Origin of the sequence: Bacteroides propionicigenes, assembly GCF_018390535.1 — a bacterium.
GTDB classification, from domain to species: Bacteria; Bacteroidota; Bacteroidia; order Bacteroidales; family Bacteroidaceae; genus Bacteroides; species Bacteroides propionicigenes.
Window position 1 is genome coordinate 115,343 of record NZ_JAHBBW010000005.1, and the last position, 57,671, is coordinate 173,013.

A 57,671-nucleotide genomic window follows, 5' to 3' on the forward strand; every position below is an offset into this window, starting at 1 on the left:
CAGGCCAAACGTGACTACACAACTGTGAAAGTCAGCAATCTCACATCCAGTCCTTGTCTTACAACCATAAATGAGGCATTTGATATGGATGAAAAATACTTGGGCGGATATTTCACTACATTACATACACAGGTGGCGGAAGAAGTAAAAGCCGCTTGTCGGATTTTGCGTGGAGAAACTCCTGCAGATATTCCTGTGCAAGAGAGTGCCAAACAATATACAATTGACTGGAAAGTAGCAAAACAATTGGGTTTTTCTCTCAAAGAAATTCCGACTGAGTATACAGTTATCAATATCCCCTTCAGCGAAAAGCATTATGTACTATGGTTTATCGGCCTTGTCGCGATAAGCTGCTCATTGATAACCGTCATATTGTGGCTTATATTTCTATATCGACGCGAACAGAAAAGAAAGAAAAAGGCATTGTCCGATTTAGCTAACGAGAAAGAGACTCTAGCCTTAGCCGTAGAAGGCGGAGCGACTTATGTATGGACGTTAGAGAAGAATTTTTTAATTTTTGAAAAAGCATTTTGGATTTCATTAGGGATATCCGAAACTAAAGTATTATCCATAGATGACTTCACACAATGTATCCATCCCGACCAACGAGAACTTTTCTTTCTAAATTGGAAAGAATTACGCTTCGCTCAAAAGGAAATAGTACAGTTACAATGTGATTTCAACCAAAAAGGTTATCAATGGTGGGAGTTTCGCTATACAACCACTTGTCTGCCCACAGGAGAATGCCGCACTGCCGGATTGCTCCTCAACATTCAGACATTCAAAGAACGTGAACAAGAATTGGAAGAAGCTCGTGAACTGGCAGAAAAAGCGGAATTGAAAGAGTCCTTTCTTGCCAACATGAGCCATGAAATCCGTACTCCCTTAAATGCTATTGTCGGATTTTCTACGCTTCTGGCATCCAATGAGGACCTTTATTGGGAAGATAAACAAGACTATATCGCAAGCATTCATGAAAACAACAAGCTTTTATTAAAACTCATCAATGATATTTTGGAGTTGTCAAGAATCAAATCCGGATATATGTCATTTACTTACGGACAATATCGGGTAGATGATATTATAAACAGCATTTACAACTCTTATCAAATGATGATACCAACTCATATTCAATTCCTTAAAGAGGAAGATTATAGTGTGATACCGGAAGTCAATGTAGATAAAGAACGGTTGACCCAAGTCATCATCAACTTTTTGAACAACGCATGTAAATTTACCAAGCAAGGGCATATCAAATTGGGGTATAAATTTATTCCCGACAAAGAAGAGGTAGAAATCTTTGTTGAAGACAGCGGGCAAGGAATTGAACCAAAAGAACTGAAAATGATTTTTACCCGTTTCTATAAACATGATGAATTCTCTCAGGGAACGGGGTTAGGTCTTTCTATTTGCCAAAGCATCATTGAGAAGCTGAACGGGAGAATAGAAGTGCGGTCGGAACTCGAAAAAGGCAGCCGTTTTAGTGTTATACTGCCCTGCAAAGTCGTTTTTTAAAATAAACTCTTCTGTTTTGATACGTCTGTAATATGTTTTATGTATTTTTGCACAATATTTATCCGCTTTTAGCGATGACACATCTTGGTGATGCATCACCAAATGGTAAAATGTAAATTGTAAAACAGTATATAATAAGATGTATAGATCACACACCTGTGGAGAATTACGTATCTCCGACGTTAATAAGCAAGTGACGCTGGCAGGTTGGGTACAGCGTAGCCGTAAAATGGGAGGTATGACCTTCATTGACCTTCGCGACCGTTACGGAATCACCCAATTAGTTTTTAATGAGGAAGTAGATGCCGAACTTTGCGAACAGGCTAACCGCTTGGGTCGCGAATTCGTAATCCAAATAGTAGGAACGGTAAACGAACGTTTCAGCAAAAACAAAAATATTCCTACCGGAGACATAGAAATCATTGTTTCGGAACTGAATGTACTAAATTCAGCTTTAATTCCGCCTTTCACAATCGAAGATAATACAGATGGCGGTGATGATATCCGCATGAAATACCGTTATCTGGACTTACGTCGCACTACTGTACGCAAGAATCTGGAGTTACGCCATAAAATGACAATTGAAGTCCGTAAATATTTGGATAGCAAAGGATTTATCGAAGTGGAAACTCCGCTTCTCATCGGTTCTACTCCGGAAGGTGCACGCGACTTCGTTGTTCCTTCACGTATGAATCCCGGACAATTCTATGCACTGCCGCAAAGCCCTCAAACATTGAAGCAATTGCTGATGGTTTCAGGTTTCGACCGTTACTTCCAGATTGCAAAATGCTTCCGTGATGAAGACCTTCGCGCCGACCGTCAACCGGAATTTACACAAATCGATTGTGAAATGTCTTTTGTACAGCAAGACGATGTAATCGAACTCTTCGAGGGTATGGCAAAGTATCTCTTCAAGGAAATTCGTGGTGTTGAGTTGACAGAACCGTTCATGCGGATGCCGTGGGCAGATGCCATGAAGTATTATGGTAGCGACAAACCCGACCTCCGCTTTGGCATGAAGTTCGTAGAACTGATGGACATCATGAAAGGCCATGGTTTCTCTGTATTCGACAATGCTGCATACATCGGCGGTATTTGTGCCGAAGGTGCTGCAAGCTATACCCGCAAGCAACTGGATGCCTTGACCGAATTTGTGAAGAAGCCGCAAATTGGAGCAAAGGGAATGGTTTATGCCCGCATCGAGGCCGACGGTACTGTAAAATCGAGTGTCGATAAATTCTATACGCAAGAAGTGCTGCAACAGATGAAAGCCGCCTTTGGTGCAAAACCGGGTGACTTAATCTTGATATTGAGCGGTGAAGACGTAATGAAGACCCGCAAGCAACTGAACGAACTTCGTCTTGAAATGGGTAATCAATTAGGCTTGCGCGACAAGAATAAGTTTGCGCTGCTTTGGATTGTTGACTTCCCGATGTTCGAATGGAGTGAGGAAGAGGGTCGCTTGATGGCTATGCACCATCCGTTTACTCATCCCAAAGACGAAGATATTCCTTTGTTGGATACAAATCCTGCAGCCGTTCGTGCCGATGCCTACGATATGGTATGTAACGGTATTGAAGTCGGTGGAGGTTCTATCCGTATCCATGATGCCCAATTGCAGGCTAAGATGTTCGAGATATTAGGCTTCACACCGGAAAAGGCTGAAGAACAGTTCGGCTTTCTGATGAACGCTTTCAAATTCGGAGCACCTCCTCATGGCGGTTTGGCTTACGGCCTTGACCGTTGGGTAAGCATCTTTGCCGGTCTCGACAGTATCCGTGACTGTATTGCGTTCCCGAAAAACAACTCCGGTCGTGATGTTATGCTGGATGCGCCTTCGACCATTGACCAAAAGCAATTGGATGAACTGAACCTTATTGTCGAGGTAAAAGAATAAAAACAAGAGAATAGGAGAGAGTGAAAGAGTCCGCACGTATTTTCCGTTTTGCAGTAATCGGTACGCTAAACGCCTTAATAACAGCAATCACCATCTGGGTAATGATGGATGAGTTAGACATCAATTACATGCTCTCCAATATTACTGCATATATACTGGCACAGACTCACAATTTTATCTGGTGCAAGTATTGGATATTCCCAACAGAAAAAAAGAGCAACACTTGGAGACAAGTGCTGCTCTTTTCCATAGCTTTCGGAATGGCTTATTGTGCACAGTTCCTTTTTCTTATCGGATTGGTAGAGGGACTGAAATGCGATGAATATCTCGCTCAGTTCTTAGGGTTATTTGTATATGGTGGAGTCAACTTTTTGATGAACAAAAAGGTCACATTCAAATGAAGTTACTCCTTTCTTTAATCTAAAAAACGCTTTGTCAACCCCTCATAAGTGTCAATTCTACGGTCGCGCAAGAACGGCCACCAACGACGAACATTCTCCGAACGTTCCAAATCTACTTCTACTACAATATTTTCCGGTTGTTCATTACCCGCTTGTACAAGGAATTCACCTTGCGGCCCGGCAACAAAGCTATTTCCCCAAAACTGAATACCGTTTGTCTGCATGGAAGGATCGGGCTCGTGCCCCACACGATTCACCGAAATAACAGGAAGACCATTTGCTACGGCATGCCCGCGTTGCGAAATTATCCACGCATTGAGTTGGCGGATCTTCTCATCATCCGTATCACTGCTTTCCCAACCTATAGCAGTAGGATAAATCAATAATTCAGCTCCTTTCAGAGCCATAAGACGCGCAGCTTCAGGATACCATTGATCCCAACAAATCAAAACACCCAATTTTCCCAAAGATGTCTGTATTGGTTCAAACCCCAAATCTCCGGGAGTAAAATAGAATTTCTCATAATAGGCAGGATCATCTGGAATATGCATTTTACGGTATTTCCCGGCAATGCTACCGTCACATTCAAAAACGACAGCTGTATTATGATACAAACCAGGCGCGCGCTTTTCAAATAATGAAGTTACCAGTACAATATTGTTGGCTGCCGCCAACTCTGAATAAAAACCGGTTGACGGTCCAGGGATAGACTCTGCCAAGTCAAACAGTTGGGTATTTTCTGTCTGACAAAAATAAAGAGAATTATGCAGTTCTTGCAACACCACTAATTGTGCACCGTGAGCGGCGCATACTTCAATACTCTTAGCTAAATTCATCAGATTAGTACGCATATCCGCCACATTGGACTGCTGAATAATACCCACTTTTATTTTCCTCATATCTATATTTCCTTTCTATTTTTATTTATTCAGCACTCCTATCGGATATTGCATTGTGACGCAATGCAACGAACCATGCTGTTTTATTAAAGCGCGACAGTCTATACCTACAATCTCATGTTCAGGGAAAGCTTCCTGCAACACTTCTTTGACACGCATATCATTCTTGGGTTGATTATACGTAGGGTACAACACCGCATCATTCATTATCAAGAAGTTGGCATACGTAGCCGGAAGTCTTTCGCCCTCCACTTCTATTTTATCAGCCATTGGCAGCGCCAACAGTTTATAAGGTTCTCCAGCAAGCGTCCGGAACGTTTTCAGTTGCTCCTCCATTTGATACAATTCCTCATAATGCTCGTCATTTACATCACGACACTGCACATAAGCTATCGTATCCGGCGAGCACAAACGGGCAAGGGTATCTATATGGCTATCCGTATCATCCCCTGCCAAATAACCATGATCCAACCAAAGCACCCGTTCAAGATGAAATGTAGAACGAAGATACTCTTCAATTTCCACTTTATTTAGCTGACCGTTACGGTTAGGCGACAGAAGGCATTCTGAAGTGGTAAGCAATGTTCCCATTCCGTCACTTTCAATGGAACCGCCTTCCAGGACAAAGCCTAAACGGTTCACATATCGACCTTTTAAAACTTCGGCTTCTACAGCCCGGCGTGTTATCTGATTGTCTTTATCCGAAGAGAATTTCAGTCCCCAACCGTTAAAAGTAAAATCAAGCAAAAAAGGTCCTTCTGTATCTATCATAGTGATAGCTCCATGGTCGCGCGCCCAAGTATCATTCGTCTCGCACTCCAGAAAACGAACATTTTCCATGTTGACTGTCGTGGAGATTTGCTTTTTCACTTCCTCTGGTTCCGGGGTTGCGATTAACAGTAACTCCCGCTTTGCTATTTCGGAAGCAATGGTAATGAAACATCGCTGTACCTCTTCAAGCATATAAGCCCAGTCGGTATTTGCATGAGGCCATGTAAGCTGTATACCACTCTGTAAAGCCCACTCTGCAGGCAGATGAGGGGTACGCATTTCCACTTGAAAGGTCATATTCTTACCAAAACGCACTTGGCAATCTTTTTCGGTAGCTCCACCTAATGGAAGCCCAACAAAATATCCCATATCAATTCTAAGTTATTTACTTTGTTAAGTAAGATAATGAAGTCTGAGTACAAATGCTCCTAAATCCTAATTTTCGTAGAGTTCTATTCTACATTTCCAAAGTTGAACTTTAGAGTTCTAAAGTTCAACTTTACGTTTACAGTTCTCAACTTCAAGTCCGGAATGCACTTATTTTTTTTCTTCCTTAGGCTTCCTATCAAAAAACGGATTCTTAGAAGACGCACTGACCGGAATAGCGAATACAGCCTTGCAATCTTTCAACCAATTCATTCGTTGTGCGGCCAACCCCGCAGAAAACATAACTCGGGTATCTACCCGCATATCAGCAGCCATAGCACAAGCCGAACCAACTGCAATTCCCACATCAATCATATTCAGGGCACATGGCACACCTTCAGAGCGTCCGGCACAAGTTGGAAAACCACAATGTCCGCAGTTCAATCCTTGTGCCTGCTCGCGCGTACCTATTATAACGACACATTCTGCCTGCAAAACGTTTGCAGCATCACGAAGAAAGAACTTCATACCCAGTTCTTCAGCCATGACAATCATTCTTTCTGAAAGCTTTTTCAAGTCTTCACCTGTCACCAATGCCGTCTCAATTATATCTATGCCTTTCCCTTTAGGTGCCGTACGCGCGGCAGTCATCATTTGTCTCGCCACATTAAGTATATGTTCATGGCGGCAATCCCGTTCATTCTGTATCATACTTTCTTTCCTGAATTAATTAGTGACACAAAGATAAAAGTATAAAGTTATCTTTGCAAATCTTTTTTCCTTACCTTTGCAATAGAGACTAAAGATTTTATTTATGCTACAAATAGAGGATGCCAGTATTGCATACGGCAATGATGTATTATTCTCCAAATTCAACCTGCAACTGAAAAGGGGAGAGATTGGTTGTGTTTCCGGTCCGTCAGGATGTGGAAAAACATCTCTTCTTAATGCCATACTCGGTTTCACTTCATTAAGAGAAGGGAGTATTACTGTCAACAACATCGTTTTGAATAAAAATAGCATCGACCTCATTCGCAAGCAAATAGCTTGGATTCCACAAGAACTGGCACTCCCATTAGAGTGGGTAAAAGATATGATACAACTACCTTTCGGTTTAAAAGCTAACCGAGCCACACCATTCTCCGAAACTCAGCTATTTAATTGCTTCGGAGAATTAGGACTTGAAAGAGAACTATATTATAAACGTGTAAATGAAATATCCGGTGGACAACGCCAACGTATGATGATAGCTGTAGCTTCCATGATTAACAAGCCTCTAATCGTTGTGGACGAACCAACCTCTGCGCTTGACTCGGACTCTACGGAGAAAGTACTTGCCTTTTTACGACACCAAACCCAAAAGGGAACCGCCGTGCTGGCTGTATCACACGACAAGGATTTTGCTGAAGGGTGCAACCTACATATAATAATGCAATAAACCTGCTAAAAATAAAGCCATGAGTTTTGCCGGATTTGTTTTTGATATGATACACCGTGATAAGGAGAATCGCAATTTACGCCTTCTTCGCCGGAAACGTCTCAATGAACGTTTAGATAAAATGTATAAAGGACGCAGTATACCTCAAAATGCTACTGCAGAGGAGATGGAAGAGATAACCAAACTTACCCGGCAAAAGGAATATTCTGAGCAAAAACATACTGTGCAAATGACACTGATTATTATAGGGATTTGTATTCTTACTGCGTCTGTATTGGTTTTCATGTTTACTCACTAATTCCATAGGAAAAAAAGAGGGCTACCGAAATACTAATAAATTTTTCAAGATTTATTAAATAGATTCCCGAAAATTCATTAATAAACTCTTCCATAATTCATTAATAGCGTTACCTTTGCATCAGAAGCTATTGGATACACTCATGGGAACTATTGACATATCATATCTTAGTCTGGGCATAGGACTATTGTTATTATTAATACCCTTATTTTATATATGGAAGTTCAAAACCGGTCTGCTACGTGCAACTCTTATTGGTACAGCACGTATGATTGTGCAACTTTTCTTCATCGGCGTTTATCTGAAATACCTTTTCCTTTGGAATAATCCGTGGATTAATTTTCTATGGGTAATCGTCATGATACTCGTAGCTTCGCAAACGGCATTAGCACGCACACAACTGAAACGCAAAATATTACTGATGCCTATATCCGTAGGCTTTCTGTGTAGCGTAGTATGTGTGGGTATGTATTTTATCGGAATCGTACTGCGTCTTGAAAATGTGTTCAGTGCTCAATACTTCATTCCTATTTTCGGTATACTGATGGGAAATATGCTATCCAGCAATGTTATAGCCCTAAATACTTATTATAGCGGATTGAAACGCGAACAGCAACTTTACCGCTATCTGCTTGGCAACGGGGCTACCCGTACCGAAGCGCAAGCGCCGTTTATCCGTCAGGCCATCATCAAGGCTTTCAGTCCGCTCATTGCCAATATCTCCGTCATGGGGTTAGTGGCATTTCCCGGAACAATGATTGGACAGATACTGGGAGGAAGCAGTCCGAATGTCGCTATCAAATATCAAATGATGATTATGGTTATCACATTTACAGCATCTATGCTTTCACTAATGATAACCATTTCATTGGCTTCGCGTAAGTCTTTTGATGCTTACGGAAAGCTATGTCCTATCATGGTAGAAAAAAAAACTAAAAGTAAGCCGTAATTCACTACTTTTTCGTATATTTGCAACCAAATTTTCTACTGATAATGAAAATTAAGGAGATAGTAAGCGCCCTTGAACGGTTCGCGCCTCTGCCATTGCAAGACGGATTTGATAATGCCGGTCTGCAAATTGGATTGACAGATGCGGAAGCAACAGGGGCTTTGTTGTGTCTTGACGTTACCGAAGCCGTGTTGGATGAAGCGATTGCGTTAGGATATAATTTTGTTATATCGCACCATCCACTTATTTTTAAAGGTTACAAGTCCATTACAGGAAAGGATTACGTGGAACGTTGTATTTTGAAGGCTATCAAGAATGACCTTGTCATATATTCCGCCCACACTAATCTGGATAATGCATCGAAAGGGGTGAACTTCAAGATTGCCGAAAAAATAGGGTTAAAGAATGTACGTATATTGGAAGCTAAAGAAAATGCTTTGCTAAAGTTAGTTACATTTGTCCCTACAGTCCGGGCGGAAGAAGTACGCACGGCATTGTCATCCGCCGGATGCGGATGTATCGGTAATTACGATTCATGCAGCTACAATATAGAAGGCGAGGGGATGTTTCGTGCACGTGAAGGTGACAATCCCTATTGCGGCGAAATAGGTGAATTGCATATAGAAAAAGAAGTACGTGTTGAAACCATTCTACCGGCTTATCGAAAAGCAGAAGTAATAAAAGTATTACTTGCCGCGCATCCATACGAGGAACCTGCATTTGATTTATATCCGTTGCAAAACTCTTGGCAGCAAGTCGGAGCAGGCGTTATCGGTGAATTGGAAACTCCGGAAACAGAGTTAGAGTTTTTAAAGCGTATCAAAAAAATCTTTGAAGTAGGTTGTCTGAGGCACAACAAACTGACCGGGCGTGAAATACAAACAGTTGCTCTGTGTGGTGGTGCAGGAGCTTTTCTTATGCCGCTTGCCATACGCAACCATGCCGATGTTTTTATTACCGGTGAGATAAAATATCACGATTATTTCGGCCATGATACAGATATCCTGCTGGCAGAGATAGGACATTATGAAAGCGAACAATATACAAAAGAAATATTTTATACAATAATCCGGGATTTATTTCCTAATGTTGAAGTTCAACAGAGCAAAGTGAATACAAATCCCATAAAATACATGTAATTAAAATGGCTAAAGAAGCAAAAAAAGATCCCCAGGAATTGACAGTGGAACAGAAACTAAAAGCCTTGTTCCAACTACAGACCATGTTGTCTAAAATTGATGAAATCAAGACGTTGAGAGGCGAGCTTCCTTTGGAAGTGCAAGACTTGGAAGATGAAATTGCCGGTCTGAGTACCCGCATCGAAAGAATCCAGTCGGAAGTTACCGAATTGAAATCTGCTATCGCAACCAAAAAAGTGGAAATTGAAACCGCAAAAGCTTCTGTAGCAAAATATAAAGAGCAACAGGAAAATGTACGTAATAACCGCGAATACGACTTCTTGAGTAAAGAAATTGAGTTCCAAACTTTGGAAATAGAACTTTGCGAAAAGAGAATTAAAGAATTTTTGGCTGATGAAGAAATTAAGTCTCAGGAAGCAGCAGAAAGTACAGCTGCTTTGGAGGAAAGGCAAAAAGACCTCGACGTGAAGAAGAATGAGTTGGACGAAATCATCTCTGAAACCAAACAGGAAGAAGAAAAGTTGAGAGATAAGGCTAAAGAACTCGAAACTAAAATAGAGCCGCGTTTGCTCCAATCTTTCAAACGTATCCGTAAGAACTCACGCAACGGTTTGGGTATCGTTTACGTACAGCGTGACGCTTGTGGCGGTTGCTTCAACAAAATTCCGCCCCAAAGACAATTGGATATCCGCTCACGTAAAAAAATCATTGTTTGCGAATACTGCGGACGTATCATGATTGACCCAGAACTGGCAGGCATTACTCCAGAAGTGAAGGAAGAGCCGGTAAAGGAAAAAACGACAAGAAGTAGAAAAAAAGCGGCAGACGCTGAATAAATTTCTGCAAGAATTGCAATAAACAAATAAAGGTTTAGGTTGTTATCAATCCCATAAAATAACAACCTAAACTTTTTTTTATGAGTATAAAAGCTTGGAACAGTACATTGTTCTTTCTATGTTTTTCTTGTGTGGCATGGGCACAAAAAAGCAACCGTTACTTAGAAAATCCACTTCCACAAGGTTGGAGAACTGACATTACTCATGCCATTACTGGAGATGATAGTCTGTTCAACAGTCAAATACAACCTGTAGATGATAAATGGTGGAAAGCTTTTGATGATCCGATATTGGATTCGCTGATAGCAACAGCATCTACCCAAAATTTTTCAGTTCTTTCAGCCATAAACCGCATGGATATGGCTAAAGCCAATTGGCGAATAGAGCGGGGGAGTTTCTTTCCTGCCATTTCCCTAAATGGGGGCTGGTCACGCCAGCAGAGTAGTGGAAATATAAGTGAAGCGCCGCAAACGATAACCGGAGCATACAGTGCCTCACTCAATACCAGTTGGGAGCTGGATATATTCGGCAGCATCCGGCAACGGGTAAAGGCACAACGGGAAAACTTTGCCGCCAGCAAGGAAGAATACATCTCCGTCATGATTTCACTATGCGCACAAGTGGCATCAGCCTACATCGGGCTACGTGAATTACAACAAGAACTAAATGTTGTTACCCATAACTGTAATACACAAGCTGCGGTCCTCGAAATTACCCAAGTCCGCTATAAAACGGGATTAGTTTCCAAACTGGACGTATCTCAAGCTAAATCAGTATATTATAGTACCAAAGCCTCCATTCCACAACTGGAATCAACTATCAACCAATATATTACCACCTTAGCAATTCTACTTGGAACTTACCCTCAAGACATTCGTCCCATATTGGAACAAAATGGTAAGCTTCCCGATTATATAGAGCCTATAGGTATCGGTATCCCCGCGGACTTGCTACTTCGCCGTCCAGATATCCGCCAGGCAGAACGACAAGTCAATGTACAAGCAGCCTTACTTGGTGCTTCCAAAAGCGATTGGTTACCACAGGTTTTCCTGAAAGGCTCCATTGGTTACGCATCTCATGAGTTAAAGAATTTTACGAAACGGAACAGTATGACGTTTGAAATAGCCCCCAGCCTTAGCTGGACGCTATTTAGTGGTACAAAACTGGTGAATGCCAGCCGATTGGCACGCGCGCAATTGGATGAGTCTATTCATCAGTTTAACCAAACAGTACTCACAGCCGTACAAGAGACTGATAATGCTATGAACGGTTATCGTAGTTCTATCAAACAAATTGTCGCCCTGCGAGAAGTATGTAATCAAGGAGAAGAAACTTTAAAACTTTCATTAGACCTCTATAAGCAAGGATTGACTCCTTTTCAAAATGTTTTGGATGCCCTCCGTTCATTACTGACTTATCAGAATCAGTTAACACAGGCACAGGGTAGCTCACTACAAGAACTCATATCACTCTATAAAGCATTGGGAGGAGGATATGGAGATTAAACCTAAAGTAGTAGATTATAAATCTCTAAAATTAAACAGAACCATATATATGAAAAATCAAATGTACATTACCCTGATTATTCTACCCTTACTGGCTGGATGCGGGAATAAAAAAGAAATGGCACATACAATACCCACCCCGGAAATTAATGTGGCTCACCCAAGTGTGCAAGATATTACACTTACTAAAAGTTACCCTGGTTATCTGACTTCTGAAAAAACCGTAGATTTAGTAGGCAGAGTCAGCGGAACGCTGCAAAGTATTGCCTATTCACCCGGTAACCGGGTATACCAAGGACAAGTACTCTTCCAAATTGAACCAACCATTTATCAAAATAATGTGCGACAAGCAGAAGCTGCTCTCAATACAGCACGCGCAAATCTTGAGTATGCACAAAGCAATTATACACGTATGCAGGAAGCGGCAAAAACGGATGCCGTCAGTCAAATACAGGTACTACAATCCAAGTCAAATGTAGCTACTTCATTGGCAGCCGTAAGTAATGCTGAAGCTGCATTAAATACTGCACGCACCAACTTAGATTACTGTACGGTACGCGCTCCGTTTGACGGAACAATCAGCCGCAATCTCACAGATGCGGGAAGTTATATAAACGGTAGTACACAGCCTATAACATTGGCTACCATTTATAAAGACGACCATCTGTATTCTTATTTTAATGTAGCAGACAATCAATGGCTTGCCATGTTGCTGCAGCAAGGAGACAGCATTCCCAAACAGGTCAATGTCAGCCTGGGAAAAGACGGTATACTGAATTACCCGGCACAGTTGGATTACCTTTCACCTAATGTAGACTTGAATACCGGAACACTAAATATTCGTGCCCGAGTGGACAATCCCAAAGGTATCTTGAAAAGCGGGCTCTATGTCAGTATCACACTACCCTACGGAAAACAAAAGAATGCAATCCTCATACCTGACGCTTCTATCGGTACAGATCAATTGGGTAAATATGTGTATGTAGTCAATGACTCGAACATCGTACACTACCGTCACATAGAAATAGGACAACTGATAGAGGATAGTCTGCGCCAAATCAAGCAAGGACTTTCACCGCAGGAACGGTATGTAACGAAAGCCTTGATGAAAGTCAGAAACGGCATGCGGATAAAGCCCGTTCAATAATACACACTGTATATATAATCACTCAAACCAAGAAATTATGTTTTCAAAATTCTTCATAGACCGTCCCATATTCTCAACTGTACTGGCATTACTCATCGTCGTAGCAGGATTGGTCACACTGGGCATTCTACCCATTGCGCAATATCCGGACATTACACCGCCTACCGTACAGGTAAGCGCTGTCTATCCCGGAGCCAATGCCCAGACGGTGGCTCAAACCGTCGGCATTCCTATTGAGCAGCAAGTCAACGGAGTAGACGGGATGCTTTATATGTCCTCCAATTCATCCTCATCAGGAGCATATTCGCTTACCATCACTTTTGCAGTAGGTACAGATATCGACATGGCTACCGTACAAGTGCAAAACAGAGTTAGTGTGGCTCAGTCATCACTGCCCACCCCTGTAGTGGTACAGGGAGTTACGGTACAGAAAAAATCTAGTAATATCGTTATGTTCCTGACAATGAAGTCTGACAACAAAAATTACGATGGTCTTTACCTCAGCAACTATGCAAAACTGAATCTTGTGGACCAATTGACCCGTGTATCCGGTGTGGGTGCAGTCAATGTAATGGGGGCAGGGGACTACTCCATGCGTATCTGGCTTGACCCTGCCGCTATGCGTATTCGCAATCTCTCGCCTACAGATGTTTATCAGGCTATTCAGACACAAAATGTAGAGGTTAGTGCCGGAAATGTAGGACAATCTATCGGAAATGACAACAAAAATGCCTATCAATACAGCCTGACTGTAAAGGGGCGGCTAACCTCACCCGAAGAATTCGGTAACATTATCCTTCGTACGGAAAGCGGCGGGAGGATTCTCCGTCTGCGTGATGTAGCCCATATAGACCTGGGCTCGGCATCTTATAGTGTTGTCTCTCAGCTGGACGGGAATCCTACGGCTGCCATCGCCATCTATCAACAACCGGGCAGCAATTCATTGGACGTATCAAAAGGCGTCAAAGCAAAAATGCAGGAATTATCACAGAATTTCCCGGCAGGTATACAGTATAATGTAACGCTCGACACAACAGACGTTATCCATGCGTCCATTGATGAAGTAATGGTAACTTTCTTTGAAACAACGCTATTGGTAGTACTTGTAATCTTCCTCTTTCTGCAAAACTGGCGGGCCGTTATCATTCCTTGTATCACGATACCTGTTTCACTGATTGGTACGCTGGCAATCATGTCGTTATTCGGTTTCTCTATCAATACATTAACACTATTCGGACTGATATTGGCGGTTGCCATCGTGGTGGATGATGCTATTGTGGTTGTAGAAAACTCCACGCGTCTGTTGGATACCGGGCGATATACGGCACGGCAAGCCGTAACGGAAGCAATGGGAGAGATTACAGGTCCCATCGTGGGGGTGGTTTTGGTATTGCTTGCCGTATTTATCCCTACCACCCTTGTCAGCGGAATATCAGGACAGTTGTACAGACAGTTTGCCTTGACCATTGCAGCCAGTACCGTACTAAGCGGTATCAACTCACTGACGCTGACACCTGCACTCTGCGCATTAATGCTTCAACCTACCAGACCCTCGAAATTTCCTCTGTATAAAGGATTTAACCGTTTGTACGACAAGACGCAAGGAGTGTATGACAAAATAGTGGGCTATTTGTTACAACGGCCTTTTGCTGCAGTAGCTTCCTATGCTGTATTTACGATAATCGCTGTGTTGCTGTTCGTTAAATGGCCCTCTACTTTTATACCGGAAGAAGATGACGGATATTTCCTCGCTGTTGTGCAACTTCCACCGGCATCAAGCTTGGAACGCACGCAAGAAGTGGGAAAACAAATCAATGCTTTGCTCGACACTTATCCCGAAGTAAAGGATTATATCGGGATATCCGGCTTTTCCGTTATGGGCGGGGGAGAACAGAGCAATGCCGCCACATACTTCGTTGTCCTGAAAAACTGGGATGAACGCAAAGGGAAGAAACATACGGCATCAGCCATCGTCAACCGTTTCAATATGGAAGCCTACAGCATTCAGGAAGCTGAGGTCTTTGCAATGGTTCCACCTGCCATTCCCGGACTGGGGGCCACCGGCGGGTTGCAACTGCAATTGGAAGACCATAACAACCTTGGTGCCACCGAAATGCAACGTGCCGTAGAAACTTTAATGGAACACTATCGTGAGTATCCGGCCCTGGCATCTGTCAGCAGCCAATATCAAGCAAATGTACCTCAGTATTTCCTGAATATAGACCGCGACAAAGTGCAATTGATGGGCATACAGTTGAACAGCGTTTTCACCGCCTTAGGATATTATATGGGGGAAGCCTATGTTAACGACTACGTACAGTTCGGACGCATTTATCAAGTGAAGCTGGGGGCCGGCGACCGCGCCCAACGTGTTATTGACGATGTACTCAAATTAAGTGTACCTAATGCTTCGGGAGAAATGGTCCCTTTCTCTTCTTTCACACAGATAGACGAACAACTGGGTATGGATCAAATCAACCGATATAATATGTACTCTACCGCATCCATTACCTGCAATGCAGCTCCGGGAAGCAGTTCCGGAGAAGCTATCAAGCAAGCGGAGAGTCTAATAAAGAATCAACTCGGCAATGAATTCGGCTACGAATGGACTTCTGTTGCCTATCAAGAAACGCAGGCGGGAACAACTACAACTGCCGTTTTTATCATGGCGCTATTAGTGGCTTTCCTCGTACTCGCCGCACAATACGAAAGCTGGACCAGCCCGGTATCTGCTGTAATGGGGCTTCCGGTAGCATTGCTCGGCGCAATGCTGGGTTGTTATGTAATGGGAACTCCGGTCAGCATCTACACTCAGATCGGTATAATTCTGTTAGTGGCGCTATCCGCCAAAAACGGTATCCTGATTGTGGAATTCGCACGTGATTTTCGTGCACAAGGCAACAGTATCCGTGATGCTGCATTCCAGGCGGGACACATCCGGCTTCGTCCTATTCTGATGACCTCATTGGCATTTGTACTGGGAGTTATGCCACTTCTGTTCGCTACAGGAGCAGGAGCGGAAAGTCGTGTTGCTCTTGGAGCGGCAGTAGTGTTCGGTATGGCACTAAATACATTACTTGCAACGGTTTATATCCCCAATTTCTATGAACTAATGCAAAAACTGCAAGAAAAGTTCGGAAAGAATAAAGGTAAATAAAAAAATACAGTTTCCCTATTTTGAATTAATTCCATATATTTGCAGATTAAGCAAATGTATGAAATTAATAATATGGGGCTTAGATATACTTTTATATATGTGTTGTATTTCAGTATAAGCATCGCTTTACAAGCGCAACAGCAAACATTAGAAAGCAAAATTGACAATTTCCTCAAAGGGAAAAAAGCCACGGTGGGCGTGGCTGTACTGACAGACCGGAACGAAATCCTACTGTACAATAACAAAATGAACTATCCGTTGCTAAGCGTATTCAAGTTCCACGTAGCCCTGGCTGTATTGGACAAGATGAATAGACAGGAAACTCCATTAGACCACATCATCCATGTTAAAGCATCTCAGTTACAGCCAAATACTTACAGCCCGTTACGGCAAAAATACCCCAATCAAGACCTCAATATCTCATTAGGAGAACTTTTACAATACAGCATCTCTCTAAGCGATAACAATGCTTGTGATATTCTCATAAAATATGCCGGTGGAATAGGGCATATCCATCAGTACATTAAGAAGTTAGATATTAATGATTTCAACTTGTCCGAAACGGAAGATTCCATGCACCGGAATCCCTCAAAGGCATATCTGAATTGGAGTACTCCCTATGAAATGGTACAACTGCTAAGAATAGCTGACGAAAAGGAACTATTTGCCCCCGTATACAAGGATTTTTTATGGAATACCATGATAGCAACCAGTACCGGGAGCAATAAACTAAAGGGATTATTACCTTCCAACGCAATTGTAGGGCATAAGACAGGCTCTTCCGATCGTAATTCGGAGGGTGTGAAAATTGCAGATAATGATGCCGGAGTCGTAATCACGCCTGATGGAAAGAAATATTATATCGCTGTTTTTGTAATGAACTCAAGTGAGACAGACGATGAGAATGCCGCCATTATCGCCCGTATCTCTCGAATGGTATACGATGAAATACCTATCTGGAAGCCGTCCTTAGAGGGAGAAAGATGAGTATATCAAAGGCTTGTGTAGTCAGGAATGTTTTGTAAGAAAGTATAATTATTCCGCTCATAGTCCATACGACAGCAATAATGCCTGATACCATTGCTCACTATCAGATAGTCCACTTTCAGCACCATATTATAGCGGGTAATCTGATCGAAAACCTTTTGAGTGATTTCTACTTCAGGAGCTTTATATTCTATAATCATACGCGCTGTAAGGTCTCTTCTGTAAAGCACTGTATCACAACGTTTTTTAGTACCATTTAACTGTACCTGTACCTCGTTTGCCATAAGTGCCTGCGGATAACCCTTATGTGCCATAAGAAAGTGCACAAAATGCTGTCGTACCCACTCCTCCGGAGTCAAAGCAACATATCGGCGACGGATAACATCAAAAATACTTCTTTTTCCATCCCTGGCAATAATCTTGGCATCAAACGCCGGCAGATTCAATGAGAACATTCTACTTTAATTTCTTGTTTTTACTTTTTTATTGTATTTTTGTGAGTTAAATAATCGCTTCCTAATGACTTTAGGGAACAAATTTAATAAAATCTTATGAAAACAAAAGAAGAAATCGTAGCTAATTGGCTACCCCGTTACACAAAACGTAACCTGGAAGATTTTGGAGAGTATATCCTGTTGACTAACTTCAACAAGTATGTAGAAATTTTCGCTGAAAAATTCAATGTTCCTATTCTTGGCAAAGACGCCAATATGATTTCTGCCAGTGCGGAAGGCATGACTATTATCAACTTCGGAATGGGAAGCCCTAATGCCGCCATTATCATGGATTTATTAAGTGCCATCAAACCCAAAGCGTGTCTGTTTCTGGGCAAGTGCGGGGGCATAGACAAGAAAAATAGAATAGGGGATCTTATCCTTCCAATCGCCGCTATCCGCGGTGAAGGTACCTCAAACGACTATTTTCCGCCGGAAGTGCCGTCGCTGCCGGCATTTATGTTACAGCGTGCCGTTTCTTCTGCCATCCGTGACTATGCCCGCGATTACTGGACCGGTACTGTATACACCACCAACCGCCGCATTTGGGAGCATGATGAAGATTTTAAAGAGTATCTCAAGAAAACCCGTGCCATGGCAGTCGATATGGAGACGGCAACCTTGTTCAGTTGCGGTTTTGCCAATCATATTCCAACCGGTGCCTTGCTGTTAGTATCCGACCAGCCCATGATTCCGGAAGGCGTCAAGACCGATAAAAGCGATAGCATAGTAACTCAAAAGTATGTAACAGAGCATGTTGAAATAGGTATCGCATCTCTACGTATGATTATTGATGAAAAGAAAACGGTAAAACATCTAAAATTCGACTGGTAAAACCAAGAAACATGGCAAAGCAAGAAATTACATGTGACGACATCATAAAGGAGCTAAAAACCGGACAATATCGCCCTATCTACTATTTAATGGGGGAAGAACCGTATTACATCGATCTCATTTCAGATTATATAACAAATAATGTACTGAACGAAACCGAAAAGGAATTCAACTTAACCGTTGTATATGGCGCAGATGTAGATGTGGCTACAATCATCAATGCCGCCAAGCGCTATCCAATGATGTCCGAACACCAAGTAGTAGTAGTGAAGGAAGCACAGAATATACGCAATATGGAGGAACTTTCCTACTATCTTCAAAAGCCCTTGCTATCCACCATATTGGTAATATGCCACAAACATGGCGTATTGGACAGAAGGAAAAAGCTTGCTGCTGAAATAGAGAAGTCCGGTATACTGTTTGAATCCAAAAAAGTAAAAGATGCCCAACTACCGGCATTCATCACATCTTATATGAAGCGTAAGGGAGTAGACCTTGAACCCAAAGCAACTTCCATGCTTGCCGACTTTGTAGGAACCGATCTCAGCCGCCTTACCGGTGAACTAGAAAAGCTTATTATTACACTTCCAAAAGGTCAGACACGAGTCACCCCTGAACTAATAGAGCATAATATCGGAATCAGCAAGGATTATAATAACTTTGAACTTCGTAGCGCCATTGTAGAAAAGGATGTTTTAAAGGCTAATAGAATAATAAAATATTTTGAAGAAAATCCAAAAACCAATCCAATTCAAATGACTTTATCTTTACTTTTTGGCTTCTTTTCCAACTTAATGCTGGCTTATTATGCTCCTGAAAAGTCAGAGCAGGGTATTGCCGCATTCTTAGGTTTAAAAAGTCCATGGCAGTCTCGTGAATACCTCAGTGCCATGCGGAAATATAATGGGGTAAAGACCATGCAAATCATTGGAGAAATACGATATACAGATGCCAAATCTAAAGGAGTAGGAAACTCTTCATTAAACGATGGCAATCTATTGCGAGAGTTGGTCTTTAAAATCTTGCATTGATTTCCACATTTATGCTTCTCTTTATATAAAAGAAGGAAATATAAAAATAACTCATTTCTATATCATTTTGTCACATTTAGGGGGGATTTCCCCCTTTTTTCTATTATCATGATTTCTCGATAGTATAAAGAGAGAGATAATAAGTTGTAATACAATAAAATACATAGAATATAATCCTCTGAGAATCGTTTTTTTCTAATCATTCGGACTTTTATACAGAAAGAAAGCAAAGATTTCATTTTGCGACATTACAAATTAGTAAAAGATTAGTTCATCTCTATTTTGTCACCCATTTTCATTTAAAAAGAATTTCTCCCATTGAGTTTATTAAACTTAATGGGAGAAATAGTTGTATAACACAACCATGATATATCACCTATGTAAAAAAAGGACAGATACACAGATACATACCACAACTGTAATATATTACAAACATAAATACATCAGTATTAATATATTTGTAAAATAAATTATTTACAAACACAATACACACCATTACATTTTCATCGAATAAACTATTAACTACACTAATATATATATTTACTACACTGTAAACCTGATGTATACAATATTTTATTGTACTAATAGATTATAAACACTAGAGATATGACTAAAACATCTGTAATTAATGCCTTATAACAAGTTTTATATTGATATATATTATTATATATCAATATAATATGCAAATATATTAAAGTTTATATCGTAGTTGTTTTTTGTATATTCCAAGCATTTACAAAACAAAACAACACATATGTAAAGCAATAGAATACTTTTGTAATTTTATTAATATCACATTTTTAATTTGCTTTTGTAAATTCTATTTTTTACTTTTGTGATTAAATTAAAAAGAGATACAATTGTAATAATATCTACGACATGAGTATAAAGGACAGATTCAAGATGATAATGGACCGGGAACAATTGACTGCAGGAGCATTTGCTGAAAGCATAGATGTAGCTCAAGCTACTATCTCCCATATTTTAAGTTCCCGTAATAATCCAAGTACGGAAGTCATTCTAAAACTGCACAAGCGATATAATGACATCAACCTTGAATGGCTTCTGACAGGAAAAGGAAATATGAGCAATAACTCTCCAACTGCTGACGATGGCGGATTTGACTACCCTTTATTCGCTGACAATCCGGAAAACCTGTCCAACAAGACGGATATACCGGAAAATCGCAAGGAAATCGCATTAGAAACGGTACAAAAAGCACCTAAAGAGATTGTAAAACAGGAGATTATCTATAAAGAAAGACCACCCAGAAAAATAACTGAAATAAGAATATTCTTTGATGATAATACGTATGAGACATTCAAACCGGAAAATTAAAGGGCAACTACGGCTATTTACACAAATTCCCGTATCTTTGCAGCCAAAAGATAATTCTTCTTTATAGATAATATGAAAAAATATATTTTAGATCTGACAGTGACTGAGAACGTCCGGCTGCATACCAACTATGTGCTGCTGAAATTGACTTCCTCGTCCCTGCTCCCGGAAATGCTTCCGGGACAATTTGCAGAGATTCGCGTAGACAGTTCACCCAGTACTTTCTTGCGACGCCCTATCTCTATTAATTATGTAGATAAACAAAGGAATGAGGTATGGTTCCTAATTCAACTTGTAGGAGATGGAACCAGGCGCTTAGGTGAAGCAAAACAAGGAGATGTAATCAATGTAGTGCTTCCATTAGGAAATGGCTTCACAATGCCTGAAAAGCCCTCAGAGAAGCTTTTGTTAGTGGGTGGTGGTGTAGGTACGGCACCGATGTTGTATTTAGGCGAGCAATTGGCTAAAAACGGAAGCAAACCCATCTTCTTATTAGGTGCCAGAAGCGACAAGGATTTGCTGCAATTAGAAGAATTTGCTGCCTACGGAGAAGTATATACTACCACGGAAGACGGTAGTCATGGCGAAAAAGGATATGTTACCCAACATTCCATATTAAATAAGGTGAACTTCGAGCAAATATATACCTGCGGTCCTAAACCAATGATGATATCTGTAGCTAAATATGCCAAAAGTAAAGGCATTAATTGTGAAGTATCTTTAGAAAACATGATGGCATGTGGCATAGGCGCTTGTTTATGTTGTGTGGAAAACACTACAGAAGGTCATTTATGTGTATGTAAAGAAGGTCCGGTTTTTAATATAAACAAACTATTATGGCAGATTTAAGTGTAAACATTGGCGAATTGCAAATGAAAAATCCGGTAATGACAGCATCCGGAACCTTTGGATATGGTGAAGAGTTCGCCGATTTCATCGATATATCGCGAATAGGTGGTATTATTGTAAAGGGCACTACTCTTCACAAACGTGAAGGAAACCCATATCCGCGTATGGCAGAGACTCCTTCCGGTATGTTAAACGCTGTGGGACTGCAAAATAAGGGTGTACATTACTTTGTTGAACATATCTATCCGCGTATTAAAGATATAAAAACCAATATGATTGTAAATGTTTCAGGTTCTGCTATTGAAGATTACATGGAAACAGCTGCAATCATTAATGAACTTGTAAATATTCCTGCCATAGAACTAAACATATCCTGCCCTAATGTGAAGCAAGGTGGAATGGCATTTGGTGTTACAGCCAAAGGAGCTGAAGAAGTGGTAAAAGCCGTACGCTCAGTTTACAAAAAGACACTTATCGTAAAACTGTCACCCAATGTCACAGACATCACAGAGATAGCACGTGCAGCCGAAAATGGCGGTGCGGACAGCGTATCGCTCATCAATACCCTATTGGGAATGGCTGTAGACGCAGAACGCAGACGTCCCATCCTTTCTACGGTGACAGGCGGTATGTCCGGAGCGGCAGTGAAACCTATTGCACTCCGTATGGTATGGCAAGTTGCTAAGGCAGTAAAAATACCTGTCATAGGTTTAGGGGGCATCATGAATTGGAAAGATGCCGTAGAATTTATGCTCGCAGGTGCCTCAGCTATCCAGATTGGTACAGCAAACTTTATCGATCCGGCAATTACTGTGAAGGTTGCAGAAGGTATTGATGACTACCTAAATAGACATGGATATAAGTCTGTTAAAGAAATAATTGGCGCACTTGAGGTATGACAAATTACAAAGCATAGCCATTCGCAAGCTATTTTCATAAAAAAGGACATTCAAATTGAATGTCCTTTTTCTTTTTATTTACATCTTACAGATTACTCGCCTAACAAATCAGGACGTAACTTCCGGGTTCTCTCAAGAGATTGTTGCAACTCCCATTCCTTTATTTTAGCTTCATGGCCTGATAGTAAAATATCCGGAACTTTCCAACCTTTATAATCAGCCGGACGCGTATAGACAGGAGCGGCCAAAAGATTATCTTGGAAAGAATCGGAAAGGGCTGATTGTTCATCAGAGATAACTCCCGGTATAATACGTACAATCGCATCGGCCATAACGGCAGCCGCCAATTCGCCACCAGTCAGCACATAGTCTCCGATACTGATTTCTTTCGTTATGAGATGTTCGCGAATACGATAATCAATCCCCTTGAAATGTCCGCAAAGGATAATGAGATTCTTTGCGAGAGATAGCGTATTAGCCATAGGCTGATTGAACTGTTCGCCGTCCGGAGTTGTAAAAATCACCTCGTCATACTCCCGCTCCGCCTTCAAGGCATTGATACAACGTTCTATGGGTTCTATCTTCATAACCATTCCGGCAAACCCGCCAAAAGGATAATCATCTACCCGGCGATATTTATCTTCGGTATAATCACGAAGATTATGAATATGGATTTCTGCAAGCCCCTTGTTCTGAGCACGTTTCATTATGGAGCAATTGAAGAATCCTTCAATCATTTCCGGCAAAACAGTAATGATGTCAATACGCATATATTTAATTTTTCCGCAAAAATAGTGTAAGTTAAGAGTAAAAGCAAAAAATATTCGGGAGAAACCCGTATTTTTGCGTTCAAACTCCAGAATCATTATGACAATAAAAGAAAAGATAGACCAACTGCGCGCCGACTTACATCGGCATAACTATAATTATTACGTATTGAATGCTCCCGAAATATCTGATAAAGAGTTCGATGACAGGATGCGTGAATTACAGGAACTTGAAAAAGAACATCCGGAATACCAAGACGAAAATTCACCTACCATGCGTGTGGGAAGTGACTTGAATAAGAATTTCACTCAGATAGCTCACAAATACCCTATGCTTTCATTGGGAAATACCTATTCAGAAAATGAAGTGACAGACTTTTACGACCGAGTGAAGAAAGCCTTGAATGAAGATTTTGAGATATGTTGTGAGCTAAAATACGATGGTACATCCATTTCACTGACTTACGAAAATGGCAAACTGGTACGTGCCGTAACTCGCGGTGACGGTGAAAAAGGAGATGACGTAACGGATAATGTAAAAACAATCCGTACCATACCATTAATACTCCACGGCAATTACCCTCCGTTATTTGAAATCAGAGGAGAAATATTAATGCCTTGGGAAGTGTTTGAAAAGTTGAATAGGGAAAAGGAAGCGCGTGAGGAACCGCTTTTCGCTAATCCACGCAATGCAGCTTCCGGAACTTTAAAGCTGCAAAATTCCGCCATTGTAGCCTCTCGGAAGCTTGATGCCTATTTGTACTATCTGCTGGGAGAAGAGCTACCTTGTGACGGTCATTATGAAAATCTGCAGGCAGCAGCCGGCTGGGGATTTAAAATCTCGGAACACACGAAAAAGGTGCACAGCCTTGAGGAAGTATTTGAATATATCAGATATTGGGATACCGAACGCAAGAACTTGCCGGTAGCGACAGACGGTATTGTTCTAAAAGTCAACAGTATGCGCCAACAGAAAAATCTCGGTTTTACTGCAAAATCTCCCCGGTGGGCAATAGCATATAAGTTTCAGGCAGAACGGGCTTTGACTCGCCTAAATAAAGTCACTTATCAAGTAGGGCGCACCGGAGCTGTAACCCCCGTCGCTAATTTAGACCCGGTACAACTGTCCGGTACTATTGTAAAAAGGGCTTCTCTGCACAATGCCGACATTATCGAAGGGCTGGATTTACATATCGGAGACATGGTTTACGTAGAGAAAGGCGGGGAAATCATTCCTAAAATCACGGGAGTAGACAAAGATGCACGCTGTATGCTTATCGGCGAAAAAGTGAGGTTTATCACTCATTGTCCCGAATGTGGCAGCAAGTTGATACGCTACGAAGGAGAAGCTGCCCACTACTGTCCTAACGAAACGTCCTGCCCACCTCAGATTAAAGGTAAGATAGAGCATTTTATCAGCCGTAAGGCTATGAATATCGACGGATTAGGCCCGGAAACTGTAGATATGTTCTATCGTTTGGGCTTAATTAAGAATACGGCAGATTTATATCAGCTCACGGCAGATGATATTAAAAACTTGGATCGTATGGGTGAGAAATCAGCGGAGAATATCATCAAAGGAATCGAAGCGAGCAAAGAAGTTCCATTTGAAAGAGTGCTCTTTGCCTTGGGTATCCGCTTTGTAGGAGAAACGGTAGCCAAGAAAATAGCCAAATCCTTTAACGATATAGACGAACTGGAAAATGCAAACCTCGAAAAACTGATAAATATCGATGAAATCGGGGAAAAAATAGCGCAAAGCATTCTGGCATACTTCGCAAACCCATTGAACCGAGAGTTGGTGGAACGTTTGAAATCCACCGGATTACAACTCTATCGCAGAGAAGAGGATTTAAGCGGATATACGGATAAACTGGCGGGACAGGCTATTGTTATAAGCGGTGTGTTCACACATCATTCAAGAGACGAATACAAAGAGTTGATAGAAAAAAATGGCGGAAAGAATGTCGGCAGTATCTCTGCCAAGACCAGTTTTATACTGGCAGGGGAAAATATGGGTCCGGCCAAATTGGAGAAAGCTCACAAGCTGGGCATAAGGATTATGAGCGAAGATGAGTTTTTAACGCTTATATCCTAACAAATTTCTACAAAAAACTTTTTTATGGCTTATATTTGTATGGCAAATCGAAAAAAATCGTACTTTTGCGAGTCGTTTAATTAGAGATTACTTTATAATACTCATGATACAAACTAGATTGAAAGGAATGGGGGTAGCGCTGATTACTCCATTTAAAGAGGATGAAAGCGTTGATTACGATGCATTGATGCGTTTAGTAGACTATCAGCTTCAAAACAACACTGATTTTTTATGCGTGCTTGGCACTACGGCAGAAACTCCAACTCTGAATGAAGAGGAAAAAAAGAAAATCAAGAAGATGGTTATCGAGCGTGTGAATGGAAAAATACCTATTCTGCTTGGAGTAGGCGGAAATAATACTCGCGCTATAGTAGAAACTCTGAAAAATGATGATTTTACAGGGGTAGATGCTATTCTATCTGTTGTTCCATACTACAATAAGCCTTCTCAAGAAGGAATATACCAGCACTATAAAGCGATTTCCGAGGCTACCGACCTTCCGATTGTGCTCTATAATGTACCGGGACGTACCGGTGTAAATATGAAAGCCGAAACAACCCTGCGTATTGCACGCGACTTTAAGAACGTAATCGCAATTAAAGAAGCATCAGGCGATATCAGCCAGATGGACGACATCATAAAAAACAAACCAGCTAATTTTGACGTTATTTCGGGCGATGACGGCATTACCTTCCCCTTAATTACCTTAGGGGCAGTTGGCATCATCTCGGTCATTGGAAATGCCTTTCCGCGCGAATTTAGCCGCATGGTACGTCTGGCATTGCAAGGAGACTATCAAAATGCGTTGACTATACATCACAAATTTGCAGAATTGTTTAAATTGCTCTTTGTAGACGGCAACCCTGCCGGAGTAAAAGCCATGCTGAATGCAATGGGAATGATTGAAAATAAACTTCGCTTACCTTTAGTGCCCACCAGAATCACTACTTTTGAAGCTATGCGCAAAATATTGGACGAATTAAATATTAAATGCTAAATGCAACTTATATAAGCTGTAAGCCTCGTAGATTATACGGGGCTTTTTTATTGCAAGAATAGCCTATACTCTCTATATTTTTTGTAGACTGATATGATGTATATCAAAATCCGGTTTGATATACATCATATCTATTTTTCATACGATGAAAAAAATCTTTTCATGCAGGTTAAAAGATAAGGCTTTCTTTTTATATAGACTGACTATGTTGTATGCATAAAAAAGAAAATCCCTCAGGTTTTTACGTTGATCCGTTTTTACGTTGATCCGATATACGATTTCTATAAACACAAACAAGAAACCTCTACAAACATATTGCAGAGGTTTCTTGTGATCGCGACAGGATTCAAACCTGTAACCGGCTGATCCGTAGTCAGCTACTCTATTCAGTTGAGCTACGCGACCTTTTTATTATTAACAAAAGTGTGACCGCGACAGGATTCAAACCTGTAACCGGCTGATCCGTAGTCAGCTACTCTATTCAGTTGAGCTACGCGGCCTTTTTGTTTAACGGGTGCAAAGATACGCACTTTTTCCGAATTAGCAAGCGATACGCAAACTTTTTTTGAAGAAAGTTACTCGATGAATCGGTAATTAAACAGTTGCCAACCGAGTGTCAACCCTACATTCCATTCCTTTTTCGGTGAACTATAATGATTTACATATGCAGAGATTGCTCCGAAAGGCAATTGACATATCACAGAAATTTCTCCCACATATTCAAAGCGTGAGAATGCTTTTCCATAATAAGCCTTATTCAAAGCATTCTTTTTGATAGGAAATATCGGCATGAAACCATAAAATTCAGAACGGAACTGAAACATATCATTGAAAACAAATATCGGCTTGACCCCGGCAGCCAAAAACTGATTAGCCCGGAACGCCTCATTATACATCAGCTTACTATGAGGAGTAGGAGAAAAATCCGCCGCCTGCAACATTGTTGCCGTATAATTCTCTGAAAAATTCTTCGATGAATACAGCATTTCCGCCATCCACCCCAAAGTAAACTTAGGGCTCATGGTATGATAGGCATATTTCATATAAGAAATCTGCAACCAAGACTGCCGCTCTTTAGTTGTAACGCTCGTCTCTGTCGGATTTCCCGGTATGAATCTTTCTTTCCCGCTAAAGACTTGTGCCACCAACTTTTCAAAATACCCTTTAGTAGCATACTGTCGCGCATTCAACGTACTCCCATAAAATCCGATAGCTCCACCCAAAAGGTTATAAGTGCTCTTATCCGAACGGTCCTTATCAAAATTGATTACGCTGGATTGAAAGTAATTATCTTGCAACTTTCCGTATCCGATACTTATCTCCGCTCGTTTGTTGGCCAAAAAAGGTAAGGCTACCATCAACTTTACAAAACGCTCGTCTTTAGAATTGAAAGAGGGTTTATCGTTTTTAGAAAAAAGCTTGTCTTTCTTATAATAATCGAACGTGCTTAAAGAAGCAATAAGGCGATAAGAAGTCGGAACACGGGTAGGAAGGTCTATTTTAGCCATAAACTGCGCATTATTATACACCTTGCCAATCTGACCGTCGAGAGTGATTTCCTTGGAATAGTAATTCAAGTTCTGATAGCCCAATCCTAAATAAATCTGGTTGGAACTGGTGGTCGAAACACTTCCACCCATCCGTACAGAGAAATTATCTTCCATCTTAACCTTCAGATGCAGTGAATACAGGTCACTTTTAGTATCATAAACCGCATGAGGGATAATCTCCGAAATCATATTGTCGGATAGCAAACGGAAATAGCCACGTTTCAAATCTTCGTATGTAAACACTTCATGGTCTTCATCATGAAATTCTTTCTTGATATATGCTTGTTGCTGTGGGTTCGCTCCCTCTATATAGATGTCTCTAAAACGGAATTGGGGTAAATTACTTCGATATACCAGACGCCTTAAACGCACATTCTCAGCATTTACCCTCCGATGGATACGGCCTTTTATGGAGTCCATCAAACTTATAGTCCGATTGTAACCAATATCATGCAGTTCTTGCAGGCGGTCAAAATCCAGAAGACTTACATCATCGTACTTGAATGTCATAATAATGCCTAAAGAATCCGGAAGGGTATAATCCGTCTTCTGCATAATCATATTCTCAAGCTGGCTCATCAAATCATTCTCTTTCGGCTTACTGGGGTTAGCTGCCACCACACTGCCTATAATAACTTCCGGCCGGAAGTCCTCACGCATAATGTCCGTTGGGAAATTATTGTAAATACCACCGTCATAAGCCAAAACACTATCAATCTCTATCGGTTTGAAGACAAACGGGAAACTCATAGAAGCACGTACCGCATCTCCCAAATCTCCTTTACGCATAATCAACGGCCTTTTATTATATACATCGGAAGCGATGCAACGGAAAGGCACAAACAACCGATTGAAATCACCGTTGCACGCTGCCGTAGCGCGAGCAAACAATTCCACAAAGACCAAGTTCATCTGAATGGGATTTACCATGCTCGTAGGAAGTATCTGAGGCTTGATGTGTAACGAATCCTTAAAAGAGAAACGGATATTGAAAAACTCCGGAGTCGGTCGGTTCTGCTTAAAATAGTATCCATATTTAGGCTCTACTTGCCCCGAATACCAGCGTTTGAAGTCTTCGGAACGCAACAAAGCTTCCATGTCATCAGGAGAATATCCCATAGCATATAGCGAACCTATGATAGCTCCCATGGAAGTACCGGTGATATAATCGATAGGGATATTATTTTCCTCCAAAGCACGGATAATGCCGATATGCGTCATGCCCTTTGCACCGCCGCCACTCAAAACAAGTCCTACTTTCTGGGCTTGCGCAAGCGGCAGAAGCAATAAACAGACTGATAAAAACAAAAGAAATCTTTTCATGAATACAGTTTCGAGTGAAATATACTAATTTATTCAATGCTCAAATATAAACAATAGTTTCCAAAAACCTCGTATCCAACGGAAAAAAACATATCCATTACGAAAAAAAACAAAAAAGGTGTCAAAATGTAAAAGTCCTATCATTCTGTCATTCAGAGGAGATTCTTCGTCGCAAGCTCCTCTGAATGACAGAATGATAGGACTTTTACATTTTGACACACCTCTATATAATAAAATCTAAAGGGGCTTATTTAATCAAGTCGATACTTCTCTTAACAAAGTTGTTCAGAGCTTCACCCTTCAGCATGCCGTTTTGAAGCAATGCCAAGTCAATAAGTTGGCGGACAACTTTATTTTGGGCAGCATAGTTGGCAAACAGACCTTCTTTCTGAGCCTTCAGTTCTTCCCACTTCTTATCCAAGTCGTTCACTTCATCCTTTGCAGCCGTAGGAATATCTTCATCTTTCTTGCCTTCCTGCTTCTTCTTCAAATCATTGCGACGATTGTTTACATCATCCATTTCTTTTTGAATCGGAGCAACAGCAACCGCACATTCCTTGTCTTCATCAGCCAAAATCTCTTTTACCAACTTATGGTCAGCATTCAATACCAGATTGAACATATCCGGCATTTCACCATAGAAGCTCATTCCAGCCTGGATATTAGCCATTTCTTTCATACGGCGCATATACTCGCTTTGCGTAATCATGACCGGTGAAGCATTTTCACCCAAAGCTTGAGCCATCACATTGAACTCTGTCTTTTCTATCTGTGGCAGCTGGCTCTTGAAGATAACAGAGAGAGCTTCTTGCTTACCGGCTTCCAAAACATCACCCTTCTTATCTTCCTTAACTATCAAGTTGTCAACGACATCACTGTCTACACGGGTAAAACGTACTTTCTCAAACTTTTGCTCCAGCATGCTTACCATGGCAACATCGAGTTGTCCGTCCATCAACAATACATTATAACCCTTGTTCTTGGCAGCCTCAATATAACTGTATTGTTCATCTTTATTGTTGGCATACAGATAAATCAGATTACCGTCCTTATCTGTCTGATTATCCTTTATCAAGGTCTTATACTCTTCAAAAGTATAATGCTTGTCGTCTGTATCGGAGAGAAGAGCGAAATCCTTTGCTCTATCATAGAAATCCTCTTGTGTGAGCATTCCATAGTTTATGAAAATCTTCAAGTCATTCCACTTCTCTTCAAACTGTTTGCGGTCGTTCTTGAATATGGATTGCAGACGATCGGACACTTTCTTCGTAATATATGTAGAAATTTTCTTCACGTTAGAGTCACTCTGCAGATAAGAACGGGATACATTCAACGGAATATCCGGAGAATCAAGTACGCCATGCAGCAATGTCAAAAAGTCCGGAACAATACCCTCTACAGAATCTGTTACATATACTTGATTGCAATAAAGCTGGATTTTATTCTTGTTCAACTCTATATTACTTTTCACCTTCGGGAAGTACAAGATACCAGTGAGATGGAATGGATAATCTACGTTCAGATGTATCCAGAACAAAGGCTCATCGGACATCGGATAAAGGTCGCGATAGAACTTCTTATAATCCTCGTCTTTCAATTCACTGGGTTTCAGTGTCCACAGCGGATTGGCGTCATTAATGATATTATCTTCGGCCGTTTCAACCTGCTTACCGTCTTTCCACTCTTTTTTCTTACCGAATGCAACGGGAATAGGAAGGAAGCTACAATATTTCTTCAGAAGAGAAGAGAGGCGTGCCTCTTCAAGGAATTCCTTGCAATCATCGTCTATATAAAGAACAATATCCGTACCGCGTTCTGCCTTGTCCGTATCTTCAATTGTAAATTCCGGGCTACCGTCGCAAGTCCATTTTACGGCTTTAGCACCATCCTGATAGGATTTAGTGATGATTTCAACCTTCTTGGCAACCATGAAAGCTGAGTAAAAGCCAAGTCCGAAGTGACCGATAATAGCATTAGCATCATTCTTATATTTCTCCAAGAAGTCATTGGCTCCTGAGAATGCAATCTGATTAATGTATTTATCTATTTCTTCTGCTGTCAGACCAATACCATGATCTGATACGGTAATCGTATCTTTACCTAAAGATACGTGCACTGTCAAATCACCGACTTCACCCTTGAATTCGCCAATAGAAGCCAGCGTTTTAAGCTTCTGAGTAGCATCAACGGCATTAGAAACTAACTCGCGAAGGAAGATTTCATGATCACTGTACAAAAACTTCTTGATAACGGGGAAGATATTCTCTGTAGTTACCCCAATATTTCCTTTTTGCATACTAAGTTTATATTTTTAGATTTATATTTTTATTGTTTTGGCAAACAGAACACAAAAAAAATGCCAGTCCCGAAGAACTGACATTTTGACTGTTTTATTAATAATGACTTATTATGCTTTGGTTATATTCAACTCGTCTTTTTCCGGATTGACGGAGACATTAACCGTATCACCGGGTTGTAATCCGGCAGATACAATCAGTTCCGAAAGCCCGTCTTCCAAATAATTCTGAATGGCACGCTTCAACGGACGTGCACCAAACTGCACATCGTATCCTTTGGTTGCAAGAAACCTTTTGGCATCGTCATCCACAATCATCTTATAACCAATAGCTTCAATACGACCATACAATCCCTTCAGCTCTATGTCTACAATCTTTGTAATGGCATCCAACGAAAGCTGATCAAATGTTATAATTTCATCCAAACGATTCAGAAACTCAGGAGCAAAAGTTTTGTTCAATGCTTTTTGGATTACACTGCGTGAATGCTCATTATTATCCGTACGCGCCTGTGCAGCAAAGCCTACGCCACGACCAAACTCCTTCAATTGGCGAGTACCAATATTGGAAGTCATGATAATAACCGTATTTTTGAAATCAATCGTTCTGCCATAATTGTCAGTAAGACGTCCTTCATCCAACACCTGCAACAAGATATTAAACACATCCGGATGAGCTTTTTCTATTTCATCCAACAATACTATTGAATAAGGTTTCCGACGCACTTTCTCCGTTAGTTGTCCACCTTCTTCATAACCGACATACCCCGGAGCTGCTCCAATCATACGAGACACCGTATATTTCTCCATATACTCACTCATATCAATACGTATCAACGCATCACTGGAGCCAAACATATATTTAGCCAACTGTTTAGCTAAGTGGGTTTTACCCACACCGGTAGGTCCGAGGAACATAAACGTTCCGATAGGACGGTTTGGGTCTTTCAAACCCACACGGCTACGCAGAATCGCTTTAGTAAGCTTTTCTATTGCAGCATCTTGAGCCACAACTTTTGCCTGCAAATCTTCTTTCATTCCTGCCAGCTTAAGACCTTCCGCCTGGGCCATACGTTGCACCGGAACACCGGACATCATTGATATGACATTGGCAATTTCCTCCTCACCAACAATCTGGCGGTTGTCTTTGAGACGTGCTTCCCATTCTACCTTCATTTCATCCAAACGAACCGAAAGTTCTTTCTCTCTATCCCGATAACTGGCAGCCAGTTCAAAGTTCTGCGACTTTACAGCTTCAGCTTTCAAAACACGTGCATCTTCTATCAATTTTTCCTGTTCTTCAATCTCTTTGGGGACATTGATATTCGTCAGATGCACACGTGAACCGGCTTCATCCAAAGCATCGATAGCCTTATCCGGGAAGTTACGGTCGGTTATATAACGTTCTGACAACTTGACACAAGCTTCCAATGCTTCATCTGTATAACTCACATTATGATGATCTTCGTACTTCTCTTTTATATTTTTCAATATTTGGAGTGTTTCTTCCGGAGTAGTGGGGTCTACTATAACTTTCTGAAAACGACGTTCCAAAGCACCATCTTTCTCAATATTTTTCCTATATTCATCAAGAGTGGTAGCACCGATACACTGTATTTCACCACGAGCTAAAGCAGGCTTCAACATATTAGCTGCGTCCATAGAACCTGCAGCAGCACCGGCACCTACAATAGTATGAATCTCGTCGATAAACAAGATTACGTTCGGATTCTTCTGCAACTCATTGATAATAGAACGAATACGTTCCTCAAATTGTCCACGATATTTAGTTCCTGCCACAACAGAAGCCATATCGAGCATAACAACCCGCTTGTCAAACAAAATACGGGATACTTTTTTCTGAACAATGCGCAATGCCAACCCCTCCACGATAGCTGATTTGCCGACACCCGGCTCACCAATCAACACAGGATTGTTTTTCTTACGACGGCTCAATATCTGCGCCAAACGTTCTATCTCACGCTCACGCCCTACAACAGGATCAAGCTTGCCTTCCTCTGCAGCACGAGTCATGTCTGTACCGAAATTATCCAATACAGGAGTATCATTAGAAGACTTCTTCGATGCAGTCTGTGCGGAAGAAGCCGCCCCCGGTCCTGCATTGTGAGAAGAATGGGACGACATATTCATGTCATCATCGTCCTCTTCTTCCTCTTCCGGAAATCCCATACCTGCACTCGGATTAGTAGACTGCATTGTAAGCTGCTCAAATACTGACTGGTAACTTACATGATTCTCTTCCAAGACAGTAGCAGCCAGATTATCCCCATCTTTCAGTATAGCCAATAGCACATGCTCGGTATCGGCAGGTGCACTCTTCAAAATACGTGCTTCCAAAATGCACATCTTCAATATCTTAGCAGCCATTGGTGACAATGGAACTTCCGCATCGGGCAGCAGGGTATCATCTTCGGCATCTTTCAAGAAGCTTTCAATGCGTTTTTTTACTTGCTTCAAATCTATATCAAGTCTCATCAATATCTCAATAGCTTTTCCACCACCGTCACGCAACATGCCGAGTAGAAGATGCTCTGGACCGATATATCTATTTCTCAGTCTATTAGCTTCTTCCTTGCTATAAGTTATAATATCAGAAACTCTTTGTGAAAATTGATTATTCATATATTTTTATCTCCTTAATTAAAGGTTTTGAATTTACAAAGATACGCATTTCTTCATATTGCGTACCATAATCTGAATTAATAATGTACAAATCCCGTGCCATAAATCATTATCTTCCGTTTTCCTTTCTATACCTTATATTATAATGCACGAAAAAGGTATCGGTCATACCAACGATTGGTACGACCGATACCATCCTAAGGAACTTCATGTACCTAAGCTTGGTACGGCTCGTACCTTAGTAAGGTACACCGCGTACCAAAGGGTGGTATTCGTTTGGTACTTGTATTTGCCTTATTTCTAATCGGTTATATCTTCAGCAGGAAAGAGGGCGCCCAAACAAGGTTGCAAGTATGCAAATCTACAACAAAGTTTATGAAGGAAAACTTTTGTATATCGTAAAAAAGCAGTACTTTAGCGTGGTTTTTTACAAACCCGAAAATGTATAATTAATAATCTTTTTAAATGCTTGAACAAGACAGAATTATAAAGATTAACATCGAGGAGGAAATGAAGTCTTCGTACATTGACTACTCTATGTCGGTCATTGTTTCACGTGCCCTTCCGGATGTTAGAGATGGTTTTAAACCTGTTCACCGAAGAATTCTTTTCGGTATGATGGGACTGGGAAATACGTCGGATAAACCCTATAAGAAATCTGCGAGAGTTGTTGGTGAGGTATTAGGTAAATATCACCCGCATGGTGACTCTTCCGTATACGGAGCTCTCGTCCGTATGGCACAGCCTTGGGCCATGCGCTACATGCTTGTGGACGGACAAGGTAATTATGGTTCTGTAGACGGCGACAGTGCAGCCGCTATGCGTTATACAGAGTGTCGCTTGCAGAAGATTGGAGAAGAAATGATGCAGGACCTTGATAAAGAGACTGTTGACATGCAAACCAACTTCGACGACTCGTTGCTGGAACCGACCGTAATGCCTACCCGCATTCCAAATTTACTCGTAAACGGTGCTTCCGGCATCGCCGTAGGTATGGCCACAAATATGCCGACTCATAATCTATCTGAAGTGATAGACGCCTGCATCGCATACATTGACAATAACGATATTGACATTGAGGACTTAATGACCTATGTCAAAGCTCCAGACTTCCCGACAGGCGGTTATATCTATGGTATGAGCGGTGTGCGCGAAGCCTATCTGACAGGTCGCGGACGTGTCGTAATGCGTGCCAAAGCGGAGATTGAGACAACTTCTACTCACGACAAGATTATCGTTACCGAAATTCCTTACGGAGTAAATAAGGCCGAATTAATCAAGTCCATTGCTGATTTGGCCAACGAAAAGAGAATAGAGGGCATTTCCAACGCCAATGATGAGTCTGACCGTGAAGGTATGCGTATCGTCATCGACGTGAAGCGTGACGCCAACGCCAGTGTGGTGCTGAACAAGCTGTACAAGATGACATTGTTGCAGACATCTTTCGGTGTAAATAATGTGGCATTGGTACATGGACGTCCCCGCTTATTAAATTTGAAAGACCTTATCAAGTATTTCGTTGAGCATCGTCACGACGTGGTTATCCGCCGTACACAATACGATTTGCGTAAAGCTAAAGAACGCGCCCATATTTTAGAAGGTTTGATTATCGCATCAGACAATATTGACGAGGTAATCAAAATTATCCGTGCCGCAAAAACGCCGAATGACGCAATCAGCGGCTTGATAGAACGCTTTGAATTGACTGAAATCCAATCACGTGCCATTGTAGAAATGCGTCTGCGTCAGTTAACCGGACTTATGCAGGATCAGCTTCATGCCGAGTATGAGGAAATACAAAAGCAGATTGCTTATCTGGAAGAAATCCTCGTTAACGATGAACTCTGCCGCAAGGTTATCAAAGATGAATTAATCGAGATTCAAGATAAATACGGTGATGAACGCCGTTCTGAAATTGTTTATTCATCGGAAGAATTCAATCCGGAAGATTTTTATGCAGACGATGAAATGATTATTACCATTTCTCACATGGGATATATCAAGCGTACGCCGTTAAGCGAATTCCGTGCTCAAAACCGTGGTGGGGTAGGTTCTAAGGGAACAGAAACACGCGATGAGGACTTCGTAGAACATATCTATCCTGCAACAATGCACAATACAATGATGTTCTTCACCCAAAAAGGTAAGTGTTATTGGTTGAAAGTCTATGAAATACCCGAAGGAACGAAGAATTCTAAGGGACGCGCCATTCAAAACCTGTTGAATATAGACTCCGATGATGCTGTAAATGCATATCTGCGTGTGAAGAACTTGAATGACCAGGATTTCATCAACAGCCATTATGTACTGTTCTGCACAAAGAATGGTGTTATCAAGAAAACATTGCTCGAACAGTATTCCCGCCCTCGCCAGAATGGTGTCAACGCCATTACCATTCGTGAAGACGACCGCGTAATCGAGGTGCGTATGACTAACGGTAATAATGAGATTATCATCGCCAATCGCAACGGACGCGCCATTCGTTTCCACGAGAATGCAGTACGCGTAATGGGACGTACAGCTACCGGTGTACGTGGTATGACGCTTGATGAAGATGGACAAGACGAAGTTGTTGGAATGATTTGTATCAAAGACCCTGAAGCTGAAACAATCATGGTGGTTTCAGAGCAAGGGTATGGTAAACGTTCTGATATTGAAGATTATCGTAAGACGAATCGTGGCGGTAAAGGTGTAAAAACCATGAATATCACTGATAAGACCGGTAAGTTGGTAACAATCAAGTCTGTAACAGATGAGAATGATTTAATGATTATCAATAAATCAGGTATCACTATCCGCTTGAAAGTAGCTGACGTCCGCATCATGGGACGTGCCACACAGGGAGTACGACTGATAAATCTTGAAAAGCGTAATGATGAGATCGGTTCGGTATGTAAGGTAACCTCTGAGAATGAAGAGGATATTATTACAGAAGAAGATGATACCACATCAGAAAACCCTCAGAGCAAAATAAATAATGAAAATGAAGAATAGACATAATATTAATTTAAATTTTTCTACAATCATGAAAAGAGTACTATTTTCAATGGTTTTACTACTTGCCGCAGGCTTCACTTTCGCCCAAGAAAAGAGTGTAAAAGAAGCTAAAAGCATCGCTAACGAAGTAAAACCAAACTTTGCCCAAGCAGAGCAACTTATCAACGGTGCCTTGACCAATGCTGAAACCAAGGACAATGCTGAGACATGGGATGTAGCTGGCTTTATTCAAAAGAGAATCAATGAAAAGGAAATGGAGAACGCCTATTTAAGAAAGCCTTATGATACTCTTAAAGTATATAACAGCGCATTAAATATGTGCAAATACTACTTTAAATGTGACGAGCTTGCACAAATTCCTAATGAAAAAGGTAAGATCAAGAATAAATACAGAAAATCTAATAGCGCTGCCATATTATCTGCACGCCCTAATTTGATTAACGGTGGTATTCAATATTTTAACTTAGACAAGAATAAAGAAGCCCTTGACTTCTTTGCAACCTATGTAGACATTGCTATTAATCCGATGTTTGAGAAAGAAAATCTACTTCAAACAGATACTGTATTACCTCAAATTGCATATTATGCAAGCTTGGCCGCAGCCAAAATGGAAGATTATTCAAGCGTGTTGAAGTATGCTCAATATGCAAAAGAAGATAAAGAAGTAGGAAAATATGCCATGGAATTTATTTCTACAGCATTAAAAGCTCAAGGTGATACGGTTAAATGGGTTGCATCTTTAAAGGATGGTATTCAAAAATATCCAGAGCATTCATTCTTCTTTGGTCATTTAATTGATTATTATAGCAATAGCAATAAGTTTGATGAAGCAATGCAATTTGCTGATGATATGCTGGCTAAAGATCCTAATAACACATTCTACCTATATGTGAAAGGATATCTTTATCATAACATGAAGAATTACGATAAAGCTATTGAATTTTACAAAAAGACTATTGAAGTAGATCCTAATTATGCAGAAGCATATTCTAATTTAGGTTTAATATACTGTTTACAAGCACAAGACTTCTCAGAAAAGGCTACTACTGATGTTAATGATCCGAAATACAAAGAAGACCAAGCTACATTGAAGATTTTTTATGAAAAGGCTAGACCTAATTATGAGAAAGCAAGAGAATTAAAACCTGATCAAAAAGATTTATGGTTAAATGGTTTGTACAGAGTATACTATAACTTACAAATGGGTTCTGAATTTGATGAAATTGAGAAAATGATGCAATAATAATAAAAAGAGAGATAGCTTGAATTCAAGCTATCTCTCTTTTTATTATTGATTTAAATATTATTTATTATGGGAGTAATAGTTGTATAATTTTTATAGGTTCTTTTTTATATTAAACATAATCATGATATTACATAATTAACAAAAGTAATACTTATGTTTGTGCCGTAACTAATAATTAAAGTTATGGCACTTTCTTTACTAAACAATAGAAATCAAGTTGGACGTCCATAAATAACCAATAAAGGTGTATCAGAATGGAAAATCATCTTTCTTGCAATGCCTGGATTAAATAAACGAGAAAATATATTTCGCTTATATGACGTTAATGTAATAACATCTATATGATTACTTTTAATATAGTTATCCAAACTATTGAGAAAATCATCATTTTTCACCACATCATAATGAATTTCTAATTGTGGATATTGTTTTTGGAAATACTCTTTAATGCCGCCTAATTTTATCTCATTCCAAGTATCTTTTACATCGGCTAAATGGATTAAAGATACAGAAAACTGAAATGGTTTCAAGCTATTAATTAATAAATCAAAAGCTATTAAATCACGTTGATCAAAATTTGTAATAAATGCAATACGCTTTGCCTCACTAAATTGCTTAAATGGCGTGTTCTCAGGAATAGCCAAAACAGGTACACGGCTACGCTCAATAATCTCAGCCGTCACACTACCAATCAAATCAATATCCTTTTGATTCTTACCACGTGTTCCCATGATAATAATCCTCGGCCGATTTTCCTTAGAATAGCGTAATATTTCTTCCTCCGGGATGCCTTCCCTTAATACACATGTATATTTTACATTAGGAAACTCATTAGAAGCAACCTTAGCTTTTACTTTGTCGGATAAAGTGTTTAAATCAGCATGTACTTTCTGTAATATAGTTCTTACATTCTCTTCATCACTTAACTGGTAGTTAAAAACATCACCGTATGGTAACGATGTTGCATAAATAGGTGTAAAATAAACATGAAGTAAAACTACTTCAGCATCTATGTTTTTTGCAAAATTGAAGCCAAACTCACATGCTTTCAATGAATAATTTGAAAAATCAACAGGGATTACAACTTTGTTGCTACCCTTCTCTATTTTTGGAGCCTTCCCTCCCACTACTTCCTCAGATAGCCACGCAGAACTTTCAGTTATCTTCAAAGCATGTGGCAGATCACTCTCTTTGATACGAACACGTACACCGGAAGATATAACCGGCTGTATTTGGTTTACATTATGAATGTAAGTCTCAATACCTTCATTCTCAAGAACATTCTTCAGTATTTGTGCTTTTGCGTACGTCAGAATTGCTAATGTTACTAATTTATCTTCCATAAGTTTTCTAATTATATTGTTTATAAAACAAACAAGAAATCCCAATTGTTTCTCAGCAATTGGGATCCTCTTTTACTTTCTTTTCTTAAGCCCGAACAGGTTCAGCAGTTTCACCTGCCATTTCATCTAAAATTTTTAAAGCCCGATCAAGAACAGTAGTATCATCAATCATTACTAAACCACCATCCGGACCAGGTTCCAAGTGGATTCCAACACTCTTCCCCTCCTTAAAATTATGACCGCCAAAAAAATTTCTTACAGTGTCAACATTAAGTCCGAGTTCATCTGCTATTCTATGCATACTACCACTAGGTAATGAATCTTTAATCTTACGAAGTTCATTAAATGTTATTGTTCTCATATTCATAAATTTAATGGTTAATACTTTGGATATTTCTTTATCACGCTATAAACTTAAGGAAAAAAAAAGATAAAACAAACTATTTGCTTGTATTTTTCTATCATATGTTTAACATTCTCATAAATACTAAAAAAGCCCGTATAAAGTATGAGAAAATTAATTCCTTCTACCTCTATACGAGCTTTATATCCAGCAACAGGCCATTCTAAATTATTTCCAATGCAGAAGTAGGGACCCACCCTACCTTACCATCTTCTAAACGAATTTCTTTCCATTCACGCATGGAATTATCTTTAATTTCAATTTTATGCCCTTCATGTAGAACAAACAAACTTGTACCACTTTCACTCGGAGTACTTCTTACTGTAACACTGGGAGACAATATTATGGCTTTATTTCTATTCATCAACTCATTTTTTTGTTCTGAAGCAAAAATATTACTCAGAATAACAAATACCAAAAATATAACACCCGCTATAAATCCGCTTTTCTTCCAAACAACCTGTTTGGAAAAGAAGAAAAGAGAAAATGATACAAGCAAAAGAATAAAAAATACGATTCCTAACTTAGCCCATACGTCCACACTTAAACAATTTATCAAAGATTTAGTCCAAGCAACAAAAAATATATCAGGAACTGAAGCTACTTTGTCTACTGTTTTAGAGCGTGCAATCTCTAAATTAGCACGAATATCGGCATTACCAGGTTGTAACAATAAAGCACGTTCATAATTTAAAATAGCCTTTGCTATATCATCAGCCTTATAATAGCTATTACCCAAATTATAGTAAATTTCTGACGCTTCTCCTTTTTTCAACAAACTTTCATAAATTTGAATGGCAGAAGCATAATCATTTCGCATATATGCACTATCACCTTGTGCTTTAGTTACATTATCTTCCAATAACTTTGCAGCAGAAAACTCAGTATGCGAACCTATAGAAACAGAGTCTTTTGCAGATAAAGTATCTGCTTCAACAGTACCTTGCCCCCAAACAACTACTGTCATCAACATAGTAAATGTTAAGGATATTATTTTCTTCATCATAGTGTCCTCCCAATTAATGTTTTATAGAGCTTTCCATTTTACTGATTACTTCCAAAGAATCCGAATAAACCTTATCCATAGCCTGATTATCATCCCCAGGAGCAAAACGAGCAAACTCACAATTATTCAAAGTATCAAGAAAATCTTTTATCAGTGCATCATTCACACCATAATTACGAAGTTCCCCTTCAACATTATCTTTAGACAGGCGTGAAACCGGAATACTCAATTTGTCACTGATATATCCCCACAAGGCCTTCAATACTTCATCATAGAATGCATCTTTCTTATTATCTGCCAATAGTTTACCGGCCAACTTCATACGTTTAACCGCAACCTTATTTGCTTTCTTCGTACGCATCTTAGCCACATTAGCATTGGCTGCAATTTGTTTACGATAAATAATAAAGAATAAGATAAATGCAACACCAGGCACAATATAGAATAACCAACAAAGCAAAGAGCCAAAGAAGAAATCACCTTTTTGAGAAAGAGTTACATTATTCTGCTTAATATAACGGATATCCTCATTCAATACCTTTAAATCTTCTTTATTAGTAAAATTGGCAATCGTTTGGGCAGCATTACCGCTTCCTTTCTCAACATGAAGCTCATATTCCTCAGTTGTCAGAGTCTTATAAGTACGAGATTTAATATCAAAATAACTGAACTTCACAGCGGGAATCTTATAGGTTCCTGCGTTACGAGGAATGGCAAGATATTCTATCACCTGACTGCCGGAAAGCCCGGCATTTGTCAAACGGAACTTATTATCTACCTTCGGATCATAAACTTCAAAATCTTCCGGGAATTTTACTTCCGGAGTAGAAATCAATTTCAGATTACCTGTACCGGAAATAATAAGCTTCACGGTAACAGCATCATTCGTTTTTAAGTTCGTGCTATTTATAGAAGAAGAAATGCTGAACTCTCCCACTCCGCCGGAGAATCCTACTGGCTTACCTTCCGGCAAAGCTTTCACATCAACCGTCAATTTGGGAGTTACTAATGTTTTCTTTACCTCCACATAATTATTACCACCATTGAAGAATGCTTCAAAAGGATCGGCAACCTGAGTAGCTTTAGCTATAGATGCATCGAAACGTGCCGCATCAATTGTTATCTTTCCCGATTGTTGTGGGAATAGCACAAACTGACGATATACGGTTGTCTGATAATTTCTTCCTTTATAATGTTCGAGACTCCACTTGCGATCATTTGGCAATTCAACTTCCTGTGAATGAAATCCCTTGAAATCAGGGAGTTTCACATTGTCGAAACCTCTTAAGTCTACTAAAGTATATATCTTGTATGTCAACAAGAATGCTTCTTGTTCATACAGATTTGTCTTACTGGCTGTAGCTGTAATAAACAAATCACTATTTGATACTGACGCTCCCGACGAAGCGCGACTTGCCGAACCGCTCTGCCTTCCATTATTTCCGGAAGACGCTCCATTTGCCTGATCTGATGGAAGCACATTAACATGTACAGCATTGGAAACCATCTGATTACCATCTGCTGTTATTGTAGCCCCGGGAATAGTAAAACTTCCTTCCGCAGTAGCCATCAAGATATATGTAAATGTTATACTGCTGGTAGAGGTTGTTTCCCCATTAATAATCTGCACACTTTTCTGTTGTGAACGGCTGGGCCCCATAAGCACCTCAAATCCTTTTATAGAAGGAGCCCGAAAGTCTCTCACCTTCTGCGTAGTCACTGTATATGACAGTCTGAACTGATCACCTACCGCCACAGCATCGGGGGCAGATGCAGTAAACGATACCTTACCATCGGCAAAAGTATGTAAACTGACTGTTATCAGTACCATCCATAAGAAAACGATTTTTCTCATATATTATTTCCTATTATATTTATTACCAATCCTTTTCCAGACGCCCACCTTGAATAACCTGTTGTTTCTTTACTTTATCCTGCACGTCTTTCTCATCCTGCATCACAGAGTTCAAAAGCTGTTCGGCATTTTCCTTAGACATCTCATTATCCTTTTTCTGTGGCTGAGGTGGTTGTTGCTGGTCTTTATTCTGTTGTTGATCTTTATTCTGTTCTTTCTTATCCTCTTGCTTATCTTGCTGCTGTTGCTGTTGGTTTTGATCTTGGTTTTGCTGATTCTGCTGTTGGTCTTTCAGCATTTTCTGAGCCAAAGCCAAATTATAACGTGTTTCATCATCTTTCGGATTGTTGCGCAAAGACTGCTTGTATGCTTCTACGGCCTTTGCGTAATCTTTCTGCGATTGAAAAATCACGCCCATATTATGATAGACCTGTGCCAAATCACCCTTGTCTTTTTCTATTTTTGTGGCTGCAACATATTGCTCCATAGCTTCTTGCAATTTATTCTGCTGTGCCAATGTATTTCCAAGATTGAACATGGAAACTGTAGACTGAGGATTTACTTCCAAAGCCTTACGATAATTCACTTCAGCATTGACATACACACTATCTTTAAAAAAACGGTTTCCCTTACGGATAAAATCACGTTCGGCTTTCTGAGCCGAAGCCGTAACTGCCATTAGCAGCAATAAAATCAATCCTATATATTTTCTCTGTAACATACGCATCATTTCTTATTGGAAAACAAATGAATATTACGGAACAAAGGGTTCTTACGTTCCAATACCAACATTTCAGCCAACAGCAACAACAAAATAATCCATGCTACAGCCTGAAATTGCTCATTGAACTCTGTATATACCTGTGTTTCCACATCGGCCTTCGCCATTTTATTGATTTCCTGACTGATTGCCTTTTGAGCACCGTTTGTATTGTCCACACGTACATAGATGCCATTGCCGGCCTTAGCTATTTCCTGACACATCTGTTCATTCAAACGAGTCACAATCACATTTCCGTCACGGTCACGACGATAATCATTGGTTCCCTCTGCCGGGATAGGCGCTCCTTCGGGCATACCCACGCCAAGCACATTCACCTGAATGCCTTTCTCTGCAGCCGCCTTAGCCGCTTCTATCGCACCGCCTTCGTGATTTTCACCATCAGTTATGACAATTACCGCGCGCCCCACCCCTTCTTGAGGAGTAAAACTCCGGGAAGCTAAATTAATGGCTGCTCCAATGGCTGTACCTTGTTTAGAAATCAATGAAGGGTCAATGGATTCCAAGAACATTTTAGCAGATATATAGTCACTTGTAATAGGAAGTTGTGTAAATGCATCGCCCGCAAAAACAATCATACCTACCTTGTCATTTTCCATTTTATCCACCAACTGCGCCACCAGCCTCTTTGCCTTCTGCAAACGGCTGGGCTGCACATCTTGCGCCAACATTGAATTAGAAATATCCAGTGCAATCATAACTTCCACTCCCTGGCGCTTCACTGTCTCCAATTTAGAGCCGAACTGGGGACGAGCCAACAGTACGGCAAACAGCCCGATAGCTGCAAACACCATCCAGAATTTCACATCGGGACGATACTTGGATACATCCGGCATCAACTGTGCCATTAGTACCGGATCTCCGAATTTACGGATATTCTTTCGCCGCCGATAATTGGAATACAAGTAGAAAGCTGCCAATAAAGGCAACAACAGCAACAAGTACAAATATGCAGGTTCTTCAAATCGAAACATCTTCTTTTTTACTAATTTACAATTTACTAATTTGGGTACGATACAAAATATATCCGAGGAAAATTCTGTGTAACTGTTACGGTATTTTCTTCAATATAGAATTACGTAACAAAACTTCCAACAGTACGCATAAGAAAGCCGCCAGCGCAAACCAGCGATACTCTTCCTGACGCTTACTGTATTCTTTCACATTCAGTTTCGTTTTCTCCAGCTTGTCTATTTCCTCGTATACCTCTTTCAACTTTGAGTTGCTCGTAGCGCGAAAATAATTACCATCCGTTGTTCCGGCAATCTGCGTCAGAGTCTTTTCATCAATTTCAACCGGCATATTGACATATTGCACTGTTCCGCCTACCGGATAAGGGTATGGAGCCATACCGTTAGTTCCCACACCAATGGTATAGACACGGATACCGAAACTTTTTGCAATCTCGGCAGCTGTCAACGGAGATATTTCTCCCCTGTTATTCGTACCGTCTGTCAACAGAATGATTACTTTCGATTTGGCTTTACTGTCTTTCAGTCGGGTAACCGCATTGGCAATACCCATTCCCACTGCCGTACCATCCTCAATAAGACCACATTTCACGTCTTTTATCAGATTCAAAAGAACGGCATGGTCCACTGTCAACGGACACTGTGTAAAACTCTCTCCGGCAAACAGCGTGATACCGACATTATCATTCGGACGACCATTGATGAATTCTGCCGCAACATCCTTAGCGGCTTCCAAACGGTTAGGTTTCAAATCTTCAGCCAGCATACTGGTAGAAACGTCTATGGCAAGCATTATATCAATACCCTCTATTTCACTATTCTGCCAGCTGTTGGTAGTTTGCGGACGGGCTAAAACAATAATAATCAATGCCAAAGCAGCTATCCGCAATACAAACGGTGCATGCAGCAGGTAGTTCTTATAACTCTTAGGGGTATGTGCATATACACGAGCATCCGAAATCTGAAGCGTGGCTTCACTATTCTTCCTCTTCATGATATACCATACTATATAAGGTATAAGCAACAATAGCAGAAATAAATATTCAATATTGGCAAAAACCATGATATTTACAATTTTACAAATTACGATTTAGCTTGAAGCGGACTTCTACTTTTACCATCAGGCAAAATAGTTGTACAACTCCAAACCGATATATATCAGCGAACCGACAAGAGCTGCCGCTAAAGCAACGATTCCTGCACCAAGTAATATCTTGGTACGCAAAGAGCGTTTCTCAATAACAGTAATCTCAGTAGGTTGCGGTTTAGCATTTTCGTCCTCCTTCTCCTTCGTATCATTGATGAAGTCAATCGCATTAATCAAGTTAGCGTCATTCTCATTCATCAACGGATTATGCTTGGCAAACTTTACCAAATCCGCGGTTTGGAACAAAGCACGCAAATCTGATATAGCATCCTTATCATTCATTTCCAACAGCTTATCAATGATTTCAGAAGAAGTCATTTCTAAAGCATTGAAGCCAAAACGATCTTTTATATAAGTACGAATAGCATCAGTCAACTCCGTATAATATTCCTTCGACTGTCCTTTCTGCCATACTTTCTCACTCTTGATGCGTTCTATCTCCTGCATAGCCAATTGATGCGGCGGCAATTTGGGCTCCACTTTCACCTTACGTATAATCGGCTTATTGTCACGAATACGTTTCACGAGATATACCAGCAACAGCAGAAACGGAACAAGCAGCACGGCACAAGTGATAGACATATACCAATCTTCCCATGCAAAAGGTGCTTTCATTACCGGCTTCGGCCCGAAGAACTGGTCGGGATGCAACGTATCTACCGGCATGGAATATACCTTTAATGCCAAAGCCTTGGAACGATATGCCTTGTTATCGACAAGCACCTCCATTGGCGGCAAATAATACAGCGCTGAATCAAAAGAAGTAACAGTATACTCCTGAGTTATCAACGAGCGTCTTCCGTCATTCAGCATTTGCGTATCCGGCTTGGCTATGTCAACAATTTCCACTCCACGCACCAAAGTATCGGTATAGACGGGAAAAATAGCACGCTTATCAGCATCCAGTGATACCTGAAGTTTGATTTTGGCTTGCTCTCCAATGAGGATTTGCAAGGAATCAATTGTAGCATCCACCGTCACAGACTGGGCTACCGTCCTACCCGTCAATACTGCCAACAGCGTTATCAGAAATAAATATCTTTTCATTATCCGATTAATTTCGTTTTGCAAACAAATTCATCAATGCCTTAACATAGTCCTGATCCGTACGTACCGACACATTGTCAACATTGCTCTTGGTAAACGTATCGTTCAGCTCCACCTGTTTGTTCACCCACCAATCATGATGGGCACGACGCACAGCACGCGAAGAAGTATCAATCCATTGCTCATGCCCGGTTTCCGCATCCTTAATCTTCATCAAACCTACGGCCGGCAACTCCTCTACACGACGGTCATAAACCTGAATAGCTACGACATCATGCTTGCGATTGGCAATGGTCATGGCATTTTTAAAGTTTTCCCGGTCGATAAAGTCTGATAAGACAAAAGCTGTGCAACGACGTTTCATAACATTCGTAAGGTATTCCAAGCCGAGACGTATATTTGTCCGCCGGCTTTCCGGATGAAAATCAAGTAACTCACGAATAATATATAGTATGTGTTTACGTCCTTTCTTAGGTGGAATGAATTTCTCTATCCGGTCGGAAAAGAAGATAACACCTATTTTATCGTTGTTCTGGATAGCAGAAAAAGCTAATGTAGCAGCGATTTCCGTCACCATGTCTTTTTTCATCTGCTTCACCGTACCGAATTCCAAACTACCGGAAACATCTACCAGCAACATTACGGTCAGTTCACGTTCTTCTTCAAACACCTTCACGAAAGGCTTATGAAAACGAGCCGTTACATTCCAGTCTATGTCGCGTATATCGTCGCCAAACTGATATTCGCGCACTTCGGAGAAAGCCATACCTCTACCTTTGAAAGCCGAGTGATACTGGCCTGCAAAAATATTATTGGATAATCCGCGTGTCTTTATCTCAATTTGACGGACTTTTTTTAACAAATCAGTGGTTTCCATTCAGTAATACATAAATATTTAGTAAACAATCACTTAGCATACTACAAACGTATTTTACTAAATTTATCTTCCTCTTTTACTAAAACATCGGCAAAGATTTAGTAAATCTCTTCCCCTGTTTTAGTAAAACAACAGGAGCGCTCTTTCAGCATCTACCTTACGGTTACGATATATGTTTACATTAGGGCACTTCAACCTTATTCAATATCTTGCTGACGATTTCGTCCGAAGTCATATTGCTTGCTTCAGCCTCATAGGTCAAGCCGATGCGGTGGCGCAGTACATCATGTGCCACGGCACGCACATCTTCCGGAATAACATAGCCGCGACGCTTGATGAAAGCATAACTGCGGGCAGCCAGTGCCAGGTTGATGGACGCACGGGGTGAACCGCCGAATCCAATCATATCTTTCAGTTCCTTCAAGTCGTATTTCTCCGGATAACGGGTTGCAAATACAATATCGACAATGTATTTCTCAATCTTTTCGTCCAGATATACCTGACGCACAACCTTACGCGCTTCGATAATCTCGTCAGCTTTCAAGATAGGTTTCACATTCAGCTTATCTCCATTTATATTCTGGCGTATAATCAGTTTTTCTTCTTCCAATTTAGGATAGTCGATGACTACTTTCAGCATGAAACGGTCTACCTGTGCTTCCGGCAATGGATATGTACCTTCTTGCTCAATGGGATTTTGGGTTGCAAGTACCAAGAAAGGTTCGGGCAACTTGAAGGTTTCCTTGCCTATGGTAACCTGACGTTCCTGCATGGCTTCCAATAATGCACTCTGGACTTTGGCAGGAGCACGGTTAATTTCATCCGCCAACACAAAATTAGCGAATACAGGCCCTTTCTTTACTTGAAAAGTCTCGTCTTTCTGACTGTAAACCATTGTACCGATAACGTCTGCCGGTAACAAGTCCGGCGTAAACTGAATGCGGCTATATTGCGCATCGATTAATGAAGCCAGTGTCTTGATAGCTAAAGTCTTTGCCAAGCCCGGCACACCTTCCAACAATACGTGTCCGTCAGACAACAAACCGATTAACAACGACTCTACCAGGTGCTTTTGTCCTACAATAACCTGGTCCATGCCCGTAGTAAGGTTGGTAACGAAAGCGCTTTGTCTTTCAATCCGCTCGTTCAGTTCGCGGATATCAATTGTTTCAGCCATAAATCAATGTATTTTTAGTGTTTAATTTTCATTTTAGTCCGGTTAGATACCGTTGATTATATTTTGCTCCCAAAAGTACAGGAATAAATTAACCATAGCAACTAATTTTTATTAAAAAACGATGTGAAACCTTTAGATTAAACTACTTTCATAGAGTTTAGTATTTAACAAAAAAAGAAGCAGTAAAATTTTACTGCTTCTTTGCTAATTTCGGTATTTTTATCGTTGTACCGGCAGGCACATTATTCGGCTTTTTGATAACATTCGGATTATGTTTTACTATATATGGATAAAGGGCTTTAGTACCATAGAAACGAAGGGCCACTTTGGTTAATGTTTCTCCGGGCTGAATTGTATATGTTGCCTCAGTTCCCACAATAGTGTAATTGGTGGAATCGGGAATATACGCAGCTCCGGACTGTTTTGGGGATTGGGATGCAGATGCAGCAACAACGACAGGTTGTTTGGCAACAACCGTTGCGTCCGGTTTCTTAATTACAGGTTTATCTACGGGCTTCTTTGGGACTGCTGTATCCGCCTTTGCAACAGCCGTAGTGTCTTTGACAGAAATACTGTCCGTTAAAACCTTATTATCTGTCTGTTTATTAACTTTGGCATCTACAATCTCTTCTACCGGTGGTTTGGTTGATAATTTATCAAATAAGTCCGGATAATATAAATAAACAACTGCTCCCGAACACAACAGCACAACAAGAACTACAATACCGATAAAATATTTCATGGTAGAAGATTCTGCCGGCACTTCCGTCTTCACTACTTCCGTTTCCTCAGCACCAGCTGTCTCTTCCGAAACAACGGAAGGTGTCTCCGCAATCTCTTCACCCGGACATACTGTTACTTCCTCCGAACGAATCTCCATTTCTTCCAAAGTTACTGCTTCCTCAGAGGTATCAACAGCCGCTTCTGTCACATCTTGAGATTTTTCTGTCACACCCGGTACGCATTCTTCCGTTCTTTGTTCTGTTTCTTCTTCATCCTCATTGCCATTGTCTATAGGGGTGTCTTCCAAAACAGTGTCATCATTGAGCACAACCGTTTCAAAATGCGAGAATGGCTTATTGATAATATCTTTCAGAGCGGGTTCCGGGGTAAACGAAACTTTAGTATGTCCTTGTATCTCAAAACGCTCTCCGGTATTGACGTTAATACTTTCACGACTTTCAACATCAATCAGTTTAAAGGCTCCCAATCCTTTTATCTTCACATATTTATCTTTTTCCAACGCTTCCTCAATCAACTGGAAAAACTCCTTCACAAAACTATCAGCATTCTTCTTGCTCATGCCATGCTTTTCAGCCAACAAGTCAATCAGGTCCTGTATGTTTAGTTTTTCATTCATAATTATGGAAGATTTAATAAGGAGGATTACTTAAACTTATCTTTTAACAACGTACTGGGTTTGTAGGTTAATACTAATTTAGGCGGAACCAGCATACGCTGCTTAGTCGTTGGATTCACAGATATACGTTCCGCTTTCTTTTTCACCTCGAATGTTCCAAAGCCTTGTACGGAAATTGTATTTCCTTCTTCCAACTGCCGCGTCATATCCGACAACAAGGATGTAACCAATTCCGAGGTATCCTTTAAAGTATATCCCAATCGTCGTGACAATTCAGAAGTAAATTCTTTGTTATTCAAAATCCAAGCTTTAAAATTGTGAACTACGGTGCTATATTAGCAAATCTTCTCCATATACACAAGAAGTTCGGAGAAAATATTCAAATAATCCGACCAAAAAGGTCGAAGTCATCGGAGTTTATAATCTCTACCTGATAAAAGTTACCCATCTCCAATGCCTTATCTTCACACTTAATCAGCACTTCCGGGTCTACTTCAGGAGAATCAAATTCAGTGCGTCCAATGTAGTACTCACCTTCCTTGCGGTCTATTATCACTTTCATGCATTTACCCACTTTTGCCGCACTCAATTCCGCGGAAATACCTTGCTGAATGGACATTAATTCGTCTAAACGAGCCTGTTTCACTTCTTGGGGAACAGCATCTTCATAATGGGCAGCGGCATATGTGCCTTCTTCTTCGGAATATGCAAATGCCCCCATTCTATCGAAACGCGCTTTGCGGACAAACTCTTTCAATTCTTCAAAATCAGCTTCCGTTTCTCCCGGATGCCCCACCATGAGTGTGGTGCGCAAATGAATCCCGGGAACTTCTTCACGGAATTTCTCTATAAGTTTATAGGTTTCTTCTTTTGTCACATGGCGGCGCATCTTATCCAGCATATTATCACTGATATGCTGCAAAGCAATATCCATATATTTGCAGACATTAGCTCGTTCGCGCATCACCCGAAACAAATCCATAGGAAAATGAGCCGGATAGGCATAGTGTAAACGTATCCATTCCACGCCCGGAATTTCAGATATTCTTTCGATTAATTCGGGCAACATCTGCTTTTTATACAAGTCCACCCCGTAGTAAGTCAATTCCTGCGCAATGACCTGAAATTCTTTCACCCCACGAGACACAAGATATCTCACTTCATCCAGAATCTCTTCCATCGGACGGGATATATGCCGGCCTGTGATGATAGGAATGGCACAATACGAACATTTGCGATCGCATCCTTCCGAAATTTTCAGATATGCATAATGTTTGGGAGTAGTCAATGTGCGTTCTATGTGCAGTTCATCATGATATGCCTTGCCCAAATCTTGCAACAGTTCTTTCCAATTAAACTTACCATAGAACTTATCAACTTGGGGAATCTCAACAGCCAATTCTTTTAAATAACGCTCCGAAAGACAACCCATTACATAGAGTTTCTCTAAATTCCCTTCTTCCTTTGCCTGTGCAAATTCAAGAATCATATTTATAGATTCCTCCTTAGCGTCGCCGATGAAACCGCAAGTATTAATCACCGCAATCTGCCCTCTCGGACGTTCGGCATCATGCGTTACATTAAATCCCGTTTCCTCCAATTGCCGCATCAAATGCTCCGAATCCACTAAATTTTTAGAGCATCCTAATGTTATGATATCAATAGTTTTTCGTTTCATGCGTTTCCACCGAACAATGAATCAACAAACTCTTTTTTACGGAACACTTGCAAATCTTCCATGCCTTCTCCCAAGCCGATGTATTTTACCGGAATTTTAAACTGATCGGAAATTCCTATTACAACACCGCCCTTAGCCGTTCCATCCAGCTTAGTCACAGCCATTGCCGTAACTTCTGTTGCCAAAGTAAACTGCTTGGCTTGCTCAAACGCGTTTTGTCCGGTGGAACCATCCAACACAAGCAACACCTCATTAGGAGCATCTGGCACAACCTTCTTCATTACATTCTTAATCTTAGTCAGCTCGTTCATCAAGCCCACCTTGTTATGCAGACGTCCCGCTGTATCAATAATCACCACATCAGCATTATTGGCTACCGCAGAGCTCAAAGTATCGAATGCCACAGAGGCCGGATCAGCACCCATTTTTTGTTTGATGACAGGAACTCCTACACGTTCCCCCCATATCACCAACTGTTCCACTGCTGCTGCACGAAAAGTATCGGCCGCACCCAAATAAACTGACTTACCTGCTTTTTTAAACTGATAGGCCAACTTACCTATGGTTGTAGTTTTCCCTACACCATTTACTCCCACTACCATGATAACGTAAGGCTTCTTTGTAATCGGAGTTTCAAAATCATCTACATCATCCGAATTGTTCTCAGTCAACAAAGCTGCGATTTCATCGCGCAAAATCATATTCAACTCTTGCGCGTTCATATATTTTTCATCTGCGGCACGTTTCTCTATACGCTCAATAACTTTCAGCGTAGTTTCCACACCCACATCCGAAGTTATCAAGACCTCTTCCAGATTATCCAGAACTTCATCGTCCACCTTCGACTTTCCAGCCACTGCACGGGCTATCTTGCCGAATACACTTTCCTTTGTTTTAGATAATCCTTTATCTAACGTTTCCTTCTTTTCTTTTGAGAAAAAACTAAAAAATCCCATAGTCTACCTTTTTGTACAATACATTATGCTACAAAGATATAACAAAACTAACAAATAATAAAAGTTGAAGCGATTTAATAACAAAAAAAATCCCCCCACCGATTATCCGGTGAGAGGAGCTTTATAAGTAATCAGTGCTTCGCAGCAACTGTATTCATCTTATTTTTTGAAAAAGTCTTGTACTTTTTCGTTGGGAACCATTTGTTCATCGAAGATGTAAGCACCGGTTTTCGGAGACTTAACCATCTTGATAACCTTCGTATAAGCACGACCTTCTTTAGAACCATCGTGCAAACTTGCTACTGTTTTCTTTGCCATGGGTTATACTATATTATTTAATTTCTTTATGTACTGTTACTCTTTTCAGAATCGGGTTATATTTCTTCAACTCCAATCTTTCGGTAGTATTCTTTCTGTTCTTCGTCGTAATATAACGAGAAGTTCCCGGCATACCGCTATCCTTGTGTTCTGTGCATTCCAGAATCACCTGTACTCTGTTACCTTTTGCTTTCTTTGCCATAATCAGTATTCTCCTCTACTTTTAGCCAATTACTTTAATGCTTTTCCAATCACAATAACCTTTAGCTACTGCATCCTTCAAAGCAGCATCCAAACCTTTTTTATTAATAATGCGCAGGCCGTTAGCGCAAATGCTCAGACTGATCCAGCAGTCTTGTTCTACATAATAGAACTTCTTGTTAAACAAGTTCAAATCAAAGGTTCTTTTTGTTCTTCTCTTTGAGTGTGAAACATTGTTGCCAATCATGGCTTTCTTTCCGGTAATTTGACAAATCTTCGACATTTCTATCTTTATTTTATAGTTTTTATCTATACTTATTTCAAACAGAGCGCAAAGTAAGCACTTTTATCGTTATAAAACAAGTTTTTCCCAAAATAATTCATTGTGCGAGAACATTTTTTCCTCATTTTAGCCTATCATAAAGCATCAACAGAGCATTTTGAATAGCCGACTGTACATTCCCTGCTCTTCCGCAGTCTCCTTCCTGCTTCATGGTTACGATTTCATTTTTATATGCAGCTGCTATCCACACTGTACCTACCGGTTTTTCCGGTGTACCGCCACCGGGACCTGCAATTCCCGAGGTAGCAACCGCACAGTCCGTTTTCAGCGTTTTCATCGCACCTTTCACCATCTCAATAACAGTCTCCCGGCTCACTGCGCCATATTTGGCCAAGGTTTCAGAGGAGACATGAAGCAAATCCTTCTTTATTTCATTGGAATACGCCACAATACCGCCATTAAAATACTCCGAACTCCCCGGAACCGAAGTTATCAGGGCGGCTATTCCGCCACCGGTACAACTTTCAGCGGTGGAAAGGGATAAATTCTTCGCTTTCAACAGTTCTCCTATCTCCTCTTCCAGTTTCATACCTTATTATATATAGAGTCTTATAAAGTAACACGTGAATAAGCCGGAGCCTCTATCGGACAGAAGTCCTTATCCAAATACTTAAAATATCCGGTGATGGCAATCATTGCGGCATTATCCGTTGTATAGCTGAACTTAGGAATGAATATATGCCAGCCATACTTTTCGGCATGCTCGCGGAATGAGTTGCGCAAGCCGTTATTGGCCGACACACCGCCTGCAACAGCCACTTCCTTTATATTATACTGTTTTGCAGCTTTACGCAATTTATCCATTAATATATCAACGACAGTAGCTTCCAACGAAGCAGCCAGGTCCGCCTTATGATGTTCTATGAAATCGGGATCATCTTTCATCCAGTCCCGCAAAGAATACAGGAATGAGGTCTTCAGTCCGCTGAAACTGTAATCCAACCCCGGAATATGAGGTTTGCTGAAAGTAAACGCTTTGGGATTTCCCTGACGTGCAAGCTTGTCGATAATCGGTCCGCCGGGATAGCCCAGCCCCATGACCTTGGAACACTTGTCAATGGCTTCACCTGCAGCATCATCAATTGTCTGTCCCAAAATTTCCATATCATTGTAAGCCTTCACCAAAATAATCTGAGAATTTCCACCGGAAACCAACAGGCAAAGGAAAGGGAATTCAGGTTGTACATTTTCTTCACCTTCCGCTTTAATGAAATGAGCTAACACATGACCCGTCAGATGATTAACATCTACCATAGGAATACCCAAAGAACGGGCGAAACCTTTGGCAAACGATACTCCTACCAGCAAAGACCCCATCAATCCCGGACCACGCGTAAACGCTACGGCACTCAGCTCCTCTTTGGTAACCCCGGCACGTTTCAACGCCTCGTGCACCACCGGCACTATATTCTGTTGATGCGCACGTGAAGCCAATTCGGGTACTACCCCGCCATAAGCCTCATGAACTGCCTGACTGGCCACGACATTCGATAGCAAGTAGCCGTCCTTGATGACTGCTGCAGAAGTGTCATCACATGAAGATTCTATTCCTAAGATTATTGTACTCATAGTGTTTATTTACGTTTAAACGCTGCAAAAGTAGTGATAAAAGTAGTATCCATAACGTATTATTTCATATTTTTGTTGGCTGAATAAAAAATTAATCGCCTATCAGAACGCTGAAAACGACAGTACGCTGGGTAATCGGTATAGTATTGGGACTCTATATCGGAATAATTTTATTGCTGAACATTCCTTATGTCCAGCACCAGATGTCTGTACTCGTAGCCAATGAACTGAGCTCCGTACTGGGCAGCCGGCTTACTGTCGGGCGGATAAATATAGGTCTGCTGAACCGAATTATCATTGACGACCTGATGCTGAACGACCAATCGGGAAAAGAGTTGCTGAAAATAGGGCGTCTGTCGGCCAAGTTCGAGATACTCCCCTTGTTCAACGGAAGAATATCCATCGGAAACGTGCAATTGTTCAGTTTCAACGCCAGTCTGGAAAGACCTACCCCTCAAGCTAAAACCAATTTCCAGTTTATACTCGACGCTTTTGCTTCCAAAGACACCGTTAAGAAAAAAAGTAATCTGGACCTTCGCATCAACTCACTGCTGATACGTCGCGGAAGGGTATCCTATGATGTCCTCTCGGTCGGAAAGACCCCGGGGAAATTTAATCCGCAACACATCCGCCTGTCCAATATCCTTGCCAACATTTCACTGAAGGCGCTTCAAAGCGACTCTATCAATGCCGCCATTAAGCGAATGAGTGTTGAAGAGGAACACTCCGGCTTTGAGTTGAAGAAACTGAGCCTTAAGATAGTAGCCAATGACCAAAAGATGCGGATAGAGAACTTTGCCATTGATTTGCCCAACACTTCCCTGACAATGGACACTATCCGTATGGAGTATGACAGTCTGGGCTCTCTCGGCAATTTCACCGATGATGTCCGCTTCTCATTCCGTATGCTGCCTTCGGAAGTCGTGTTGCAAGACTTGGCAGCCTTTGTACCCGCTTTCAAACCTTTCAAAGAAACGCTACGGTTGGAAACGGAAGCCAGCGGAACAGTGAACCAACTTTATTGCCCGAAGTTGCTAATCTCTGCCGACAATCATTTCCTGCTGAAAGGCGATGTATCCCTGCAAGACCTGTCACACCCTCAGGACGCTTATATATTCGGCACTCTGTCCAACTTATACGCCGACCCGGAAGGCATCGCATTCTTTGTCCGCAACCTGAGCAAAGACTACAAGGGAGTTCCGCCGGCGTTGCGGCATTTGGGTACGGTATCCTTCCGAGGCGAGATTTCCGGGTACTTCACGGATTTGGTTACCTACGGTGAAGTACGTACGGATATAGGTACCATAAAGACAGACCTCAAGCTCAGTTCCGATAAGGAAAAGGGTTATTTCTCCTATTCCGGTGCAGTAAAGACCTCGGAGTTCGGACTGGGCAAACTGTTGGGTAACGACAAATTCGGGCAAGTAACCTTCAACATGGATGTCAAAGGAAACCATTACACCCAAAGATACCCGTCCATTACAATGAAAGGGCTCATTGCATCCATAGATTACAGTGATTATACTTACGAAAACATCACTTTGGACGGAGAGTACAAACAAGGCGGCTTCGATGGAAACGTATCATTCGACGATGAGAACGGCGCTATACAACTGAATGGCTCTATCAACACAGCCGGCAAGACTCCGACATTCAACTTTCGCGCCGCCATCAACCATTTCCGTCCAAACACCCTTCATCTTACCCCAAAATACAAGGACACGGAAGTATCCGTAAAAATAAAGGCCGACTTCACCGGCAGTTCCATCGACGACATGAATGGTGAAATAAACATAGACAGCCTGCAATACATCGCTCCCGACCAAAATTTCTTCATGGACAACCTGCGGATTGCCGCCACCCAGAATGACGAGCGTCAAAAACATCTGACTATCAACTCCAATTTCCTGCGGGGCACTATCGAAGGAGACTACTCCTATCAAACCTTGCCCACCAGTGTGCTCAACATCAT

49 protein-coding genes and 2 tRNA genes (2 of these 51 running past the window's edge) are annotated in these 57,671 nt (G+C 40.9%); 22 read left to right on the forward strand and 29 right to left on the reverse strand.

Annotated features, from left to right (window positions below):
* The 3 genes from KG118_RS08880 to KG118_RS08890 all read left to right on the forward strand — a co-directional run.
* Positions 1-1,515, forward strand: the 3' portion of a protein-coding gene (locus KG118_RS08880; protein WP_117710185.1) for a sensor histidine kinase. The gene continues 732 nt to the left of window position 1, outside the view; the window shows 1,515 of its 2,247 coding nt (coding positions 733-2,247); its start codon lies off the left edge, out of view; its stop codon occupies positions 1,513-1,515.
* Positions 1,516-1,654: 139 nt separating this feature from the next.
* The gene (gene aspS / locus KG118_RS08885; RefSeq protein WP_213388423.1) at positions 1,655-3,412 is read left to right on the forward strand and encodes an aspartate--tRNA ligase; all 1,758 of its coding nucleotides are present in this window, start codon (positions 1,655-1,657) and stop codon (positions 3,410-3,412) included.
* Positions 3,413-3,432: 20 nt separating this feature from the next.
* On the forward strand, positions 3,433-3,813 hold the full coding sequence (locus tag KG118_RS08890; protein WP_117710183.1) for a GtrA family protein: 381 nt from the start codon (positions 3,433-3,435) through the stop codon (positions 3,811-3,813).
* Between the two features lie 14 nt (positions 3,814-3,827).
* On the opposite strand, the gene KG118_RS08895 is transcribed toward KG118_RS08890, so the two are convergent.
* The 3 genes from KG118_RS08895 to KG118_RS08905 form a co-directional block, all read right to left on the reverse strand.
* Positions 3,828-4,712 (reverse strand): carbon-nitrogen hydrolase, encoded by an 885-nt coding sequence (locus KG118_RS08895; protein WP_117710182.1) that lies wholly within the window; start codon positions 4,710-4,712, stop codon positions 3,828-3,830.
* Positions 4,713-4,733: 21 nt separating this feature from the next.
* Entirely contained in the window at positions 4,734-5,852 is a 1,119-nt protein-coding gene (locus KG118_RS08900) for an agmatine deiminase family protein (RefSeq protein WP_117710181.1), read from the reverse strand.
* Between the two features lie 168 nt (positions 5,853-6,020).
* Entirely contained in the window at positions 6,021-6,560 is a 540-nt protein-coding gene (locus tag KG118_RS08905; RefSeq protein WP_117710180.1) for a ferredoxin domain-containing protein, read from the reverse strand.
* A gap of 103 nt (positions 6,561-6,663) precedes the next feature.
* On the opposite strand from KG118_RS08905, the gene KG118_RS08910 reads away from it, so the two are divergent.
* The 9 genes from KG118_RS08910 (at position 6,664) to bla (ending at position 17,305) form a co-directional block, all read left to right on the forward strand.
* Positions 6,664-7,287: an ABC transporter ATP-binding protein gene (locus KG118_RS08910; protein ID WP_117710179.1), complete on the forward strand. Its 624-nt coding sequence runs from the start codon at positions 6,664-6,666 to the stop codon at positions 7,285-7,287.
* Positions 7,288-7,306: 19 nt separating this feature from the next.
* A complete protein-coding gene (locus KG118_RS08915) occupies positions 7,307-7,585 on the forward strand; it encodes a hypothetical protein (RefSeq protein WP_117710178.1) in 279 nt (92 codons plus the stop codon).
* Positions 7,586-7,727: 142 nt separating this feature from the next.
* Positions 7,728-8,534, forward strand: coding sequence for an ABC transporter permease (locus KG118_RS08920; RefSeq protein ID WP_117710177.1), 807 nt, complete (start codon positions 7,728-7,730; stop codon positions 8,532-8,534).
* A gap of 44 nt (positions 8,535-8,578) precedes the next feature.
* Complete coding sequence (locus KG118_RS08925; protein ID WP_117710176.1) at positions 8,579-9,673, forward strand: Nif3-like dinuclear metal center hexameric protein; 1,095 nt, start codon at positions 8,579-8,581, stop codon at positions 9,671-9,673.
* Between the two features lie 5 nt (positions 9,674-9,678).
* Positions 9,679-10,509 (forward strand): zinc ribbon domain-containing protein, encoded by an 831-nt coding sequence (locus KG118_RS08930; protein ID WP_117710175.1) that lies wholly within the window; start codon positions 9,679-9,681, stop codon positions 10,507-10,509.
* An 80-nt stretch (positions 10,510-10,589) separates the two neighbouring features.
* Positions 10,590-12,014, forward strand: a complete 1,425-nt coding sequence (locus KG118_RS08935; protein WP_117710174.1) for an efflux transporter outer membrane subunit — start codon at positions 10,590-10,592, stop codon at positions 12,012-12,014.
* A 49-nt stretch (positions 12,015-12,063) separates the two neighbouring features.
* On the forward strand, positions 12,064-13,161 hold the full coding sequence (locus KG118_RS08940) for an efflux RND transporter periplasmic adaptor subunit (protein ID WP_117710567.1): 1,098 nt from the start codon (positions 12,064-12,066) through the stop codon (positions 13,159-13,161).
* A 37-nt stretch (positions 13,162-13,198) separates the two neighbouring features.
* Entirely contained in the window at positions 13,199-16,318 is a 3,120-nt protein-coding gene (locus KG118_RS08945) for an efflux RND transporter permease subunit (RefSeq protein ID WP_117710173.1), read from the forward strand.
* 72 nt (positions 16,319-16,390) lie between these two features.
* Complete coding sequence (gene bla, locus KG118_RS08950; RefSeq protein WP_117713142.1) at positions 16,391-17,305, forward strand: class A beta-lactamase, subclass A2; 915 nt, start codon at positions 16,391-16,393, stop codon at positions 17,303-17,305.
* Positions 17,306-17,310: 5 nt separating this feature from the next.
* Here the strand turns inward: bla and KG118_RS08955 are convergent, their stop codons facing one another.
* On the reverse strand, positions 17,311-17,760 hold the full coding sequence (locus tag KG118_RS08955; RefSeq protein ID WP_117713075.1) for a type I restriction enzyme HsdR N-terminal domain-containing protein: 450 nt from the start codon (positions 17,758-17,760) through the stop codon (positions 17,311-17,313).
* A gap of 96 nt (positions 17,761-17,856) precedes the next feature.
* Here KG118_RS08955 and KG118_RS08960 point away from each other — a divergent pair, with 96 nt between their 5' ends.
* The 5 genes from KG118_RS08960 to KG118_RS08980 all read left to right on the forward strand — a co-directional run bounded on the left by KG118_RS08960 (position 17,857) and on the right by KG118_RS08980 (position 22,750).
* The gene (locus tag KG118_RS08960; protein WP_117713076.1) at positions 17,857-18,633 is read left to right on the forward strand and encodes an AMP nucleosidase; all 777 of its coding nucleotides are present in this window, start codon (positions 17,857-17,859) and stop codon (positions 18,631-18,633) included.
* Between the two features lie 11 nt (positions 18,634-18,644).
* Positions 18,645-19,664, forward strand: a complete 1,020-nt coding sequence (gene holA / locus KG118_RS08965; protein ID WP_117713077.1) for a DNA polymerase III subunit delta — start codon at positions 18,645-18,647, stop codon at positions 19,662-19,664.
* An 879-nt stretch (positions 19,665-20,543) separates the two neighbouring features.
* Complete coding sequence (locus tag KG118_RS08970) at positions 20,544-21,002, forward strand: helix-turn-helix domain-containing protein (RefSeq protein WP_117713078.1); 459 nt, start codon at positions 20,544-20,546, stop codon at positions 21,000-21,002.
* Between the two features lie 72 nt (positions 21,003-21,074).
* Complete coding sequence (locus KG118_RS08975; RefSeq protein ID WP_117713079.1) at positions 21,075-21,851, forward strand: dihydroorotate dehydrogenase electron transfer subunit; 777 nt, start codon at positions 21,075-21,077, stop codon at positions 21,849-21,851.
* Positions 21,839-22,750 (forward strand): dihydroorotate dehydrogenase, encoded by a 912-nt coding sequence (locus tag KG118_RS08980; protein ID WP_005654228.1) that lies wholly within the window; start codon positions 21,839-21,841, stop codon positions 22,748-22,750. Before KG118_RS08975 ends, KG118_RS08980 begins: the two co-directional genes overlap by 13 nt.
* A 92-nt stretch (positions 22,751-22,842) precedes the next feature.
* On the opposite strand, the gene trmD is transcribed toward KG118_RS08980, so the two are convergent.
* Positions 22,843-23,520: a tRNA (guanosine(37)-N1)-methyltransferase TrmD gene (gene trmD / locus KG118_RS08985; RefSeq protein WP_022219095.1), complete on the reverse strand. Its 678-nt coding sequence runs from the start codon at positions 23,518-23,520 to the stop codon at positions 22,843-22,845.
* Positions 23,521-23,617: 97 nt separating this feature from the next.
* On the opposite strand from trmD, the gene ligA reads away from it, so the two are divergent.
* Positions 23,618-25,615, forward strand: a complete 1,998-nt coding sequence (gene ligA / locus KG118_RS08990) for an NAD-dependent DNA ligase LigA (RefSeq protein ID WP_117713080.1) — start codon at positions 23,618-23,620, stop codon at positions 25,613-25,615.
* 103 nt (positions 25,616-25,718) lie between these two features.
* Entirely contained in the window at positions 25,719-26,612 is an 894-nt protein-coding gene (dapA, locus tag KG118_RS08995; protein WP_117713081.1) for a 4-hydroxy-tetrahydrodipicolinate synthase, read from the forward strand.
* Between the two features lie 331 nt (positions 26,613-26,943).
* Here the strand turns inward: dapA and KG118_RS09000 are convergent.
* From KG118_RS09000 to KG118_RS09020, 5 genes are all read right to left on the reverse strand, one after another.
* Positions 26,944-27,017 (reverse strand) — tRNA-Arg (locus tag KG118_RS09000).
* Positions 27,018-27,038: 21 nt separating this feature from the next.
* A tRNA-Arg gene (locus tag KG118_RS09005) sits at positions 27,039-27,112 on the reverse strand.
* Positions 27,113-27,187: 75 nt separating this feature from the next.
* On the reverse strand, positions 27,188-29,485 hold the full coding sequence (locus tag KG118_RS09010; RefSeq protein WP_117713082.1) for a patatin-like phospholipase family protein: 2,298 nt from the start codon (positions 29,483-29,485) through the stop codon (positions 27,188-27,190).
* Positions 29,486-29,732: 247 nt separating this feature from the next.
* Complete coding sequence (gene htpG / locus KG118_RS09015) at positions 29,733-31,781, reverse strand: molecular chaperone HtpG (RefSeq protein ID WP_117713083.1); 2,049 nt, start codon at positions 31,779-31,781, stop codon at positions 29,733-29,735.
* 111 nt (positions 31,782-31,892) lie between these two features.
* A complete protein-coding gene (locus tag KG118_RS09020) occupies positions 31,893-34,424 on the reverse strand; it encodes an ATP-dependent Clp protease ATP-binding subunit (RefSeq protein ID WP_117713084.1) in 2,532 nt (843 codons plus the stop codon).
* Positions 34,425-34,889: 465 nt separating this feature from the next.
* Here KG118_RS09020 and gyrA point away from each other — a divergent pair, with 465 nt between their 5' ends.
* Positions 34,890-37,418 carry a DNA gyrase subunit A gene (gyrA, locus tag KG118_RS09025; protein WP_117713085.1) on the forward strand — a complete coding sequence of 843 codons (2,529 nt, stop codon included), beginning with the start codon at positions 34,890-34,892 and terminating at the stop codon, positions 37,416-37,418.
* Positions 37,402-38,664 (forward strand): tetratricopeptide repeat protein, encoded by a 1,263-nt coding sequence (locus KG118_RS09030; protein ID WP_117713086.1) that lies wholly within the window; start codon positions 37,402-37,404, stop codon positions 38,662-38,664. Before gyrA ends, KG118_RS09030 begins: the two co-directional genes overlap by 17 nt.
* A 215-nt stretch (positions 38,665-38,879) precedes the next feature.
* Here the strand turns inward: KG118_RS09030 and KG118_RS09035 are convergent, their stop codons facing one another.
* The 19 genes from KG118_RS09035 to tsaD all read right to left on the reverse strand — a co-directional run bounded on the left by KG118_RS09035 (position 38,880) and on the right by tsaD (position 55,699).
* Complete coding sequence (locus KG118_RS09035) at positions 38,880-40,010, reverse strand: universal stress protein (protein WP_117713087.1); 1,131 nt, start codon at positions 40,008-40,010, stop codon at positions 38,880-38,882.
* 85 nt (positions 40,011-40,095) lie between these two features.
* Positions 40,096-40,377 carry a DNA-binding protein gene (locus tag KG118_RS09040; RefSeq protein WP_117713088.1) on the reverse strand — a complete coding sequence of 94 codons (282 nt, stop codon included), beginning with the start codon at positions 40,375-40,377 and terminating at the stop codon, positions 40,096-40,098.
* Between the two features lie 199 nt (positions 40,378-40,576).
* On the reverse strand, positions 40,577-41,419 hold the full coding sequence (locus tag KG118_RS09045) for a tetratricopeptide repeat protein (RefSeq protein WP_117713089.1): 843 nt from the start codon (positions 41,417-41,419) through the stop codon (positions 40,577-40,579).
* Between the two features lie 13 nt (positions 41,420-41,432).
* Positions 41,433-43,274: a BatD family protein gene (locus KG118_RS09050; protein ID WP_117713090.1), complete on the reverse strand. Its 1,842-nt coding sequence runs from the start codon at positions 43,272-43,274 to the stop codon at positions 41,433-41,435.
* A 22-nt stretch (positions 43,275-43,296) separates the two neighbouring features.
* A complete protein-coding gene (locus tag KG118_RS09055; protein WP_117713091.1) occupies positions 43,297-44,004 on the reverse strand; it encodes a tetratricopeptide repeat protein in 708 nt (235 codons plus the stop codon).
* Positions 44,001-45,029, reverse strand: a complete 1,029-nt coding sequence (locus KG118_RS09060; RefSeq protein ID WP_117713092.1) for a VWA domain-containing protein — start codon at positions 45,027-45,029, stop codon at positions 44,001-44,003. The genes KG118_RS09055 and KG118_RS09060 overlap by 4 nt, the downstream gene beginning before the upstream one ends.
* Positions 45,030-45,105: 76 nt before the next feature.
* Complete coding sequence (locus tag KG118_RS09065; RefSeq protein ID WP_117713093.1) at positions 45,106-46,089, reverse strand: vWA domain-containing protein; 984 nt, start codon at positions 46,087-46,089, stop codon at positions 45,106-45,108.
* A 57-nt stretch (positions 46,090-46,146) separates the two neighbouring features.
* On the reverse strand, positions 46,147-47,220 hold the full coding sequence (locus KG118_RS09070; RefSeq protein WP_117713094.1) for an ETRAMP family protein: 1,074 nt from the start codon (positions 47,218-47,220) through the stop codon (positions 46,147-46,149).
* A 7-nt stretch (positions 47,221-47,227) separates the two neighbouring features.
* A complete protein-coding gene (locus KG118_RS09075) occupies positions 47,228-48,097 on the reverse strand; it encodes a DUF58 domain-containing protein (protein WP_117713095.1) in 870 nt (289 codons plus the stop codon).
* Positions 48,098-48,278: 181 nt separating this feature from the next.
* Positions 48,279-49,274, reverse strand: coding sequence for an AAA family ATPase (locus KG118_RS09080; RefSeq protein ID WP_117713096.1), 996 nt, complete (start codon positions 49,272-49,274; stop codon positions 48,279-48,281).
* A gap of 190 nt (positions 49,275-49,464) precedes the next feature.
* On the reverse strand, positions 49,465-50,634 hold the full coding sequence (locus tag KG118_RS09085; protein ID WP_117713097.1) for an HU family DNA-binding protein: 1,170 nt from the start codon (positions 50,632-50,634) through the stop codon (positions 49,465-49,467).
* A gap of 26 nt (positions 50,635-50,660) precedes the next feature.
* The gene (locus KG118_RS09090; RefSeq protein ID WP_117713098.1) at positions 50,661-50,933 is read right to left on the reverse strand and encodes an HU family DNA-binding protein; all 273 of its coding nucleotides are present in this window, start codon (positions 50,931-50,933) and stop codon (positions 50,661-50,663) included.
* Positions 50,934-51,013: 80 nt separating this feature from the next.
* Positions 51,014-52,312 carry a 30S ribosomal protein S12 methylthiotransferase RimO gene (rimO, locus tag KG118_RS09095; protein ID WP_117713099.1) on the reverse strand — a complete coding sequence of 433 codons (1,299 nt, stop codon included), beginning with the start codon at positions 52,310-52,312 and terminating at the stop codon, positions 51,014-51,016.
* The gene (gene ftsY, locus KG118_RS09100; RefSeq protein WP_117713100.1) at positions 52,309-53,268 is read right to left on the reverse strand and encodes a signal recognition particle-docking protein FtsY; all 960 of its coding nucleotides are present in this window, start codon (positions 53,266-53,268) and stop codon (positions 52,309-52,311) included. The genes rimO and ftsY overlap by 4 nt, the downstream gene beginning before the upstream one ends.
* Before the next feature lie 159 nt (positions 53,269-53,427).
* Entirely contained in the window at positions 53,428-53,586 is a 159-nt protein-coding gene (locus KG118_RS09105) for a DUF4295 domain-containing protein (RefSeq protein ID WP_005654275.1), read from the reverse strand.
* Between the two features lie 13 nt (positions 53,587-53,599).
* The gene (rpmG, locus tag KG118_RS09110) at positions 53,600-53,788 is read right to left on the reverse strand and encodes a 50S ribosomal protein L33 (RefSeq protein WP_002560155.1); all 189 of its coding nucleotides are present in this window, start codon (positions 53,786-53,788) and stop codon (positions 53,600-53,602) included.
* Positions 53,789-53,809: 21 nt separating this feature from the next.
* The gene (gene rpmB / locus KG118_RS09115; RefSeq protein ID WP_004291052.1) at positions 53,810-54,070 is read right to left on the reverse strand and encodes a 50S ribosomal protein L28; all 261 of its coding nucleotides are present in this window, start codon (positions 54,068-54,070) and stop codon (positions 53,810-53,812) included.
* 121 nt (positions 54,071-54,191) lie between these two features.
* On the reverse strand, positions 54,192-54,659 hold the full coding sequence (locus KG118_RS09120; RefSeq protein WP_117713101.1) for a CinA family protein: 468 nt from the start codon (positions 54,657-54,659) through the stop codon (positions 54,192-54,194).
* Positions 54,660-54,679: 20 nt separating this feature from the next.
* Positions 54,680-55,699 (reverse strand): tRNA (adenosine(37)-N6)-threonylcarbamoyltransferase complex transferase subunit TsaD, encoded by a 1,020-nt coding sequence (tsaD, locus tag KG118_RS09125; protein ID WP_117713102.1) that lies wholly within the window; start codon positions 55,697-55,699, stop codon positions 54,680-54,682.
* A gap of 203 nt (positions 55,700-55,902) precedes the next feature.
* Between tsaD and KG118_RS09130 the strand changes: the two genes are divergently transcribed.
* Positions 55,903-57,671, forward strand: partial view of a translocation/assembly module TamB domain-containing protein gene (locus tag KG118_RS09130; RefSeq protein WP_117713103.1) — the beginning only. 2,671 nt of this gene lie beyond the right edge of the window; only the first 1,769 of its 4,440 coding nucleotides appear in the window; its start codon is at positions 55,903-55,905; the stop codon falls past the right edge of the window.

Excerpts from the sequence above, each read along its gene's own strand:
- ligA (WP_117713080.1), top strand. The coding sequence starts at position 23,618 with ATGACAATAAAAGAAAAGATAGACCAACTGCGCGCCGACTTACATCGG.
- KG118_RS08900 (WP_117710181.1), bottom strand. The coding sequence starts at position 5,852 with ATGGGATATTTTGTTGGGCTTCCATTAGGTGGAGCTACCGAAAAAGAT.
- aspS (WP_213388423.1), top strand. The coding sequence starts at position 1,655 with ATGTATAGATCACACACCTGTGGAGAATTACGTATCTCCGACGTTAAT.
- KG118_RS09040 (WP_117713088.1), bottom strand. The coding sequence starts at position 40,377 with ATGAATATGAGAACAATAACATTTAATGAACTTCGTAAGATTAAAGAT.
- KG118_RS08975 (WP_117713079.1), top strand. The coding sequence starts at position 21,075 with ATGAAAAAATATATTTTAGATCTGACAGTGACTGAGAACGTCCGGCTG.
- KG118_RS09045 (WP_117713089.1), bottom strand. The coding sequence starts at position 41,419 with ATGATGAAGAAAATAATATCCTTAACATTTACTATGTTGATGACAGTA.
- KG118_RS09055 (WP_117713091.1), bottom strand. The coding sequence starts at position 44,004 with ATGATGCGTATGTTACAGAGAAAATATATAGGATTGATTTTATTGCTG.
- KG118_RS09060 (WP_117713092.1), bottom strand. The coding sequence starts at position 45,029 with ATGTTTCGATTTGAAGAACCTGCATATTTGTACTTGTTGCTGTTGTTG.
- KG118_RS08945 (WP_117710173.1), top strand. The coding sequence starts at position 13,199 with ATGTTTTCAAAATTCTTCATAGACCGTCCCATATTCTCAACTGTACTG.
- KG118_RS09085 (WP_117713097.1), bottom strand. The coding sequence starts at position 50,634 with ATGAATGAAAAACTAAACATACAGGACCTGATTGACTTGTTGGCTGAA.
- KG118_RS08895 (WP_117710182.1), bottom strand. The coding sequence starts at position 4,712 with ATGAGGAAAATAAAAGTGGGTATTATTCAGCAGTCCAATGTGGCGGAT.
- dapA (WP_117713081.1), top strand. The coding sequence starts at position 25,719 with ATGATACAAACTAGATTGAAAGGAATGGGGGTAGCGCTGATTACTCCA.
- KG118_RS08930 (WP_117710175.1), top strand. The coding sequence starts at position 9,679 with ATGGCTAAAGAAGCAAAAAAAGATCCCCAGGAATTGACAGTGGAACAG.
- KG118_RS09070 (WP_117713094.1), bottom strand. The coding sequence starts at position 47,220 with ATGAAAAGATATTTATTTCTGATAACGCTGTTGGCAGTATTGACGGGT.
- KG118_RS08955 (WP_117713075.1), bottom strand. The coding sequence starts at position 17,760 with ATGTTCTCATTGAATCTGCCGGCGTTTGATGCCAAGATTATTGCCAGG.
- KG118_RS09075 (WP_117713095.1), bottom strand. The coding sequence starts at position 48,097 with ATGGAAACCACTGATTTGTTAAAAAAAGTCCGTCAAATTGAGATAAAG.
- gyrA (WP_117713085.1), top strand. The coding sequence starts at position 34,890 with ATGCTTGAACAAGACAGAATTATAAAGATTAACATCGAGGAGGAAATG.
- rimO (WP_117713099.1), bottom strand. The coding sequence starts at position 52,312 with ATGAAACGAAAAACTATTGATATCATAACATTAGGATGCTCTAAAAAT.
- KG118_RS09120 (WP_117713101.1), bottom strand. The coding sequence starts at position 54,659 with ATGAAACTGGAAGAGGAGATAGGAGAACTGTTGAAAGCGAAGAATTTA.
- KG118_RS08920 (WP_117710177.1), top strand. The coding sequence starts at position 7,728 with ATGGGAACTATTGACATATCATATCTTAGTCTGGGCATAGGACTATTG.
- KG118_RS08910 (WP_117710179.1), top strand. The coding sequence starts at position 6,664 with ATGCTACAAATAGAGGATGCCAGTATTGCATACGGCAATGATGTATTA.
- KG118_RS08905 (WP_117710180.1), bottom strand. The coding sequence starts at position 6,560 with ATGATACAGAATGAACGGGATTGCCGCCATGAACATATACTTAATGTG.
- KG118_RS09080 (WP_117713096.1), bottom strand. The coding sequence starts at position 49,274 with ATGGCTGAAACAATTGATATCCGCGAACTGAACGAGCGGATTGAAAGA.
- KG118_RS08940 (WP_117710567.1), top strand. The coding sequence starts at position 12,064 with ATGAAAAATCAAATGTACATTACCCTGATTATTCTACCCTTACTGGCT.
- KG118_RS09020 (WP_117713084.1), bottom strand. The coding sequence starts at position 34,424 with ATGAATAATCAATTTTCACAAAGAGTTTCTGATATTATAACTTATAGC.
- KG118_RS08960 (WP_117713076.1), top strand. The coding sequence starts at position 17,857 with ATGAAAACAAAAGAAGAAATCGTAGCTAATTGGCTACCCCGTTACACA.
- KG118_RS09030 (WP_117713086.1), top strand. The coding sequence starts at position 37,402 with ATGAAAATGAAGAATAGACATAATATTAATTTAAATTTTTCTACAATC.
- bla (WP_117713142.1), top strand. The coding sequence starts at position 16,391 with ATGGGGCTTAGATATACTTTTATATATGTGTTGTATTTCAGTATAAGC.
- rpmG (WP_002560155.1), bottom strand. The coding sequence starts at position 53,788 with ATGGCAAAGAAAGCAAAAGGTAACAGAGTACAGGTGATTCTGGAATGC.
- KG118_RS09105 (WP_005654275.1), bottom strand. The coding sequence starts at position 53,586 with ATGGCAAAGAAAACAGTAGCAAGTTTGCACGATGGTTCTAAAGAAGGT.
- trmD (WP_022219095.1), bottom strand. The coding sequence starts at position 23,520 with ATGCGTATTGACATCATTACTGTTTTGCCGGAAATGATTGAAGGATTC.
- tsaD (WP_117713102.1), bottom strand. The coding sequence starts at position 55,699 with ATGAGTACAATAATCTTAGGAATAGAATCTTCATGTGATGACACTTCT.
- rpmB (WP_004291052.1), bottom strand. The coding sequence starts at position 54,070 with ATGTCGAAGATTTGTCAAATTACCGGAAAGAAAGCCATGATTGGCAAC.
- KG118_RS08980 (WP_005654228.1), top strand. The coding sequence starts at position 21,839 with ATGGCAGATTTAAGTGTAAACATTGGCGAATTGCAAATGAAAAATCCG.
- KG118_RS08925 (WP_117710176.1), top strand. The coding sequence starts at position 8,579 with ATGAAAATTAAGGAGATAGTAAGCGCCCTTGAACGGTTCGCGCCTCTG.
- KG118_RS09035 (WP_117713087.1), bottom strand. The coding sequence starts at position 40,010 with ATGGAAGATAAATTAGTAACATTAGCAATTCTGACGTACGCAAAAGCA.
- KG118_RS09010 (WP_117713082.1), bottom strand. The coding sequence starts at position 29,485 with ATGAAAAGATTTCTTTTGTTTTTATCAGTCTGTTTATTGCTTCTGCCG.
- KG118_RS08935 (WP_117710174.1), top strand. The coding sequence starts at position 10,590 with ATGAGTATAAAAGCTTGGAACAGTACATTGTTCTTTCTATGTTTTTCT.
- KG118_RS09065 (WP_117713093.1), bottom strand. The coding sequence starts at position 46,089 with ATGGTTTTTGCCAATATTGAATATTTATTTCTGCTATTGTTGCTTATA.
- KG118_RS09050 (WP_117713090.1), bottom strand. The coding sequence starts at position 43,274 with ATGAGAAAAATCGTTTTCTTATGGATGGTACTGATAACAGTCAGTTTA.
- htpG (WP_117713083.1), bottom strand. The coding sequence starts at position 31,781 with ATGCAAAAAGGAAATATTGGGGTAACTACAGAGAATATCTTCCCCGTT.
- KG118_RS08915 (WP_117710178.1), top strand. The coding sequence starts at position 7,307 with ATGAGTTTTGCCGGATTTGTTTTTGATATGATACACCGTGATAAGGAG.
- ftsY (WP_117713100.1), bottom strand. The coding sequence starts at position 53,268 with ATGGGATTTTTTAGTTTTTTCTCAAAAGAAAAGAAGGAAACGTTAGAT.
- holA (WP_117713077.1), top strand. The coding sequence starts at position 18,645 with ATGGCAAAGCAAGAAATTACATGTGACGACATCATAAAGGAGCTAAAA.
- KG118_RS08970 (WP_117713078.1), top strand. The coding sequence starts at position 20,544 with ATGAGTATAAAGGACAGATTCAAGATGATAATGGACCGGGAACAATTG.